We start from the raw sequence: 55,744 nt of genomic DNA, 5'->3' as shown, positions 1-55,744 counted from the left end.
GCTGCTGCGGTTCGTGTCCAAGTCGGTGATGACGGGGTTCATCTCCGCGGTCGGGATCAGCATCGTGCTCGGCCAGCTCGACAACTTCACCGGCTACGACTCCCAGGGAAGCAACCGCGTCACCGCGGCACTGGACCTGCTCCTCCACCTTCGCGGGATCGACCTCGCGTCCCTGGTGGTCGGCCTGACCACCGTCGCCGGCATCCTCGTCCTGCAGCGCACCCGGCTGGGCGCCACCGGACTGGTGGTGGCCGTCGCCGCGGGTTCCGCGCTGGCTGCCCTCCTCAACGCGCTGGGCAGCGACACCGTGGCGCTGGTCGCCGACGTCGCCGAGGTACCCGGCTCGCTGCCTCTTCCGGTGTTCCCGGACCTGTCGGCCACGCTCGACCTCCTCCTGCCCGCCGCCGCGCTCGCCTTCGTCGGGCTGGTCCAGGGCGCCGGGGTCTCGGCGGGCTTCCCGAACCCGGACGGCACCACCCGTCCCTCGCGCGACTTCATCGGCCAGGGAGCGGGCAACATCGCTTCCGGCCTCTTCCGCGGTGTACCAGTGGGCGGGTCGATGTCGGCCACCTCGCTGGTCGTCGGCGCGGGCGCCCGGAACCGGTTCGCGCTGTTGGTCGCGGCCGCCGTCATGGCCGCCGTCATCGTCCTGTTCGCCAGTGTCGTCGAGCTCGTCGCGATGCCGGCGCTCGCCGGGCTGCTGATCGTGGTCGGTGTCAGCACCGTCAAGCCGGCCAAGCTGATCGCGGTCGGCAAGACCGGGCCGGTGCCGCTGACGGTGATGCTGACGACGCTGGTGCTCACCCTGCTGATGCCGTTGCAGTACGCCGTGCTCGTCGGGGTCGGACTGTCGGTGCTGCTCTTCGTGATCGGGCAGTCCTCACGCCTGGTGACGCGCCGGCTGGTCATGGGCGCGGACGACCGGGTCATCGAGACCAACCCTCCGGGGAGCCTCGGCGAACGCGAGGTCGTGGTGCTCCAGCCGTACGGGCCGATCTTCTTCGCCACCGCCAGCTCGCTGCGCTCGCAGATGCCGGACCTGACCCCGGCCTCACGCAGGTCCGTGGTGATCCTGCGGCTGCGTGGCGCGGACGACGCCGGCGCCACGCTGCTCGAGGTGCTGGGGACGTACGCCGCCGGGCTCGGCGACCTCGGCAGCAGGCTGGTGATCGTCACCGACAACGAGCGGCTGGTTCGCCAGCTGCAGACCGACGACACGCTCGGCTCGGCAGGCTCCGTGTACCAGGGCACCGCGGTGATCTGGGAGGCCACCCGGAAGGCCTACGAGGATGCCGTCACCTGGGTGGCGCAGGACGACGAGGAGTCCGGCGACCAGGAACGGCCGTCGGCCGGGCGTACCTACCGCGACCCGCACGAGGGCGACTGGCCACCTGACCAGATGGCCCTCTGAGACCGAGCTGTTCGCAAGAAACCGCTCGTTCACCCCTTTCCGGCGATCACCGACACCTCCCGGCGTATGCACCCTGGGGTTGTGACGACCACGGTGGCCCCTGAGCATTCGCGTACGGACTGGCGCGAGCTGATCGCGATCCTGCTGCTGTCCGTGACGGCGATCCTGACCGCCTGGACCGGCTTCCAGGCCAGCAAGTGGAGCGGCGCCATGTCGATCTCCTTCTCGCAGGCATCGACGAACCGGATCGAGGCGGCCCGGTTGGAGTCCACGGCCAACCGCAAGCTGTCGGTCCAGGTCGCCCTGTTCACGCAGTGGCTCGAGGCCTACCAGAGCGGCGACACCGAGCTCACCGAGTTCCTCCAGGCGCGGTTCCCGGAGCCGCTGGCAACGGTCTTCCCGGCATGGCTCGACACCCGGCCGCTCAAGGATCCCGACGCCCCCGCCACGCCGTTCGACATGGAGGACTACGTCATCCCCGAGTCCGTTCAGGCGAGCGAGGCGGACAAGACAGCCGACCGCAAGTTCCGCCAAGCGCTCCGCAACAACCAGCGCGGCGACAACTACACGGTCCTGACCATCGGCTTCGCCTCCGTGCTCTTCTTCGCAGCCCTTTCCGAGCGCATGCGTCGCCGTAACGCGCAGTGGGCGCTGCTCTGTCTCGGCGGCGTGGGTTTCGTGATCCTGGCGGTCATCCTGATGACGTTCCCCAAGATGATCTGACCCCGGTCACCTGAAATAGGTGATCCTTCGCCATTTTTTGCCGTTTACTTTGAGTAGCATCGCAAGATGACCGGACGGGTATTTCCGCTCATCTACGGCGCGGTGACGCTCATCAGCACTCTCCCCCCCCAAATCGAGCGCACGACGCCGACGTGGCATCTGAGCTCTGACTGAGGGGAGGGGTTGTGCAGCGCAGCAGGCCGGCGCCCGCTACAGACCCGACGACAGAAGGATCCGCACCGATGCCACGCCGTGAGGCGGCGACGGTGGTGATACCCACAACGAGGGACGGTGATGGCGCGGCCAGCGCCCCGTGGCCTCGCCTCCCGAGGGTCTACGTGCCACGCCGCGCGCTGTGGGCCGACCTCGACCGCTCCGCCGATGCCGCGATCACCCTGCTGATCGCGCCCGCCGGCGCGGGCAAGACCCTGGGCGTCGCCGGATGGCTGCGGCAACAGATCGGCGACGGACCTCCGCGCGCACAGCGCTGGGTGGACGCCGACGGCACGATGACTCCCGATCAGCTCTCCGGCATGATCGACGAAGCAGCGGAGGGCACGCCCCCTCGCATCGTCATCGACGACGCACACCTGCTTCGCGCGGCCACTCACCGAATGCTCAACGAGCGGCTCAACGACGATCCCGACTCCATGCGTCTGGTGATGATCAGCCGTTGGGACCTGCCCTTCACCAGGCTGGTGCCGGAGCTGCTGGGCAACTTCTCGGTCGTACGAGGCAATGTGTTGCAGCTGAGTGACGTCGAGGCCGAGGCGCTCATCGTCGAGCACGCCCGCACCGATTCCAGGCCCGTCATCGACGCTATCGTCCAACAGGCCCGCGGCTGGTGCGCCGCGGTCGTCCTCGCAGCCCGCTCGGTCCACGCAAGCCCTCCGGGCAGGGCGGGCGAGACCGCTTTCGAGGACGGAACCGTCGGTCTCGGAGACCGGGTGGCGAGCGAGGTGTTCGCGTCGCTGTCCGCACGCGCGAGGCACCTGCTGCTGTGCACATCTGCCGAGACGGTCGTGACCGCCAGGACCGCCGCCCATCTCTCCCAGGACCCGAGCGCCGGGGAGACACTGACCGATCTGGAGAACACCGGGCTGCTGGTGACCCGCGCGGTCCCGCTCGTCCCCGACGCCCACGGTGAGGAGGCCTACCGGATCCACCCACTGCTCGCCGAGGTCGTACGCCGCCGGCTGGTCGCCGGCGGGGTCGACGTCGCCCGGGCGCAGTCGACCGTGGTGCGTGCTGTCCGGATCGACCGCACGCGCGGTGAGGCGCGCGGCGCGCTGCGACGACTCGAAGCCGTCGGCGCCCACGAGGAGATGGCGGTCGTGCTCGCCGACGACGGCGTCAAGACGGCGATGCGCGGTGACGGCGACCGCCTCGGTCCCTTCGCACGCAACCTCGCGGAGCACGTCGAGACGACCCCGAGGGCATGGTTCGCACTCGCGATCGAGGCCTGGCTCGACGGCGACGTACCCGAGGCCGAGCACTGGCTCGACAGGTGCGTAGCTGAGTCGGCGGCGATGTCGGAGGAGGAGCTCGCCTGCATCGGACTGATGCGGGCGCGACTCGGCCTCGAGCCCCTCCGCGCCGCAGCCGACCGGGCCGCCGAGGTGGTCCGGGGGAGGCACAATGCCGGCGGCGAGGCCGACGTCCTGCCGCAGCTGCTCACCGAGCTCGGCATCACCCAGAGCTGGCTCGGTCAGCTGTTGGAGGCGGAGCAGAGCCTCACCTCCGCGATCGGGCTGGCCCGCACCTGGGACATGCCGGCGGTCGAGGCCGACGCCTCCAGCCATCTGGCGATGACCGAATACATGCTGGGTCGCGAGGCGGCCTGCGGAGAGATCGCCGACGAGGCCGCCACCCTGCTCGAGCGGGCCGACCGAGGCGGGCCGCACGGCGCCCGTAGCGACTTCACCCGCACCCGGACGGCGCTGGCCGCAGCCCTGGCGCGCACCGCACGGCTCCCCTGGCTCGAGCTGGCGCCCATCCCGGACGCGAAGCTCCATCCCGCGGACCTGTGCACCCGGTTCTGGATGAGACTCCGGGACGCACACCTCACCCTGTCCGACCACTCGGTCGTACGCGCCCGCCAGATCCTCGGCGAGCCGTTGGACCTGCCCGGGGCCTTCCGTCTTCCGGACCACCTGCAGGTCACCCTGCTGCTCAACCTTGCCGAGCTGGCCGCGCTGGCGACCGACCGGCGTTCGCTGAAGTCCGTGGAGGCCGAGCTCACCGAGCGCGGGATGAACGGCGAGGCGGCGCTGGCCAGGGCGCTGCGCGCCGACCTCGACGGAAACCGGCGTCTCGCCGCGGACCACTTCGACACGGCCGCCCAGCAGGCGACCTGGCCCCAGCCGATGACCCGCGCGGTCGCGCTCGTCGGGCGGGCGGAGCTGCTCCACGAGCTCGGGGACGTGGACGCGGCGGCCGAACATCTCCAGCAGGTGGCGATCGAGACCGAGGTGCGTCAGAACGCGATCCCGTTCCTCGGCTGGACCCGACAGGGGACGCCCGTGCAGACCATGCTGGGACGGTTCCCCGCGCTCCGGCCGCATCGTTGGGTCAGCAAGATCTCGGCGGGCATCGCGGACATGTCCAGCCTGACGACGTACTTCGACCAGGGCACGCCCCGTCCGACCGAGGCGGTCGACGAGGCGGCCGGGCCGCTCCCAGGTCTGAGCGCCCGGGAGCGGGACGTCCTTCGTGAGCTCGCTCGCGGATCGACGTACGCCGACATCAGCGCCGCTCTCTACGTCTCCGAGAACACGGTGAAGACCCACGTCAGCAGCCTCTACGCCAAGCTCGGCGCCTCACGGCGCAGCGAGGCACTGGCCGTGGCGCGGAGCCTGAACCTCATCTGACGATCTCCGCGCGGACCCGGCCGAGGCGAGAGCTCGCTCTCGGCCGGGTCCGAACCTCAGGTCGTGGTTTCGGAACGGAGCCGGAAGGCCATCACGATGGCGATGAGGCCGACGACGATCAGCCAGATACAGGAGACCACGAGGAGCGCGCCCAGCGAGACCTCCGGGTTGATGAGCAGCACGGCACCGGCGAGGACCGTGATGGCTCCGGTGGCGATGTCCCACATACGTCGCCCAGGGGCCGGTCTGAGGACGGCGCCGATGATGTCGACGATGCCTCCGATGACCCACCAGACTCCGAGCAGGATGGTGACGATGAGCAGCGTCTGGACCGGGTCACGCAGGAAGAGCAGGCCGACGACGATCGCCAGCGCCCCCGAGAAGCCGACGACCGCTCGCAGGCCGCCCTCCATGGAGCTGCCGGCCACCGCGGCGATGAGGCGGAACACTCCCGACACGATGATCTGGATGGCGACGATCACCGCGAGGACGACGAGCGTCTGCTTCGGCCAGACCGCCAGGATGACGCCGAGTGCCGTGGTGACCAGCCCGTAGGCCAGGACCAGACCCCAGTAGTCCCCGAGGCCCTCGAACACGGACCCGGAGCCCACGGGAGGGTCCTGAGCCGGCGTGGCCGCGCTCGGATCCTGGCCGGTACCCGGGCCCCGAACATCGGGGCCCGGGATGTCGGAACTGGCCATGTCAGAGCTCGTCGCCGCTCGACATCAGCTGCGCGAGCGACCAGATGACGAAGATGTAGAGCGCCAGCATCGCGAGCGCCCAGAACGGGTAGTAGGGCATGAAGGCGAACGCGGAGACCGAGCCGATGACCGCGATCACGATGCCGGAGATACGGGCCCACGTCTGTCCGAGGAGCAAGCCGATGCCGACGGCTATCGCGATCGCCCCCAGGACGATGTGGATCCAGCCCCAGGCGGTGAGGTCGAACTTGTAGACGTAGTCGACGCCCTTGACGTAGACCGTGTCCTCGAACAAGGCAGCGATGCCGGAGAGGATCTGGAAGATGCCTACCGTCGTGAGGATGGTGCCTGCGAAGATCGCGCCGGAGAAGGCGAAGGCGGTCTTGACCGGCGTGTCGTAGCCTCCGCCTCGTGGTGTGGTGGTGCTCATGATGGGGTACTCCCTGTAATCGTGAGCGGTTTCTCGTCGACCGCTTCGGTGGATGATCCGAAGCTAGGCCGCCGCAGCGCCGGCTGACTCACCCGCAACGGGCGAATCTCCTGCGCCGAAGACGCGCCGCAGCGCAGCTTCCTGGCCGTCGGTCAGGTCGGTGAAGATCGGGTCGGACGGCAGTCGCCCTCCGAGCATGTCCCTGACCGAGTCGACGACGCTGTCCGTGGTCAGCACGAACAGGGCCGAGGTCCCCGGGGTGACCCGGTCTCGGACCCGGTTGATGAAGCCATCATCGATCCCGACGGCGCTCAGCGAGTCCGAGATCAGCCCGGTGGCGGTGCCCAGGGCCGCGCCGAGCAGCGGCACGAAGAAGATGAAGCCGAGCAGAAGACCCCAGAAGGACCCGCCCAACGCTCCCCCACTCCCGCCCGCGGCCGGATGCAGCTCGATCGTCCTCAGCTTCGTGGTGCTCGACGGCCAGGAGAGCGCCGCGGCGTCGTGGAGGTCGATGAGGTCCTCACGAGCCAGCTCCTCGAGCACGTGCATGGTCTCCTCGGCACCCTCGGGAGTGTCGAACCTCCACACAGTCAGAGTTTCTGTCGACATGCCCCCCCCTGCTTCCTGGTATCCGTCAGCTGAGCAGTCGCTGTTTGGCGGCTGCGAACTCCGCGTCGCTGAGGATCCCCTGGCTGTGCAGCTCGCCCAGCTTGGCCAGCTGCCCGGTCAGATCGTCCTGCGCCGGTGCCGCCGGAGCGGGCGCCGGCGGAGGCGGCTGGGCCGCTGCGTACTGCTGTTGCTCGTACTGCTGCTGCTCGTACGCCTGTGCCTCGGCCTGTTCCTGGGCTTTGGCCGCCTGCCGGCGGTTGACGGCGTTCGAGGTGGCGGTGGCGGTGCCGGCGATGACTGCCGTACGTGCGACGGCGCCGACGAGACCGGGCCGACCCATGCGTCTACGCAACATAGCGTGTCTCCTCTCTATCGGGCGGCGGATGCGAAGGCGACGTCGACGTCCTCGGGCGGCACGCGCAGGAACAGCTCGACCTCGGCACCGACGCTCCGGATCTGTCTGACGGCCTCCCGCGCCCAGATCTGCTCGTAGACCACCGCGAGCCCGGCCTGGCCGGGCTCGAGGGCGGTGGCGAACGTCTCGATGTCGGCGTCGCTCAGCAGGTCGTTGGCGTCGATCTGGAGCCCCGACAGCTCCGCAGGCAGACCCTCGGCCTCCTCCAGGTCAAGGGCCCGGAAGCTGCCGCCGGCGTCCTTGGACATCAGCACGCAGTCGATGATCCGGATCACTCCGCTCTCGACCGGTTGCCGCAGCACTGCCGCGAGGTCGCCGAGCTCGACGTCCTCCGACATCGACAGGAACAGGATCTCGACCGGGCCGCGTTCCATCGTGCCTCCCACGTATCGCGCGCCTGCCGGGCGGCAGGACGATTCCGACGCTAGGCCGCGACGCGCCCAAGGTGCTCACCCGCATCGGGTGACTTGGGCCGGTTCATTCCGGCCGATCGGGGGCGGTTCCTGCGAAGCACCAGCGCTCCAATCCAGGGAGGAAGAAGGCGTACGGACGTCGGGCCCACGCCGTCAACGCATCGTCCCCGGGACGGGTCACCCGAGGCTCACCCCTTCCGGGCGATCCCGGAACAGGCCCGTCGTAGCAGCCTCACCGATCGTGGCCAGACTCATCGCTCCGTCGTTCAGCGGCTACTCGCCGTCCTGGATCAGGTCCGACATCCTCGCCGGGCTCACCGTATGGGCCGTGCTCGTACCGGAGTCGTTGGCGTACGCCACCATCGCGGGCGTGCCGCCGGTCGTGGGCCTCTACGCGGCCGTGCCGGCGCTGGTGCTCTACAGCCTGCTCGGCTCCTCGCGCCATCTGATCGTCGCGCCGATGTCGGCCACCGCAGCGCTCTCGGCCGGGATCGTGGCGGACTTCGCGTCCGGTGGGGCCGACGTCGTCGCGCTCACCGTCGGCCTGGCCATCGCGACCGGGATCGTCGCGCTCATCGCCGGCCTGATGCGCCTGGGCTTCCTGGCCGCCTTCATCAGCGAGCCGGTCCTACGAGGCTTCATCATCGGGCTCGCGCTGACGATCATCATCGGGCAGCTACCGTCGCTGGTGGGCGTGGAGAAGGGCTCGGGCAACTTCTTCGAGAAGACCTGGGACCTGCTGCGCCAGCTGGGTGACGTCGATGCCCTGACCATCGCCATCGGGGCCGGCAGCCTCGCCGTCCTGCTCGTTCTGCGGCGGCTGGTGCCGCTCCTTCCCGCCTCCTTGATCGTGGCGCTGGTCTGCATCGGGCTCACCGCCCTGCTCGGCCTCGACGAACGCGGGCTCGCCATCGTGGGCCACATCGACGCCGGCCTGCCCGCCATCGGGCTCCCGGACGTGTCGGCTCCCGAGTTCCGCGACCTCCTCGCGGCCGCCGTCGGCGTGATGCTCGTCGGGTTCGCCGAGGGCCTGGGCGCCGCGAAGACGTACGCCGCCAAGAGCGGCTACGACATCGACCCGAACCGCGAGCTGCTCGGCCTGGGCGTCTCCAACCTGGGTGCCGGCCTCGCGAGCGGCATGGTGGTCAACGGCTCGCTGTCCAAGACCGCCGTCAACGGCTCGGCCGGGGCGAAGTCGCAGCTCTCGGCGGTGACCGCCGCGGTGCTCACGCTGCTCACGCTGCTGTTCATGACCAAGCTCTTCGCCGACCTTCCCGAGGCCACCCTGGCGGCGATCGTGATCGCCGCGGTGATCGAGCTCGTCGACATCTCCGCGCTGCGCCGGCTGTGGCGGGTGCGGACCGGACAGGTCACCAAGATCTACCAGATCAGCGCCCGCGCCGACTTCGTCGGCGCCGTCGCGGCGCTGATCGGCGTGCTCGTCTTCGACACCCTGCCCGGTCTCGTGATCGGCATCGCCGCCTCGGTCGTCCTGCTCATCGCGCGGACCTCGCGGCCGCACATCGCGCCGCTGGCCCCGGTCGAGGGCGCCGATGACGACAGGCCGTCCGCGCACCCGGGACTGTGGGTCGACCAGAGCCGCAATCCGGCGTACGCAGGGGTCCCGGGTGTCCTGGTGGTCAGGGTCGAAGCGCCCCTGCTGTTCGTCAACGCCGACTTCGTGCGCGAGCAGGTCCGTGAGCTCGCCACCGACGTGCCGGGCCTTCGACTGGTCGTGCTGGACGGCCGGGCAACGCCGTCGATCGACGTCACCGCCACCGAGATGCTGACCCAGCTGCGTGCCGATCTACAGCGCCTCGGCGCCGACCTGGCGCTCGCCGGCGACGTGGGCCAGGTGCGCGACGTCCTGACCGAGGCCGCCGAGGATGGCCCGCCGCCGGTCTATCCGACCGTCGAGGCCGCCCTCGCGGCGGCTACCCAGCCAGCGGCTACTGAAGAGCCGCCGTCAGGCGCATGACGTTGTCGACGTACGCAGCCCCGCGCCCGCGGCGCGACCACTCCTCAGCGGTCAGCTCGCTCGACTTCCCGCGGTAGTCGTCGAGCACGCTCTGCAGGTCGTCCACGACCTGCCCGCTCTCGAGCAGGACGATGACCTCGTAGTTGAGCGCGAAGGAGCGGTAGTCCATGTTCGAGGAGCCGACGACGGCGATCGTGTCGTCGACCGTGAAGAACTTGGTGTGGAGGACGTACGGCGCCGGATAGAGCCGGATCCGGACGCCGGCGTCGAGGAGGTCAGCGTAGTAGGAGCGCTGAGCGTGGAAGACCATGAACTGGTCGGCGCCCTCGTTCACGAACAGCTCGACCTGGACACCCCGCTGGGCGGCGGTCGTGACGGCGTAGAGAAGCGACTCGTCCGGGACGAAGTAGGGGCTGACCAGGCAGATCCGCGACTGCGCGCCGTAGATCAGCGTGTTGAACAGGCGCAGGTTGTTCTCGGTCACGAAACCGGGACCGCTCGGCACGACCTGGCACGCCACGTTCTCGGCGGCTCGTTCCGGCCGCTCGACCTCCACGGGCTCGCGCGGAAGGAGCATGTCCCGGATGCTCTCGGCGGTCTCGGCGTACCAGTCGGTCGCGAAGACGACCGCCAGGTCCCGCACCGCCGGCCCCTCGATCCGGATCATCAGGTCGACCCACTCGCGCCCCGCCTTGTGGTTCTTCGGCTTGTTGTAGCCGGGTTCGATGAGGTTCTGCGAGCCCGCGAACGCCACCACGCCGTCGACGACGAGGATCTTGCGGTGGTTGCGGAGGTCCGGCCGGCGGAGCTCACCGCGCAGCGGCCGGACCGGCAGCATCGGCGCCCACTTGATGCCGGAGCCATCGAGCCGCGACAGCATGTCCTGGTGGCCGGGGATGCCGCGCGAGCCGAGATGGTCGAAGAGGAAGCGCACCTCCACCCCGCGGGCGACGGCATCGACGAGTGCGTCGAAGAAGTCGCTGGTGTCCTCGTCCCAGGCCGAGATGTAGAACTCGACGTGCACGAACCACTTGGCACTGCGTACGACCTCGGTCATCGCCGCGAACGTCCGCGCGTAGTCGGGATGGACCTCGATCCGGTTGTCCCCGGTCAAGGGCAGTGATCCCAGGCGCTCGTTGAGGCGCACGGCGCCGACCGAGGGGCCCACCGGAGCGGTCTGTGCCGCCGGGTCGTACCTGATCTCCGCGCTGACCAGCTCGTTGACCTGCCGCTGCCAAGCCCGGCGCTTGCGGCCGACGCTGGTGCTCCCGAAGAGCAGGAACGCGAGCAGGCCGAACGCCGGCAGCGCCAGGATGAGGAACAGCCAGGCCAGGCCCGTCGACGGCTTCCGGCCGCCGGGGATCACACCCAGCGCCACCAGACAGACGGTGATGTGGGCGACGACGAGCGCTGCGCTGACGAGGCTCGCGACCCAGGTGGAAGCGTCCATCAGAGCGACCCCACTCCGTCGCCGACCATCTTGACCCCGAGCACGAGGAGGAGAACCGTCATGATGGCCGCGTTGTGGGCGATCATCCAGGCCTTGATGCCCTCCAGCAGCCGGGCCGCGCGCTCACCTGCCAACAGGTAGATGCCGAACGGCACCAGCACGCCCAGGCTGGCGACGAAGGTGAAGACGGCCATCGCCACGATCCGCTCGCCGGTCACCGCCGTCGCCGTCGCGATCGTGCTGGCGGCCGAGACCACGAGCAGCAGGTTCTTGGGGTTGACCGATCCCAGGAGTACGCCGGTGCCGAAGGCCTTGAACGCGTTGAACTCGTCCAGCGCGGCCATCCACGACGGAGTGGCCGCAGGCTCGCCCTCCTCCGGCCTGCCCTGCCAACTGCGTAGGGCGAGCAGGAGGAGCAGAGCTCCGAGGACGATCTTCAGCAGGGCCGCCCACGTCGGGGTGTCCGCGTCGCCTGATCCGGCCGCACCGACGAGCAGCGCGACGATCGTACCGAGCACGAAGATGCCCGCCAGCCACCCGACGACGAAGGCCGTCCCGTTAGAGCTGGCGTGGCGGCTGACCAGCATGAGGACCAGCGCGACGATCGGCATGGGGCTGACGAGCACACCCACCGCGATCGGCAGAGACTCGCCTATTGCTTCGCCCATGGCCCGACCTCAGCGCAGGCGGCGTCCGCCGGCCTCACCTGCTCCGGGTGAGAAACGTACGCACCTGCTGCACGAACCAGGCGACGACCGGGTCCTCGACGAGCAGCCGGCCGAGCAGCGCACCGCCGACGATGATGCCGCCGAAGCCGATCAGCCAGGTCGAGAGCGCGAGGATCACGCCCAGCATGCCGAACTGCTCGGCGTTCGACTCGACATAGGGAGGCATCAACCACGCCGAGCCTCGGCTGTAGAGGACCTGCACCACGCCGGTCAGCACCGCGCCCGGGAGCAGCAGCAATCCACGGGCGCGTCCGAACAGCAGCACCCAGCTGCTCCCCCACCAGACGGCGCACGCGCCCAGGATCTGGAGCAACGGACGGAGCAGGTCTCCCGGATCGGTGAGCAGGCTGACGACCGTGTTGACCACCCCGAGGCAGGCCAGCCAGACAACGACCCAGAGCAGACAGCGACGGGCTCCGCGCAGTCCTCCGATGTGCTCCTGCTCCCATACCCGCTCGAACATCCGCTGCACGGCACGGCCGAACGAGGTCGCCGACACGATCGTGATCGCCAGGCCCAACGCCCCGGTCTCGGAACGTACCTGGTCCAGGTTGACCTCTCCCGACACCTGGCGTACCGCCTCGTCACCGACGCCGGTGACCTGCGAGACCTGTTCCAGGGCGTTTCCGGTGAGGTGGGGCAGGAAGGCCGCGAGTACGACCAGCATGGGCACCATGGCCAAGAGCGCCTGGGCGGCGATCAGCATGCACCGGTCGATGAACTCGATCCGAATGGTCTCTGTGGCGAGCTTCCGCAGCAGGGGGACGTGGGCGACCAAGGCCTCCACCCGGCCCCGCAGGGCAGCCACGTCCACGTGAGCAGTGTTCCCCCGGGCTCGTCTGCTCACCCTCGCCCGTTTCCGGTGACCGCTCCGGGCGCCTCGCCGCTTACGTTGGTCAAACCAACGTCCAGGACACTCGCTGGAGCCAACCATGAACGAACACATGATCGACGTGATGCGCTCATGACCCGGATCCTCATCCGGGTGGGCTCGTCGGTGTCGGACGACGTCATCGAGACGTTCCCCCACCTGACCCGGGCCACGCAGCGGGCGACGACGACCCTGGTCGGTGACCTCGCGGACGCCAAGGAGCTGCAGGGCGTGCTGGACCTACTCAGCTCGCTGGGGGTCGACGTCATCGAGATCGTCACCATCCCCGAGTAGCTCCACCGGGGCGCTTCCCGCGATGAGCGGCATCAGCCAGCGCTTCGCCGGGTCGGCCTCCACGAAGACCGCGCGTACGAACAGGGTGAACGGGACCGCCATGACGGCACCGATCGGGCCCATGATCCACGACCAGAAGATCAGTGACAGGAACGTCAGCGTCACCGAGAGGCCGACGGCCTCACCGACGACCTTCGGCTGGATCACCGACTGGATCACCACGTTCAAGAGGCAGTAGACGGCGATGACCGCGAGCATCAGCGCGAGGTCGTCGTCCAGCAAAGCGAGGATCGCCGGTGGTATCAGCCCGATCACGAAGCCGACGTTCGGGATGTAGTTGGTCAGGAACGCGAGCAGGCCCCACACCAACGGCGCCGGCACGCCCAGCAGGTAGAGCGCCACGGTGTCGAGGGCGGCGACGATCAGTCCGAACACCGTCGAGACCAGCAGGTAGCGGCGCGTTCCGACCGAGAACGAGGACAGGGCGTCCACGAGGCCCGGGCGCCGACGGCTGACCGAGGCCAGCTGGCGCGGCAGTGCCGTCGCGTCGATGGCCATGAACAGGCACAGCGCCAGGATGAAGACCACCGTGGACAGCACCCCGAACATCCCGTTCAGAGCACCGGAGACCACGGACAGCAGGTTCGAGAGGTCGAACGACTCGACGATCTTGAGCACCTCGTCCGTGCCGATGCCGACCCTGGTGAGCCAGTCGGTCAGGTCATCGACGCGCTCTTTGGCGACACCGCTGTAGGTGCTCAGCAAGGTGGCGAAGCGCGCCACCGCGAGCACCACGCACACGCCGAGACCGATGATCCCGGCGACGACCGCGATGATGGAGAGGGCGGTGGCGACGCCCGCCGGCACGCGCTGCGCCAGCCAGTTCCGCGCCGGATGGACGACGATGGTCAGCACCATCGCGAGGAACAGCGGCCCGAGGATGTCGCTGGCTGCCTGCAGCCCGGCCACGAGGATCACCACCGCAGCGGATCCGAACAGGACCGCCAGGACCCTGAACTGCGGTGGCCAACTCGTGGCCGACTCTTCCGGGCTCTGTGTCCTGGGGCTCACGGCTCCCATGGTCTAGCCCGTACGGACCGTCCGTCTCACCCGATTGGGGTGAGCGCGACCACCCGAGTGTGCGTATCCCGGGCCCGTATACGGGCCCTTTGACTCCTTACTCTATCGACGAGTCGCTGATTGGATGGTTGCCGGTAAAAGTCTTCTCGGAGATGGGAAACTCGAAAGTTTGCGAATGTTAGATACCGGTTCCCGTGCCTACGTGGCGCCGACAAGGCTGCGCGTTCCGCGGATACTGCCCACGTTCGTCAGCCGGTCTCGGTTGGTCGAGGACGCCGTCGGGCAGTGCCGGTTCACCCTGGTCTGCGCCCCTGCGGGCTATGGGAAGAGCATGCTCGTGGCCGACTGGGCCACCCGCGCCGCCGCTCGCGAGGAGCCGGTGGCCTGGTTGTCGCTGCACAAGCAGGACGATGGGCCGTTCGAGTTCTGGTCGGCGCTGATCGAGGCCCTCGTCCTGGCTGGCCTGCCCGGGAGGACCGAGCAGCTCGACGGGTTGACCCCGCCCGCGCAGGGGACCGAGCCGGGGTTCGTCACGAAGGTCGTTGAGTCGCTCCTGGCCGCCGGGGTGCGCTGGATCGTGCTGGACGACGTACATCTGCTCCACGACGACGAGGTCCTGCGCGGGCTCGACATCCTCCTCGCCGAGCTGCCGCCCGAGGTGGGCCTGGTGATGGCGTGCCGATCCGAGCCGACGCTCACGCTCCACCGGCTGCGGCTCGACGGGTCGCTCTCGGACGTACGCGGCAAGGACCTCGCCTTCACCGACGGCGAGGCGCTGGAGCTGTTCGCGGCCAGCGACCTACCGATGACGGCGGACGCGATCTCGAATCTCGTCGGCCTGACCGAGGGCTGGGCCGCAGCGCTCCGGATGGCGGTGGTCGCGGCCATGGTCGGCGACGACCCTGCCGAGGTCGTCGCGTCCTTCGACGGCGACGTCCGCACGGTGATCGAGTACGTCCTGACCGAGGTCGTCCACCGGCTCGAACCGGAGCTGGTCGAGTTCCTCTACGCGACCTGCGCGCCCCACCACCTGTCCATCGACCTGGCTGCCCACCTCTCCGGCAGGCCCGACGCCGGCGCCCTGCTCGACCGGCTGTGCACGGCGAACGCGCTCGTCAGCCAGTCGGGCGACTCCGCGTGGTACCGCTACCACGCCCTGCTGCGGAGCTGCCTGCTCGCCGCTCTGGCCCGACGCGACGTCGAGGCTCCGGCACGCCAGCACCGGGCCACCGCGGTCTGGCTCGACGCACACGGCGAACCCGCGACCGCATTGCGGCATGCGGCGCGGGGCGGGGACCAGGACCTGCTCGACGCCCTGCTCCGCGCGAACGGACTCCAGATGATCCTCTCCGGCCGCGGTGATCTCGTACGCGCAGCCCTTGCATCCCGCGATGGGATCGCCACCGACCATCGGGTCGCAGTCATCGCCGCTCTGGCGGCACTTGATGTCAACGACCTTCCTGCGGCCGACGATGCGCTGAGCGTCGTGCCGGCCGGCGATCCACGATCCGAACCGACGTACGCAGCGATGGTCGCCGCGGCCGTCGTCCAGCGTGCCCTCGCCGGGGGCGACGTCGTCGCGGCCCTGCAGGACAGCGCGATCCTCGACATCGCCACGACGGGAGACAGCGACGTCAACCTGGTCCTCCTTTCCCAGCGCGGACCCGCCCGGATGCGCGCCGGCGACTATCTCGGAGCCATCGACGACCTCGAGCAGGCGCTGGTGCTGGCCCGCAGCCGTCGCTACGACCAGGTCGTGCTCGAGACCATGTCACAGCTGTCCGGGATGACCGGCGCGATGTGCGACTTCAATGCGTCCCTCGACTGGTCCGACCAGGCCATCGCGTTCGCCACCCGGCACGGCTGGCGGGACTCGCCGCGGCTGGCCTACTCCTATCTCGTGGCCGCATGGACCGCCTTCCAGACCGGAGACTGCCAAAGACAGCTGCAGTACGCCGAGCTCGGCATGCGAGCGCTGGACGGCGTGAACAACTCCGAGGTCGAGTTCGGCGTACGCGGCATGCACGCGCTGGCGACCTTCGAGGCCACGACGGGACCGGAGCGGGCTGCGGCCGCCGCGGCCTTCCGGCGGATCTGGCAGATCGAGCCCGCCGAACACATCTCTCCCGCCGCGATCAGCGCCGTCACGCCCCAGGAGATCCGGGTGGCCCTCGCCATCGGCAGCGAGGACTGGGCGGCGCAGACCGCGGCCCGCGTCCGCGCCCAGATGCCGCGAAGCGCCGAGTGCACGATCCCGGACGCCCAGATCCTCGCCGCCGCCGGACGGACCCGCGACGCGCTGACCGAGCTCGAGCCGGTGCGCGACGGGACCCGCCCGGCACACGTACCGACGACCGTCGTCTACGCGCAGGTGCTGGCTGCGGCCTTGGAGTCGTCCCTGGGCAACGACGTCCGCGCCTTCGATGCGCTCAGGAAGGCGCTCGAGTGGGCGGTCCCCAACAACTTCCGCCGGCCGTTCATCGACGTGTGGCCTCATCTGGAGCCGCTGCTGTCGAGGAACCGCTCACGGTTCGGTCCCGCCGAGGGCTTCGTCGCGGCCCTGCTCGCCCATCACGCCGAGCAGGCGGACCGCGCCGCGGGGGTGATCGACACGCTACTGAGCGCACGCGAGGTCGACGTGCTCCATGACCTCCCCTCGCGGCTGACGATCCCCGAGATCGCGCAGGCCGAAGGGGTCAGCGAGAACACGGTGAAGACCCACGTACGCTCGATCTACCAGAAGCTCGGGGTCAACACCCGCTCGGCCGCGGTGCGCGAGGCACGCGAGCGCGGGCTGATCTGAGACCGCCTGGCCCACGAGACCTCACCGGACCTCGGGGAGTACCGCGCTTCGTGAGACTGTCGACACCAGCGAGCCGATGGCGATCCCGAGCACCAGGTTGATCAGCATGGTGACGAGCTTGGTGTCCAGACCCGCGTCGGACGTGAACGGCCACAGCGCCGCGATGACGGTGGCCAGGCCGACGATCCACCCGAAGAAGGTCCGCGGCTGCGGTGTGGTCAGGAGGAGGATGTGGGCGACGGCCGTGGCCAGCAACCCGGCGATCGCTGCCCACACGGCGTACCACCACGTCGAGGCGTCTCCCCAGACCCCGTCGCCCTCGGGCGCGAGGATGGGTACGTCGAAGATGCCCCGGGCGATCACGATGCCGGCGACCGCGAGCAGCGCGGCCACGACGGCGGCGGCTGCGCCGCCCGCCCAGAGCCGCCCGGCGTTGACCGTGGGCTGCAGTCGTCGGGTGGGAGGTTGGTTCATCGCCATGATCAGTCTCCGTCGTCAGTCGGTTCTGTTGTCTCGGCGCGGAGGATGTCCTTGAGCTCCTCGGCGACCTCGTCGTCCAGCTCGGCGTAGACGAGGGTTGGGTTTCCGTGCTTCATGGCCGCGATGACCGCGTCCGGGTCCGCGTCGCTGCTCAGCACCACGAGTGCGGACTTGCCGGGACCGAGGTGGCCGGCGACCTCGGTGAGCAGCTCGTCACCGATCCCTGCCTGTCTCAGACGTTGAACCGCGGCCGCGGACGCCGCCCCCACAACGGCGCCCGCGACCGGGTTGAACACGAGGATCCCGAGAAGACCACCGAGCAACGAGCCCTTGGCTGCTGCGCCCGTCGTACGGTGGCGAAGATGGCCGATCTGCGGCTCCTCCGCTCCTGGGAACCAGGTGAGCGTGATGGCGTCATGGACGGTGAGCGCACCACGCTCCTGCAGGTCCTGGAGCCAGACCTCGGCGTCTGAAGCGCCCATGATCCGGTCGTAGACCCACGCGGTCAGGCTGGCCATGACGTCACTCGGCGAAGACCTCGCGCAGCGCCTTCTCCTGCTCACTGCTGAGGTTGGTGAAGATCAGCTCGCCCTCGTGGCCCTTCATCGCCTCGTGCACCTTGTCGACCACCGCGTCGGAGGTCATCAGGAACAGCGCCGAGGTGCCGGGGGTGACCTGGTCGCGGACCTTGTTGATGAAGGCGTCGTCGATGCCCACGTCGGTCAGCGATCCGGTCAGGGCGCCGGTCGCCGCGCCGACCGCTGCGCCCAGCAGCGGTACGAAGAAGATGAGTCCGAAGAGCATGCCCCAGAACGTGCCGCTCATCGCTCCCAGGGCCTTGGTGCTGGTCAGCTGCTTGGTCTTCGGCTTCTTCTTGCCGACCTCCCAGTGCACGGTCGCGGCATCCTCGAGGATGATGAGCTCCTGCCTGACCAGCTCCTCGAGGTTCTTCACAGCCTGGTCTGCGCCTTCGGTCGTGTCGTACTTCCATACCGTCAGGGTCGCCATCGCTTGTCCCTTGCTGTCGTCGTCTGTGTTCGACTCCGACGATTCCGGCACGGCCGGCGGACAGCATCACCCGAATTCGGTGAACCACGGCGCTGAAGTGATTCGTAGCGTGCAGTACGTGAGCAGTCGAGGAAGACCATGACAAGGGTCCTGATCAGGGTGAACGGTGAGCTCTCGGTCGAGCTTCAGAAGGCGTTCCCGCAGCTGGCCGTCCAAGCGCATCACGAGCAGTCGACGCTCACCGGCGAGGTCCCCGACCAGGAGGCGCTGCAGGGTGTCCTGCACGCGCTGCGCGCCGATGACATCGACGTCATCGAGGTCGTCACGATCCCCGACTGACCCGGCCGTCCCGCGACCTGCCGACCCGGCTCAGTCGAAGATCGTCTCCCAGTCGCGGGCCATGCTGATCACAGTCCAGCCGAGACGGGCGCCGACGTCGGTGATCGGCTCGGGCTCGGTGAAGGTCTGTGCGGTGCTGACGTAGGAGAACTCGCGCTCGGCATCGTCGTGGTCGACGAGCAGCGCGAGTGTCGGGCCATCGCCGGTCGCCGCCCACTCCAGCATCTCCCGGTCGCCGCCGGAGTTGCCGACGGCGAGGATCGGGCGTCGTCCCAGCTGGGTCTGGATGTTCGACACCTTGGCGGTGCCCTCGTTGGCGGCGCCGACCAGGCGACCCGACCGGCTCAGCCGCGGCGGGTCCGGGGCGTAGTCGTACTCGATGAGCGTGCCCACCACTGCCTCGGGCGGCACTCCGTAGAGGTCCTGGCTGATGGCGCGGACGAACTCGGTCCCTCCCCCGGTCACGACGGTCACCGAGAAGTCGCGGCGCCGCAGCTCGGCGATGAGCTCGAGCATCGGTACGTAGGTGCAGGTCCGATGCGGCCGCCCGAGGGTCGGGTGGTCGGCGCGAGCCATGAACTCGCGAGTCCGCGCGGTGAAGTCCTGGGGCGAGAGGCCTACGAAGAGGCCGGTGAGAGCCATCGCGATCCGCTCCAGCCCGATATCGCCGATCGCCTGCTGGTCACCCGAGAGCAGGGCCGCGAACTCCGCCTGCTCCTTCACCGACGGGTCGGCCGCGGCGCGGGTGCGCAGCGCGTCGACGAAGAAGTCGAACTGGACGTACGTGGGACGCTCGCACCACAGGGTGCCGTCGTTGTCGAAGCAGGCCATCCGGTCGGCCACGGGCACCTCCTCGGCGGCGTCGAGGAAGGCGATGACGGCGTCGCGGGTGGCACCCGGACGCCAGGACGGCAGTAGTTGGTCGTTCACGGTGTCTCCTTCGGTTGCTGGGTCTCGGGGCGGCGTACGCATCGGAAGCCCATGTGGCTGGTGCCGGTGTCGACCATCTGCGGGCGTCGTGCCGCGGGCCGGTAGCGCAGGCAGTAGGTGTCTGCGCACAGGTGCGAGCCGCCCTTGACGACCTTGCGGGCGATCCGGAACTGGGGCTGCGCGGGGTCGAAGCTCTGCTCGGCGTCGCCACCGCGTGGGTTGACGGGTACGCAGCACGGCTTCGCGACCTCGTCGGGGTGCCGGTCGGTCCACCAGTCGCTGGTCCACTCCCACACGTTGCCGGCCATGTCGTAGAGCCCGAAGCCGTTGGCCGGGAAGCTCCCGACCGGAGAGGTGCGGGAGAAGCCGCTCTCGCGGGTGTGCCGCCACGGGAAGTCGAGACCGTCCCAGGTGTTGGCCATGATCCGGCCCTCCGGGCGCGGCTCGTCGCCCCAGGTGAAGGCCGCTCCTTCGAGCCCGCCGCGGGCGGCGTACTCCCACTCGGCCTCGGTGGGCAGGTCGCCACCTGCCCAGGCGGCGTACGCCAGGGCATCCTCCAGCGCGACGTGGACGACCGGATGATCGGGCCGGCGTTTGACCGAGCTGCCCGGCCCCTCCGGCGCCGACCAGCACGCCCCCGGAGTCCAGCTCCACCACTGGCTGACGTGCCGCAGGTCGACCGGCCCCGGTGTCGGCGTGAAGACCAGCGAGCCCGGCTGCAGGTTCTCCGGCGGCGCGTCCGGGAAGTCGGCCGGGTCGACCGGCCGCTCGGCGACGGTGACGTAGCGGGTCTTGCGCACGAACTTCGCGAACTGCTCGTTGGTGACCTGGTGGGCGTCGATGGAGAACGCCCCGACCCGCACGCGGTGGGTGGGGGCCTCCTCCGGATAGTGGTCGTCGGACCCCATCGTGAAGGTGCCTCCGGGCAGGTCGACGACCGGGTGCCTGGAGCTGGGCTGCCTAGAGATGAGCTGGCTGGTCATCAGCTGCTCGGCATGCCGGCCTTGAGCTTCTCCATCAGCTGGTCGACGCTGAACGTCGCCGGCGTCTGCCGCGGCGGGAACTCGATCAGCGAGGACAGCATCTGCGCGACGTACGTCTGAGCCGGGATGAGCAGCCAGACGTGGTCGAGCATCCAGTCGAAGTAGGTGTTCGACGTGCCCTCCGCCTTCTCGAACGGGTCCAGACGCAGGTTGTAGATCTTGGGTGCCCGCAGCTCCACCAACGGGTCCAGCCAGATCTCCAGCGTTCCGGTCCGACGCTGCTCGAGGAAGATGAACTTCCAGTTGTCGAACCGCATGCCCGCGAGGTCGCCGTCGTCGGTGACGTAGAAGAAGTGCTTGCGGGGGCTCTCCTCGGCCTCGCCGGTGAAGTAGTCGAGCTGGTTGTGGCCGTCCAGGTGCACCTTGTACGTCGTGCCCGCCAGCTCGGTCCCGGTCTTGAGCCGGTCGGCGACGTCGGTGTCCCCGGCTGCGGCGAGCAGCGTGACGAACCAGTCGTTGTGGCTGACGATCCCGTTGCGTACCTCCCCGGCGGGGATGCGGCCGGGCCAGCGGACCATGGCAGGGACCCGGTAGGCACCCTCCCAGTTGGAGTTCTTCTCGTTGCGGAACGGGGTCATGCCGGCGTCGGGCCAGCTGTTCATGTGGGGGCCGTTGTCGGTGGAGTACATGACGATGGTGTTGTCGGCCAGGCCGTTCTCGTCGAGGTAGTCCAGGACGGACCCGACCAGCTCGTCGTGGTCGACCATCGTGTCGTGGTATTCCGACTGCCACCGGCCGGCCTTGCCGCGGCTGCCGTCCTTGATGTGGGTGCGGAAGTGCATGTGGGTGGTGTTGAGCCACACGAAGAACGGGGTGTCGCTCGAGCTGGCGTCGCTCATGAACCGCAGCGCCTCGGGGACGACCTCGTCGTCGATCGTCTTCATCCGCTCCTTGGTGAGCGGGCCGGTGTCCTCGATGCGCTGGGTGCCGTCGTCGTTGGCCCAGGAGTGGATGACCCCGCGCGGCCCGAACCTCTTGCGGAAGTTGGGGAACTCGTCCTCCCGCGGGTAGTCGTACTGCTCGGGCTCCTCCTCGGCGTTGAGGTGGTAGAGGTTGCCGAAGAACTCGTCGAAGCCGTGCATGGTCGGCAGGAACTCGTCGCGGTCGCCGAAGTGGTTCTTGCCGAACTGCCCGGTCGCGTAGCCCAGCGACTTCAGCGCCGTCGCGATCGTCGGGTCCTCGGCGCGCAGACCGAGGTCCGCGCCGGGCATGCCGACCTTGGTGAGGCCCGTGCGGTAGGGGTTCTGCCCGGTGATGAACGCCGCGCGGCCCGCCGTACAGCTCTGCTCGCCGTAAGAGTCGGTGAAGCGGATGCCCTCGGCGGCGATCCGGTCGATGTTCGGTGTGCGGTAGCCCATCAGCCCGTCGCTGTAGCAGCTCAGGTTGCTGATGCCGATGTCGTCGCCCCAGATGATCAGGATGTTGGGCTTGTCGGACATGAAACCTCCTCGTGTCTGTGCTCGGAGGCTAGGCAAGCCCTCCCGTGCGAGACCTCCCCCGACTCGGGTGACCTGCCGGACCGCCCGGTCGCGATGGAGTGGCGTCGTGAAGACGTGGTTGATCCCGACGATGCGTGGCTACGACCGCTCGTGGCTGCGCGGCGATGTGCTCGCGGGGCTCGCGACCGGGACGGTCGTGATCCCCCAGGCCATGGCGTACGCCACGATCGCGGGCATGCCTGCCAGCGTCGGGCTCTACACGTGCTTGCTGCCGATGGCTGCGTACGCCCTGCTCGGCGGCTCACGCGCGCTGAGCGTCTCGACGACGTCGACCATCTCCGTCCTGGTGGCCAGCTCGCTGGCCACCCTGCCCGAGCGTGACCCCGACGAGCTCATGCGGGCCGCGTTCACGCTGACCTTCCTCGTCGGCGTCTGCCTGCTGATCATGCGGCTGGCCCGGCTGGGCGCGCTGGTCGAGAGCATCTCCCCCGCCACCATGACCGGAATCCGGCTCGGCGTGGGGCTCACCGTGGTCGCCAGCCAGCTGCCGGCTCTGCTCGGGCTGTCGGCGGACCCGGAGGCGGAAGGCTTCGTCGAGGAGCTGGTCGCGGTCGCCCGCGAGCTCCCTGAGCTCTCGGCGGTGACCGCGGTGGTCGGAGTCACCGCGATCGTGATGCTCCTGGTGCTCCGGCGGGTGGCACCGGCGGTGCCGGGGCCGCTCGTCGTCGTCGCCGCGGGCATCTTGTTGGTGGCGCTCAGCGGCGTCGAGGATCGCGGTCTCGCCCTCATCGACCCGGTGCCGACCGGGCTGCCGTCGCTGAGCCTGCCGGTCGTCGACGACGTGGTCGGGCTGCTTCCCGGCGCGATCGCGATCGCGCTCATGTCGTTCCTGGAGACGGTGCTGGTGGCGCGGACCAACCGGCGTCGCCACGAGCCTGCCATCGATGTGGACCGCGAGCTGGTCGCCACCGGCATCGGCGCCCTGGCCGGTGGGCTCACCCAGTCGCTGCCGCCTGCGGGCGGGTTCTCGCAGTCGGCCGTGAACCTTCGCTCGGGTGCCCGCACCCAGGTCTCCGGGCTGGTCACGGTGGGTCTGGCGCTGCTCGTCGCGCTCGCGCTGGCGCCTCTGCTGGCCGACCTGCCCCAGACCATCCTGGCCGCCATGGTGCTGGTCGCGGTGGCCGGTCTGCTCGATCCACGGGAGCTCGGGACGTACGCCGCTGTCGATCGGGCGGAGCTCTGGGTCGCCGTGGCCGTCGCCGTCGTCGGCCTGACCGGCGGGATGCTCCTCGGTGTCGCGGTCGGGGTCGGTCTCACGCTGCTGCTGGTCATCCGCGCGGTGAATCAGCCGCGGGTGCGCAGGCTCGAGGGTCCGTCGGTTCCCGCGGGGGTGCTGCCGCTGCTGCTCACCGGCGACCTCTACACCGGCAACGCCCAGGCGACGTACGACGCGGCGCTCGGGCTGGTGCAGGCCGCCGATCTCCGAACGGTCACCCTCGACGTCTCCGCGCTCACCCACGTCACCGTCCCGCTGCTCAACACCCTCCGCTCGCTGCGCGACGACCTCGCCTCCAACGAGACCGAGCTGGTGCTCCTCGACGTGCCCGATGATGTGCTGCCCGTTCTCCGCCGGGCGCCGTGGTTCGTGGAGGCGGAGCAGGAAGGGTTCGTCGGGTGAGCGGGCCCGCACGGCTGTTAAAGTGAAGGCGTGGAGCTGATCGAAGTGGACAAGATCTAGCCACCGGACTGCCGGTGGCTTCGCCCGTGCGGGCATCCCGCACCGGTGAACGATCACTTCTCGACGCACACGCGCGTCCGCCCTTGCCGGGCGTCGACGCGTGGGGCTCTCCGGCACGTTCGCGTTCCTGTCGACACGTACCTGATTCCCGTCGCGCCCTCTCGGCGCTCGACGGAAGAGACGAGAGAACACAGCCATGTCCACCCCATCTGCCATCACCCTGCGCGACCTGACCTTCGAGTGGCCCGACGGCACCGTCGCGCTCGAACGGGTCAACGGCACCTTCGGCACTGACAGGACCGGCCTGATCGGTCGCAACGGCGCCGGAAAGTCCACCCTGCTCCGCCTCATCGCGGGCGAGCTGACACCGACCTCCGGGAAGATCGACGCCGGTGGCGAGGTCGGCTACCTGCCGCAGACGCTCACGCTGCAGCGCGACACGACTATCGCCGACCTGCTCGGCATCGACGGCATCCTCGCCGCGATCCGGGCGATCGAGTCCGGCGAGGTCGACCAGCGTCACTTCGACGCGATCGGCGACGACTGGGACATCGAGTCCCGCGCCGACGAGGCCCTGGACCAGATCGGCTTCTCCGCCGCCGACCTCGACCGTCGCGTCGCCGAGATCTCCGGCGGCGAGGGCATGCTGATCGCGATCACCGGCCTGCGCATCCGCCGTACCCCGATCACGCTGCTCGACGAGCCCACGAACAACCTCGACCGAGCCACCCGCGCCAAGCTCGCCGAGTTCGTCGACCAGTGGCCGGGGACGCTCGTGGTGGTCAGCCACGACCTCGAGCTGCTCGAGCACATGGACAGCACCACCGAGCTGTTCGACGGCACGCTGAGCACGTACGGCGGACCGTACAGCGCCTGGAAGGAGCACCGGGAGCAGGAGCAGGCAGCGGCATCGCAGGCCGCCCGGTCCGCGCAGCAGGCGCTCAAGGTCGAGAAGCGGCAGCGCATCGAGGCCGAGACGAAGCTCGCCCGCCGCGAACGGACCGCGAAGAAGACCCAGAAGGACGGCGGGATCCCGAAGATCCTGGCCGGCAACCGTGCCAGCAAGGCCCAGGCGTCCGCCGGCTCGCTCCGCTCGACGCTGGACGACAAGGTGAAGGCTGCCCAGGCCGCCGTCGATGCGGCCGGTGCCCGCGTACGCAACGAGGAGCACATCCACCTCACCCTCCCCGATCCTGGTGTGCCTCGCAGCCGGCGGATCGTGGAGCTGGCGGACGGGGACCGGACCGTCGTGATCCAGGGGCCGGAGCGGGTGGCGCTGATCGGCGCGAACGGCTCCGGGAAGTCGACCCTTCTCGACCAGCTCGTCCAGGGTGGCGACCCGGTGTCGGGGCGGCCCCATGGCCGTCTTCTCACCGACCTGGTGGGCCTCCTCCCCCAGCGTCTCGACGGCCTCGACGACGAGGCCAGCGCGATGGAGAACGTACGCAGCGTGGCCCCGGACCTCCCGCCTGGCACCATCCGCAACCAGCTCGCCCGGCTGCTCCTTCGGGGCGACAGCGTGGACCGCCCGGTGCGTACGCTCTCGGGCGGCGAACGCTTCCGCGTCTCCCTCGCCCGTCTCCTCCTGGCCGACCCGCCCGCCCAGCTGCTGATCCTCGACGAGCCGACCAACAACCTCGACATCACCAGCGTCGAGCAGCTCGCCGAGGCCCTCGACGCCTACCGCGGCGCCCTGCTCGTGGTCAGCCACGACCACGGGTTCCTGCAGCGGATCGGCATCGACACCGTCATCGAGCTCGATGCGAACGGGCGGATGCATCAGCGCCGCGACCTGGGCGGTCACTGACGGCGGCCCTCACCGCACGGCCACGAGGACGCCGATCTTGTCGATGCGATGCTCGGGGTTGTCGAACTCGTCGGACCAGTAGTTGCCCTCGGCGTGGTCCTCGGGCGTGGCGCAGGTCGACAGCGTGATCATCGCGCGGGTGGGCTCCTGGCCGGGTTTGCCGGGAACCGCCGCGCGCTGGGCGCGCAGCGACGCGGGCGACCGGAACGACGTCTCCCGGGTGCCGGTGATGCGATAGACGTACGTCGCCTCCTCGGTCCGCACCCGGACCCGGTCGCCTCGTTGGAGCTCGGGCAGCCTGAGGAACGCCTTCGTGGAGGAGAGCCGGTGCGCGGTCACCTGGTAGTTGCCGATTCCACCCGGCCCGGTGCCGCCGCGAGGGCCGTACGGGCTGGCCGCGACGCCGCCGTTCTGGATCTCGGTCCCGGGGGCGTCGTCGGTCCAGCCGCGGTAGGGCACGACCTCGAGGTCGGTGACGCCGATGCGCGGGATGGACAGCTCCCCGCGCATCGGTCGGCCGTCGGAGGACAGCGGCGGCGTCTCGGTGGCGGACGGCGAGGCCGGCGCCGAGGGGGTCGAGGGTGCCGTGGCCGACGGTGACGCTGACGGTGTCGACGGCGTGCTTGTCGCCGAGGGGGTCTCGGTGCCGCACCCGCCGAGCGCAAGTGCGCCGAGGACCGTGGCGACGGCCCGGGACGAGGTGATCTTCATGGCGCCGCCTCAGGCGAGCTAGTGGTTCGATCCCACCGTACGCCGCTGCGAAAGCCCGACCTGCGGATGAGATCAGGAGAGCCGGTAGAACCGCCAGAACCCGAACCCCTCGATCGGAAGGACCTCGAACCCGCTGAACCCCGCTGCCTCGCCGTAGCCCTGCAACGTCGAAGGGCGCATCACCGTCCCGGTCCCGACGCTCGGCGGCGACGAGAGCCCGTCCGGCAGACACACCAGCAGGCTGAACCCATACATCAACCGCTCCAGCTCGTCGCCGTCCGGGGCGAAGCTGTCCGCCACGGCCTCGTCCATCACCACCAGCGACCCGCCGGGCACGAGCGTCCTCCGGACCGCGCTGAGCACGTCGACCGGCCGGGGCATGTCGTGCACGCACTCGAAGGCGAAGGCCACGTCGACGGTCCCCTCCTCAAGCGTGGCTGCGTCCTGGCACACGAACCGCACCCGCTCCTCGACACCTGCCTCGCGGGCGTTCGCCACGGCCATGTCGACCGAAGGCTGGTCGATGTCGATGCCGAGCACGGTGGCCTCGGGGTAGGCGCGAGCCAAGGCGATGCTCGACCATCCCCCACCGGAGCCGACGTCGAGAATCCGACACCCCGGAGTGGAGAGCGTGTCATGAACGGTGGGCACGCCGGCCAGCGCCGAACCGAGCTGCTTCTCGTACCACGGACGATTGCCATCGGCCTGGGACTGCCGCGCGTCATCGCCGAGATCGTCCCAGCTGACCCCGCCCCCATTCCGGTAAGCCTCCATGAGCCGAGGCAGCGCCGAGCCAACCGTCCCGAACATCCGGGCGATGGGCACCAGATAAGCCAGGCTGGTCGAGTCCGTCATCACCTCCGCCGTGCTGGCCGGGATGGCGAACCGGCGATCGTCGGGCTCGCCTTCCTTGTCGACCACCAACAGCCCCACCACCGCCTGCTGCTCGAGCCACTCCCGTGCGTACCGCACCTGTGTCCCCGTCCGCCCCGCCAACTCGACCGCACTCGCCGGCCCCTCATTAGCCAGGGATCGATACCACCCCAGCCGGTCTCCGATGAAGACCGAGACGATCTCAACCGTGCCGAGGAGCGAGCCGAAAAGCCGTTCGGCCACTTCATCCGCCGTCTGCTGCGATGCATCCATCGATCCACCATCGCCCCGGCCACGTTCACCTCGGCAGCACGACACCGTCGATACTTGGTATGGGGTACGTCACTCCGACATCTGCGGTGATGCCCATATCGTCCGGCGTGGCGATGCCGTGGGCCGCAGCTTCGCGGCGGATACCTTCGACTCGACCAAGTCGCAATACGCAGGCTCGCCAAGCACACCGCCGTGTGCAGATGCCTCCCGCGACGCGATGCAGCCCCGCTCTGGTCGCGGCTGCGGAGCGTCGCACAACCACGTCGAGATCCTCATCAGGTCAATGATGGAGACGATCCCCATGGCTTTGACGAGCAACCTTGTCGGGGACACTGCTGACTGAGCTATCCGGCGTAGCCAAGCCCTTCCGCGACCGAGTGGACGGTGAGGGCTTGGAGCGTTCAAGCGCGTGCACGGCAACTGCGTCGATCTGGGTCTCGGAGATCACCCATCTGTCGCAATCGAGCGCCGCGATTTGCCCATCGAGCTGGACCACTTGGATCTGATCTCCGTCATCCGACGGAGCGATCACAAGGTCCCGTCCAACGCCGTGGCTGACTCCGTCGTAGGACTGGAGAAAGCCCTGCACGATTCGACCGTCCTTCAGCGTCACATCGACCTGGACAGACTCCGCAACTCTGAACGCCTCGTGCCAGCCTGACTCGCCAGCTTGGACCGAGCGTGTGAGCCGCACAGCGAACGACGACACCATGGCCAACACCATCGCACCGACGAAGGTCGACGCGACCAATAAGACAACCAGGCGAAGAAGAGACTTGCTCATTTCATCAACCGGAGTTGTGAGCAGTTCTATGACCGTGTCGTCCGCGAGCCACGTCACTACGAGTGCCACCGATCCGGTGCAGGCGACCCCCGCAGCAACGAGCAGCAGAGCGTTGTCGATAGGCGACGGTCGATGGTCGGCGCGCCGGTGACGTTCTGTCAGTTTGAGAAATACGAAGCCAGGCACCAGGGCGATCGCGATGAAGAGGGCCGCGAGCGAACCGGGCACCTTGCTACTTCCCCTGCGATCCAGAACTACCCGTCGAGGATCCCGGATTCGGCGAACTGGCTCCTGTCCCCGCAGCGGGGCGGGCTGATTGGGCGGGGCGCAGACCCTGCCCCGCTGGCACGGTCTTAACATTGGCCCCCTTGGAGAAGGCTCCGCGGTCCTCCGTCTTTACGACGAAGGTTTCCTGAATACGCTTTTCTGTCATGCCCGAACTCTCCCATCGAACATACGCACGATGCGCGCAACGCGCTGAAGAACAGCTTCCAACTGAGGCGCTCAGTCAGGATCACTGCCATCAAGACGCGGACCGCCAGACACCCTGGAAGCAATCCCGCACGGCGCGCCTGCGAGTGTGCGGCGTGCCTGAGAATCGGATCGGACACGCGACAGGGACTTCTGATGATCGCCTGCCGGTTCTGATCGCAACACCCTGAACGACCCTGACATACCATGACCGACGAGAGACGGATCTTTTGAACACCTTGATCCTCAGCGACCTCGACGGCACGCTCCTCGGCCCCGGCGCCGCGCTCTCGACGTCAACCCGCGATGGCATCAACGACCTCGTCGCCAGCGGCCTGCTGTTCACCTACGCAACCGCCCGCTCGTACGTCTCCGCGGCCCGAGTCACCGACGGCCTCGACCTGCGGATCCCGGTCACCGTCTCGGGCGGCGCGTTCCAGCTCGACGCGGACACCGGCGCGATCCTCAACGAGGAACGCATCGCGGCCGATGACTTGGACACCGTGCTCCGACTCTGCCGCGAGCACCACGTTCCGCCGATCGTCTACAACGGCACGCCGACGGCCGAGCAGGCGATGCGGGTGGAGGGTGAGGAGTCCGAGGGCATGCGCCGCTTCCTCGCGGACAGGGTTGGCGACCAGCGCTTTCGAACAGCCACGAGCTGGGCCCGGCTCCCCCGCGACGGCGTCTTCTACGCCACGATCATCGGCGAGGCGTCAGTGATCGCAGCCCTGGCCATCAACATCGCGACAGCGACCGACGGCAGACTCTCACTGATCGCGCAGATCGACACGCACCACCCGGAGGACACCTACCTCGAGCTCAGCGCCGCGCGGGCGACCAAGGCCCACGCCGTCGCCTGGCTTCGCGACTACCTGAACGTCGACCGGGTCATCGCCTACGGCGACAACCTCAACGACCTGCCCATGTTTGGAACAGCCGATGAGGCGTACGCCGTGGCCAACGCAGCCCCGGAGGTCCTCGCCGCCGCCACCGAGGTGATCGGCTCGAACGTCGAGGACGGCGTCGTGCGTCATCTCACGGCGGCCTGGTGAGCCGGTGCACATCTGGCGCCTGTCGAGATGGTTAGTCACCCCGAAGACGGCGCGTTTGGCGCCACCAGCGATGCGAACGTTATGTAACCGCGCCATGGGGGCGCCGAATGTCGTCGAGATGGTCGGCGTGTAGCTAGATTGCCTTCGTGACGAACCCAGCGCAGCCCAAGCACTTCGACCTGACGCTGGACCATCTTCTGACCGCGGCTGGCATCGAAGACAACGCGGCGGTGCTGTTGGTGCGTCACACGTACAAGCCAGATGGTCTTCGTGGTCCGGCCGACATGACGCTCAACAAGGTACTGGCCTACACGCGCGAACAGCGTCGCAAGGGCAAGGTCCCCGCGAACCCGCCGTCACTCTGGCTGACATTTATCGCCGATGGTGGCCGCAGGTCACGATTCGTCACCGCGTACGAGAACTTTGGCGTGGTCGACGCCCCCGATCACATCCCGTGGAAGCGGGCCCAAGCACACCGCTGGTTCGACCTTCGACAGTCCGAGCTGCTGACAAGCCTACGAGACCGGCTCGTGATCGAATGGACGTCAGACACGATCAACTGGGCGAAGTCTGGGAGGAGCGCCGAGGCGATGCGGGTCGTGGAGATCGCCGATCCTGAGGCGGTCCCCTTCCCTGGATACGACCGGTTCGTCGTCGACTACCCGACGCTCCAGGCCGCCGTTGACGACTCCCGCTACGCCAGTTGGCGCACGGCGCTGGCCGCCGTGCAAGGCATTTATCTGATCGCGGACAAGAAGACCGGCAAGCTGTACGTCGGGAAGGCCGATGGCAGCGAGAGGTTCCTCGGCCGCTGGGCGTCCTATACGCGCGACGGACACGGCGGCAACGTCTTGCTCAAGGAACTGGCCACTACCGATGCCAACCACTCCCAGGACTTCGTCTTCTCGATCCTGAGGGTCTTCGATCCGACCACGCCGACGGCAGAGGTCGATGCAGCCGAATCGCATTACAAGGAAGCGCTTCTGACTCGCCTCCACGGATACAACAAGAACTGACGGCTCATCGCATGCGTTCGGCCAGCCGAGCGCGCAGTCGATACCGGTCCGCCGTCGTTGCCTATGAGCCGGTGCGCTCGTAGCTGTGCAGGTGGTCCACGGCCTCGAATCCCACCGCCTCGTACAGCGCCAAGGCGGCGGTGCGATCCCGCTCGGTGCCCGGGGCATCGTGGTCGACGTAGAGGATCACCTCCCTGGTACCCAGCGAGACAAGGCGGCGCAGCCCGACGCGGAGAACAGATCTGCCTAGTCCGCGGCCGCGATGGGCATCATCGACGTGGAGCCATCCAACGATGCCGGTGCCTGACGGCAGCAGTCCGACCTCGACGACTCCTTCGTCCGGCCCGGCATCCGCGGTGATCCTCCACGATTGAGGATCCTCCCCTTCGGTGACAGTAAACGGGGCGAAAGGATCATCGTCGGCGACTAACGAATCTGTCGGGGTGAGCTCCTGCCGCATGTAGACCCACATGTCCTCGTCGGCGAAACCACGCGAAAGAAGTGCCTGGTGAACGTCGGGACGCAGATGGATAGGCAAACCCTCCATGCCCTCGTCGAGTGCGGTTGCGAAAGAGAAGGCGCGCTGCACTTTTGTGCCCTTCAGCGCGTTCAACGCTGCATCGACCAACGTCCCGACGATCTGGTGGTCATCTGCCGCCAACCACAGGAGATAACCGGCACCATCCGCCTTCGACGTACCGACCGCAACTGCGCCGGCCAACACCCCATCGACAGGGATGACCAAGTGCCGAAGATTCGTGAGCTCTGCCCACCAACCGCCGTCGATGGGGCTGGTGCCATCGAGTGCGGCCTTGACCATCTGGGGAGACACTCGGGGCTGCCCCGGAATCGGCTCCCTCCGCCTCAGCAAGTCGACGAGCTGCTCGAAGTCTGAGTCGGCGTACGGTCTCACCGTCGAGGTCTGCATGGCCACCGTGACCAACTCCTCTCGCTGTCCTCGATGCTACTGGGCGTGGGTGTCGGCTACATCGCTTCGCGCGTGACTGGTAGCGCGAGTCTCTGGCACCGATTACCGCGCGTGGCGGAGACTGGGCATGTGTCCTCCAAACCAGCCCCGCACGTACTCGTCCTCTTCGGCGCGACCGGTGACCTGGCCGCGCGCAAGCTGTTCCCCGGGCTGTATCGGCTCGCCCTTGCGAAGCGGCTTCCCGAGCAGCTCGCGATCATCGGCAGCGGGCGGCGCTCGCCCGGCACCGACGACGAGTTTCGTGACCAGGTTCGCCAGTCGCTGAAGGAGTTCGTCCACGAGATCGACGAGAGCGTCGCCGGGCCGCTGCTGGAGCGGATCCGCTTCGTACCCTCCTCCGCCGAGGACGGGACCGCGCTGGCCCAGGCGGTGCACGAGGCCGAGGATCGGCTTGCGCTGGAGAGCGGGCAGACGGTCGGCGACGTACAACGCCTTCTCTATCTTTCCGTGCCGCCGCAGGCCGTGGAGGGGATGGTCGGGATGTTCGCCCGGGAGAAACTGAACGTCCGCAGCCGGCTGGTCGCGGAGAAGCCGTTCGGCACCGACCTCGTCTCGGCACGCGAGCTCGACGCGGTGCTCAGCGAGGCGTTCGAGGAGGTGCAGGTCTTCCGGATCGACCACTTCATCGGGAAGGAGGCCGTGCAGAACCTGCTGGCGCTGCGCTTCGCCAACGGCCTCTTCGAGCCCGCCTGGAACCGGCACAGCATCGAGTCCGTGCAGATCGACGTACCGGAGAAGCTCACCGTCACCGGGCGCGGCAGCTTCTACGAGGGCACCGGCTGCCTGCGCGACATGGTCACCACCCATCTGTGCCAGCTGCTCGGGTTCGTGGCGATGGAGGATCCGCACGCCTTCCGCGAGGGCGCGATCCGCGCGGCGAAGGCCGCCGCTTTCGCGGCCGTGCGGCCGCTGGATCCGGAGCGCGTGGTCTTCGGGCAGTACGACGGCTACCGCGAGGAGCCGGACGTCGCCGAAGACTCCGACGTGGAGACGTACGTCGCCATCGAGGCGTGGATCGACAACGACCGGTGGCGCGGGGTGCCGTTCTACCTTCGCACCGGCAAGGCGCTCGCGGCCGGGCGGCGGACGATCACGATCCGGTTCATCGACCCGCGACATCAGTGGCTGCAGCCGGCGGACCCTGGGCGCGCCGAGCCCAACGAGCTGGTGATCGAGCTCAGCGACGAGGCCCGGATCGAGATCGACGTCCGGGCCAAGCGCCCCGGCCCCGGCATGGCGCTGGTCGAGGGGGTCTTCCGCCTCGACCTCGCCGAGGACACCCCGGACGCCGGGCCGCTGGAGGCGTACGAGCGGCTGCTCCTCGACGTCATGAACGGCGACCGGACGCTGTTCACCAGTGCGCGGGAGGTGGAGCGGCTGTGGGAGATCTGCCAGCCGGTCCTCGAGCATCGGCCCGACGTGGAGAGCTACCCGCAGGGATCCTGGGGCCCAGAGTCGGCGCTCGAACTGCCGGTCGGCGGCTGGCGGCTGGGCCGGAAGCAGACGAAGCAGTCGACCTAGGCTGCGTACGGCACCGAGGTTCAGCCGAGGAAGTCGAGCAGCAACCGAGCCGTCTCGTCCGGCGCTTCCAGCATTGCGATGTGACCGACCCCGGCGAGGTACTCCACGCGCCCACCCGGCAAGACGTCGTACTCATGGGCCGACTCAGGGTTCCACCGCGGGTCAGCGTCTCCGAAGACCACGAGCGGCCGGCGCCCCAGCCGGAGGAGCCGCTGCGGGATGCTCTGCTCGACGAGGTAGTCGCGGTTCGCCTGCATGATCGCCCTGAACGTCTTGAACGACGTCCGCCTCAGGTCGTCGATGACCGCGTCGCCGATCGTCACCGGCCGCGCGGCAGTGGCGGCGATCCCCTTCCGGAGCAGTGCGTCGGTACGCAGCGGCCACACCAGCGCACCGAGCGCAGCCCCGGTGAGCAGCTTGACCAGCGCGGGCTCTGGAAGTAGTGCCTCCATGCTCGGCCCGGTGCTGATCAACGCCATTGGCCCGACCAGCTCGGGGCGTCGCTCGGCCAAGGCGGTGGCGACGTACCCGCCGCTGGAGTGGCCCGCGACTGCCACGTCCCTGGTGATCCCGAGGTCGTCAAGCACAGCAGCGACTCGGTCGGCCTGGTCCGGGACGGCGTACGTAGCCGCCGTGCTCGAGCTGCCGCAGCCCGGCAGGTCGATCCGCAGCACCCGGAACCGCTCGGCGAGCGCAGGGACCATCGGCCCCCACGTCGAACCGGTCGCACCGGATCCATGGATGAGCAGCAGGGGCGGTGCCGTCTCCGGCCCGTCCTGAATCAGGTGGACACCGTGGGCAATGGGCGTGTCGTACGCAGTCATGCTCATGACGATCTCGTGCAAACCCGCATCTCGTCTTGGACGAATGTCGCGCTTGCCTGCCGCCCTAGCCTTGCGTCATGGACTGGTCGCAGGTGGACGTCACCATCCCCCGCGAGTCGCTCGGCGTCGCGCCGGTCCCGGGTGTCCACATGGCGGGTTTTCACTACTCCGGCACCGGTCCCGTCGACATCAGGATGGTTGCCCACCCGGCGGTCACCCTGCTCTTCGACCTCGGCGACCACGGCTGGACCGCGCATGGCGATGCCGGCACGCACACACGTGGCAGCGTCGCGATCGGGCTTCTGCCCGGCAACGTGAGCCTCACCGGCTCTGGTGCCGGTGCGTGCCTTCAGGTGCGCCTCTCGCCGGTTCTCGCCGCCGAGATCCTCGACACCGCCGGCCTCACCGGCACCTTCGCCGAACTCGATGACGTCCTCGGACCGAAGGCGAGAAAACTCAGCTCCGACCTTCGAAGCACCACCTCGTGGGACGAACGGTTCGCCTTGACGTACGACTTCCTCGGCGATCGTCTCGACGGCCGGCGGAGGGTCGACCGCGAGGTCGCGTACGCCTGGCAGCAGACCTCGCTTCGACAGGGCCGGGCCGATATCCACGCACTGGCCGCGGAGACAGGATGGTCCCGCCAACGCCTCTGGTCCCGCTTCCGGACCCAGCTCGGCCTCTCACCCAAGCGGGCCGCCCGACTCGTACGCTTCGACCACGCCGCCCGACTCCTCGCCGATGGCACTCCGCCCGCTGAGGCTGCAGCTCGTGCGGGCTACTCCGATCAGCCGCATCTCAATCGCGAAGTGCGCTCGATCGTGGATACGACGCCTCTCGGCGTCGCCACCGCGCCCTGGCTTGCCATCGACCATGCCGCCTGGCCGACATTCATGCCGCGAGGCCGTCAGAGATAGCCATCGGACGTCCCGCGCCTACGATGGGCGCGATGTCGATGAACAGCTCGCCGAGCCCCCGCCGCCTCCTGCTCGTCGTCGACGCCCCGTCGCTGCTGCATCGCAACCATCACGCCCGGGCGCACACCCGGATGATCGACCGTGCCGGCCGGCCCGCGTGGGCGCTGCACGGCATGCTGCGGCAGATCCTCGACTCGATCGACGCGTTCGCTCCGGACGCGGTCCTCTTCGGACTCGACGACCGCACCTCGTCCGTACGCAGGGATGCCTATCCCGACTACAAGGCCGGACGCGCTGAGAAGGATCCGATGCTCGTCGAGCAGCTCGGCAGGGCCGGCGCGATGCTCGACGCCCTCGGGCTCGCGACCCTCACTCCCCCGGGCCTCGAGGCCGACGACGTCAACGCCTCCGGGGCGGCGTGGGCGGGCCGCAACGGCTGGAACTGCGTCGTCATCACCTCTGACCGCGACGCGTTCGCGCTGATCAGCGAGCACACCCAGGTCCTGCGGCTGATCAACGGCGGGATCAACGGCTCTCCCCTGCTCAACCCCGCCCGGTTGTATGCGATGTACGGCGTGCCAGCCTCTCGCTATCTGGAGTACGCAGCCCTGCGCGGTGACGCCAGCGACAACCTGCCCGGGGTGAGCGGCATCGGCGAGAAGACCGCCGCCGCCCTCCTCGACCAGGTCGGCCCGATGGAGGGCGTCTGGGCCGACATCGACCACAACTCGGGTCAGATGGTCACCGCGGTCCTCGACGCGTGGGCCGCCGACACCGGCGTACGTCGCATCGGCGCCCGCGTCGTCCGCTCGCTCTCCGCGCCCGACGCCCGTGCGCGCTACGACTTCAACCTGCGGATGATGACCTGCCGCGACGACCTCGACCTCCGACTCACCCCGGACGTCCCCGGCACCCCCGGCCTCCTCCCCCTCGACCTGGATCGCGTCTCCCGCGTCGTCGGCTTCCTCGGTGTCGAAGCGACCACCGCGGTGGCACAACGAGTGCTCAGCACGAATCCCGCTTCAACGGTCTCGTAGACCCCTCGTCTCTAGGCGGTCGAGTTCCACGCTTCTGTGGCAGTGCTCGCCGCCGACGGCCGTGCCGCGTCGATCTGGTTCTCACAGGCGGTGCCCGCCCTCGAGAAGTCGGTGTTCACCACCTTGCCCCGACCCGTCGCCGTCGACCGGATCCACGCGACGATCGTGCCCTTCTCGTTCTCGTTGCCGCAGTCGTACGGCGCGGAGACGACACCGACCAGCCGCGTACCCGTCCAGCCGACTCCGCGAAGCAAGGTCATCACTTTCTTGAGCTCGTCAGGCCGGAAGGAGCCTTCCAGCTTCGGATAGGCGAGCACGTACGGTCCCCCGTTCTCGAGGCCGGCCAGCTCAGGGCCCCACAGAATCACGTATCCGAGCTTCGCGATCTGCTGCAGCTTCGGTGCCACTCGGGCGACCTCGGATGGACGGTCCACGATCTGCGCGGCGCCAGCGCCGTCGCCGTTCCACTCGATCGGCTCCTGCCAGGTCACGGCGAGCTGGAGCTGGGGTCTGACTTCGTTCGCGGCTGTTCCGATAGCACCGACCTCGCTCAGGCTCGCGGTCTTCGCGATGATCTTGGTGAGGCCCAGGTCAATCTCGGAGACGGCGGTCGCACCGGCGTCGAGGAGACTCTGCGTGGCGGCCAAGGCAGGCTCGATCCGCTGGCCCTTGGCGCCGGTATAGGTCACCTTGTCCGCGAGCTCACCGACCTCGATCCGACCGACTTCGTCCTTCTCTAGGGCGCTCTCGAATGCGCGCCAGACAGCGGTCGCCTCACGCTCGTCGCTGACAGTCGCGCGAAGGTCGGAAACCTGCCCGTCTTGCCTGAACTCCATCGTCACGGGCATCCGGAGGACCTTGGCGAGCCGGCCGAGCCTGCTCGCAGTCGCGTCAGGATCCTCGAGCGCCGACCCTCGAATCCACACCGCCGCTCGGTCCGCCGCGGAATCGCCGCCACCACGTACGACGACGTCCCACGGCTGCCCGTCCTGGTTCTCCTCGCCCGCGACCGACGCGACCACCTTCTGCGCGATCTCGACCCGTGCCCTGGGATCTTCCACCTCCACGCGCGCCTGTGGCTGCACGGGCCGATTCTCGAGATGGATGCGGTCCACCTTGGCCTCACGCACCGCGCCGAAGGTCACCAACGCTGCCGCCGCGTCGTCGGTGTCGCCGGCGATCTCGATCTCGGCTGCGCCGAGGCGAGCCACCCACCGGCCACGCATCGGCGTGGCATCCAGGCGCTCGAAGACCTTCTCCGCGCGTCCGGCCGTGATCCCGTCGGTCAGGACGATCTGCTTCTTGGTCGCGTCGAGCTCACGTACGCCAGACGTCTGCGCGACCTCGTCCATCAATCGCTGCTCGACCTGTTTGTCCGAGCCCCACCACCGAGCGCCACCGAGGGCACCGGCAATCAGAACGACGACAGCAACCACCACGAACCAGCGCCCCCGAGTCATGGCCCGATGCTCGCATACGGCGCGGCTGTTGGGCGCGCACCGCTAACGATTCGAATCGTCCATGACCGGGACCGCGCGCTCACCGCGGAATGGGGCGACCTGGTGGTGGCCGTCCCAGAGCCTGCCGCCGGCCTCGGCCAGCGCCGCATCGGCGGCCCGCTCGAGTGGTGTCGTGTCACCTGCCACGGCGAGCTGAAGCGACTCGTGAAGCGTCGTTGTCCAGGTGGTTCCGGCCGCTTCATCGAGCGCGAGGAGCTCGCGTGCCAGCCACTTGCCACCTCCGGCCCAGTGACCGTTGACAGCAAGTACGAGGTCGGCGGTACGGCGCCATGCCTCGACCGCGATCGCGGCGCCGATCGGACCCGGGGCGGCGCCGCGAAGGTCATCGACGAGATCACTCAGCGCATAGCGGGCGCTGTCGAGTGCATCATTCGACAGAGGGCCGGGTCCGGTTTCGAGCGTCTGCTCGCATTGCTTCCGGATCTCGGCACCAGCCTCGCCCGGCAGGAGCTCGACTCCTCTCGCGATCAGCCTGGCCATCGTGGGCTTGCGCTGCGCGAGGTCCTTGGCGACGAAGTGCCGGATGCTCGCCTCCGAATGGACGAACAGCTCGACCGGCCAGCCCTCGAAGAGCAGCGACTCACGGTGCACCACGGCGCTCTCATCGAGCACCGTGATGTCGAGATCCGAGGTCGCCGTGGCCTCGCCGAGAACGACCGAGCCCCCGAGCCACGCCTGGGTCGCAGCCGGGAACCGCTCACCGACCAGGTTGCGGGCGGCATCGAGCGGTGCTGGGCGTGTCATGTGTGCCAGCCTGACCGCTTCTCACCCGCCGACACAATCGGGTTTCGACCGGATCGGCACCCATCTCCTCCGCAGAATTTGCGTGAGATTGCTCCTGGACCAGAACCTGCCGTACTCGACCGCTGATCGTGCGCCTTCCGCAGATCGATACCGCGACGGACCACTCAGAGTTCGCCTGGCCTTTTCTACCCGATTTGGGCGAGTGCGATCGATTAGGCGACGTACGTCATGCCTGGCCCCGGATAGAACGGGCCCGTGACCGTTACGGACGCCAACCTGTCCTGGACCAGCCCGGAGTGGAGGGAGCGCGGCGACTCCGTATGGCAACGGACACTTCGGCTGCAACAGTCGTGGTGGCGACAGGCCCGAAAGGGAGTGCCTGCTGGACCCATGACGGGTGGCTCCAGGCTCGTGTCGTCGATGCTTCCAACCGGCACCGAGTGGGTGCCCAACCTGATGACGCAGGCGGCAGTCGACGCGGCGAAGCGAGCGAGAGATGACCTCGTGGCCGAGCGGAGACCGGGCATCATCCAGCTCGACCGCCTTCACCGAAACCTCCTCTCCTCCCAGCCTCTGTGCTTCAACCTCTTCGGGCATCTCTCCGCCGACCCTTCGGTGCTCTTTGAGTGGGTTCACTCGTTCCAGGACGACGTCGAGACCGTTGACGAGGTGCGGCTCGAATGGGCACCGCTCACCGGGAACACCGGCGGCTCCGCGTTCGACGCCTTCATCAGCTACACGCGGAGAGGCGGTGCAAGGGGGTTCCTCGGGATCGAGTGCAAGTACGCAGAGAATCTCGCCAAGGCACAACCCAAGCCGGCGCATGAGAAGTTCAAGGTCGAGACTGCAGACGGTCCATGGCGCCGGGGCGCAGAGACGCGGCTGGACCGGCCCAGGCTTCGCCAGTTCTGGTACAACCAGCTCCTCACCCAGCGGGTCTTGTCCACCGGTGACTTCACCAGCGGGATCGGCGTCGTCGTCGCCTGCCACGACGATGCGTCCGCTCGCGGCGTCGTCGAGTCGATCTGCGCCGAACTCGACGATCCGACCACTCTCCGCTTCTCGTCGATCAACGATGTGGTGGACGCCGTCGCCGGCAACGAGTCCTGGCGCCTGGACTTCGCCGAGCGCTACCTGACGTACGACCAGATTCCCGCCCGCCTGGCTGCGGCAAAGAATTCCAACTCGATGTGACCATCCGTCCGCCAGCACAACTCCACGACCACTTCCCTGCCCAAACCTCAGGAACGAACGATGGATAACGAGATTCAACTCATCAATGACGGCAACGGTCTAGCGGTCATCGGGGACCCAAGCGCGGTCGAACGGTTCCTGGTCACCGAAGGGCTGCCGTCCACGGACCTTGGGCTGAAGCGACTCGGGACAGTTCTGAGCGCAGGAGCAGCCACCGCCCAGGCAGGATCGGAGCTCGCCTCCAACTCAGGACGATGGGTGAAACTCTCCAAGGAGTCCGCGAGGGCTATCGACAAGTACGGCCTGAGAACAAGCTCGAAGAGCGGCCTCAGCACCGGTGTGCTCAAGGGAAACAAGGGTCAGATCAAGGGCTTTGTCGAGTTCGCGTCGAAGCCTGGGGCCATCCTGACAAACCCCGCGCTTCTCGCCGGCGCAGCCGGGATCATGGCGCAGCTTGCGATGCAGCAGACCATGGAGGAGATCACCGACTACCTCGCCGCGATCGACGAGAAGGTCGACGATGTGCTCCGCGCGCAGAAGGACAATGTGCTCGCGAGCATGATCGGAGCCGGCTTCGTCATCGAGGAAGCCATGACGATCAGAGATCAGCGTGGCCGGGTCGATGAAGTCACCTGGTCCAAGGTTCAGACCATGCCAGCGACTATCGCCGAGACCCAGGCGTACGCATTGCGCCAGCTCGACGCACTCGCGGAGAAGATGGAGAAGAAATCCAAGGTCGGCGACCTCGCAGAGATCGCAAAGGAAGCTGAGACCAAGGCGCAGGAATGGCTCGCCGTTCTCGCCCGCTGCTTCGGCCTTCAGGACGCGATCGCAGTCCTCGAACTCGACCGTGTGCTGGACGCGTCACCCGACGAGCTCGACGGCCACCGCCTCGGCCTCCAGACAGCCAGGAAGAACCGTCTGGATCTCATCTCGAAGTGCACCGCTCGTCTGATGGCCCGCATGGACGCCGCCGCTGACACAGCGAACACCAAGGTGCTCCTGAATCCGACCAAAGCTCCTAGCGTCGTGCAGTCGAGCAACCACGTCTCGGGCGCAATCATCGAGTTCCACGGCCGCCTCGGGATCACACACGACCGCGATTCGCTGGAAGCAAGGCGGTGGACTGAGGCTGCCACCGAGGCGCGAGACAGAGCTCTCGAGACCGGAGCAGACAAGGTCGAAGGCGCCAAGCGTCTCAGCATCGACACCTTCAGCCGTGCCAAATCGACCACTGGCAAGCTCTCCGAGCGGATCGCAGAACGCGCCCGCACGCTGCGCGCGGATAATGACCTACAGGACGACCAGAGTTAATGACCCGTTGCGGGTCAGTGACCTGCAAGGAGACTCTCGCTCACGCCCACCGGTCTTGGAGCTCAGCGACCAGCCGCTCCGCGTCGCGCGTGTCGGGTGCGCCACCCACGGCGTCGAGGGTCGACTGCGGAAGCACGACGTACCGACCGGCACCGTTCAGATCGAGATCGCTCAGCGGGTCGACCGAACCGGTCTGGGAGAGGTCGAGGACCTGGATGCTCTCGCTGATCCTGTCGAGGAGATCCTGGCCCGTGGTGGCCTTCACCTGGGCGATCTGCGCGGCGAGCTCCGACGCGGCGGCGCGAGTGTCACGTACGGCCACCTCGGCGACCTTCATGTTGTTCGCCGCGGCCTGCATGTTCTGCATGGCCGCGTCGTGCTGCTTCTCGGCTTCCTTCTTGTTCTGGTCGGCAACGGTAGCCGCGCCCTTCGCCGCGGCGCCCGTGACTGACACGCCGAGGAGTGCGCCGAGCACGAACAGCGCGATGTTCTGGACCCGGTCGATGATGCCGAGCAGTTGCTCCCAGTCTGCGCGCTCCTGCGCCTCGTTGTGCTGGACGATGTAGACCCAGCCGTACGCCAGGACCACAAGCAAAGCGATCAGAGCAACGGCCGCTATGGCCGCCGAGATCTGCCACGGCCACCTGCCGACTGGCGCCGGGTTCTGCACGTCGGGGCTCTCTTGCACCGGTGCTGGCTCTTGGAGCACGGTCGGAGCCTCTGTATCCCCGTTCGCGTTCTGCGTCATCGCGTCTCCCCTGGGCTGTAAGAAGTGACGTCGACGCTCCTCCCTCGCGAATCGGTGGCGTGAAGCCGCAGGGCGAGGTACCGAGTATTCGGCACACGAAGACCGCGGCCCTCCCAGGTTGCTCAGGCGAACTCGGGCGTGCTCGAGAGGGCCCGGTCGAGGTCGGTCATCAGATCCTCCGGGCTCTCGAGGCCGATGGAGAGGCGTACGAGGTTCGCGGAGGGCTTGGCGTGGGCGGCGACCGGGCGGTGGGTGAGGCCGGCGGGGTGCTGGATGAGCGAGTCGACGCCGCCGAGCGAGACGGCGTGGGTGAAGAGCTGGACGGACGAGGTCAGGCGGGCGGCTGCTTCGTACCCGCCGCGCAGGGCGATCGTGACCATGGCGCCGGGGCCGCGCATCTGCTTGCCGACCAGGCCCCGATCGTCGTCCTCCCCGGGGAAGTAGACCCGCTCGACTGCCGGATGCGCTTGCAGCCATGCCGCGATCTCGGCCGCGCCGGCCTGCTGGGTCCGTACGCGGGTGGGCAGGGTGGCGAGGCCGCGGTGCAGGAGGTAGGCGCCCAGGGGGTGCAGGAGGCCGCCGGTTACCGCGCGGACCTGGCGCAGGCGGGCAGCGGTCTCCTCGTCGCACGCGATCACACCACCGACGACGTCACCGTGGCCGCCGATGTACTTGGTGGCGCTGTGCAGCGACATCGCCGCGCCCAGGGTGAGCGGGTTCTGCAGGACCGGGGTGGCGAAGGTGTTGTCCACGAGCACCGGTACGTCACCGGCGGCTGCGACGACCGACGCGACGTCGACGAGGTCGAGGGTCGGGTTGGCCGGGGTCTCCAGGACGACCAGAGCCGTGTCCGTCCGGACGGAGGCGGCGACCTCGTGCTCCGCACAGAAGGTCGCCTCCACGCCGAGCAGGCCGGAGGCGAGCAGGTGGTCGGTGCCGCCATAGAGCGGCCGGACCGCGACGACGTGCCGCTTGCCGCTGAAGGAGGTGCTCGCGATGATCGCTGCCGTCATGGCCGCCATCCCCGAGGCGTACGCGACCGACGTCTCGGCCTGCTCGAGCTGTGCCAGCGCCGACTCGAACCGCGCGACGGTGGGGTTCCACAGCCGCTGGTAGACGGACCCGCCGTCCGGGAGCGGATGACCGCCGGTCGCCATGGCCTCGTACGACGCGCCACCGCGCTCGATGTCGGGGAGCGGATTGGTCGAGGACAGGTCGATCGGGAGGGCGTGGACACCGAACATCGCCAGGTCCTCCCGTCCGGCGTGGACGGCGAGCGAGTCGAGGTGAGGGTTCGCAATCGGCATGACCCGATGCTCGCGAGAACCACAAGATCAAGCCATATCGATTGCCGAAGATCCCATCGAATCCCTGATACTGACGTCTTCGAGCAACTCGACCAGTGATCCAGGTGAGCCCCGTTGGCGAAAGTACAACCATCCGTAGCCGCCCTCGACTCCGTCGACCGCCGCATCCTGAGCGAGCTCGCCATCAACCCCGAGCTCACCAACAAGGCCCTCGCCTCGCGTCTCGGCCTCGCCGAGTCGACCTGCGCCTACCGGTTGCGGGCCCTGCGCGACAACGGCGTCATCACCGGCCGCCGCCTCGACGTCGACGTCCGCTCCCTCGGCTACCCGCTGCAGGCCGTGATCAAGGTGCGGCTCGGCAGCCACAGCAAGGAGCACGTCGAGAAGCTCTACGACGATCTGGCCACGACCCACGGCGTGATCCAGGCCTTCCACGTCGCCGGCGCGGACGACTTCCATCTCCACGTCGCCGTCGAGGACGCCGAGGCGCTGCGCGACTTCGTGCTGCAGCACGTGACCGTCCACCGGGTCGTACGGCAGACCGAGACGCAGCTCGTGTTCGAGCTGCGCGAGGGGCCGGGCGTACTGCCACGCGACCCCGCGTAACCTGTTCAGCGCTGCGGCGCCGTCACTCGTCCTCCATCCGGAAGCCGACCTTCAGCCCGACCTGGAAGTGCTGGATGTCGTCGTCGTCGACGTGCCCGCGGATCTGCGTGACCTCGAACCAGTCCAGGTGACGCAGCGTCTTGCTTGCTCGGCCGACGCCGTTGCGGATCGCCTGCTCGAGTCCTTCGTCGGAGGTCCCGACGATCTCGGTGACGCGGTAGGTGTGTGAAGACATGCTCCTGCCCCTTCTCTCGATGCTCGCTGTATCCACCTTGGGCGCGACGTCGGGACCGTGCAAGGGGTGAAGTCCCGAGAAACTCCGTTGTTGAACACCGATGTTCGAGTTAGTATCTCGTACATCAATGTTCGACTTGCGCCCTCAGGAGATGCGCCATGACTTCAGACAGCAACGCCGGCGAAGCCGTCGCCCAGACCGCCGACCCGCGCCGATGGCGGCTGCTCGGGTTGCTGGGGTTGGCGCAGTTCATGCTGATCCTCGACGTCACCGTGGTGGCGATCGCGCTACCGCACATGGGCGCCGACCTCGGCCTCGGGCGCGATGCGCTGACCTGGGTGGTGAGTGCGTACACGCTCGCGTTCGGCGGGCTGATGCTGCTCGGCGGGCGGGCCGCCGACCTGTTCGGCCCGAAGCCGGTGGTGCTCGCGGGGCTCGCGACCTTCACCGTGGCCTCACTGGCCACCGGTCTCGCCACCAGCGCGGAGCTGGCGATCGGCGGACGGGTCGCGCAGGGGGTCGGGGCGGCGATGCTCTCCCCCGCTGCCCTCTCGATCGTGGTCCGGCTCTTCGACGGCGACGAGCGCAACCGCGCCCTCGGGATCTGGTCGGCACTGGGCGCCGGAGGAGCGGCGATCGGCGTACTCCTCGGCGGTGCCCTGACCGCCGGGCCGGGTTGGGAGTGGGTGTTCCTGATCAACGTGCCCGTCGGAGTCGTCGTGGCGATCATCCTGGCCAGGCAGCTCCCGGCGCTGCCGGCGTGGGGAGGCGACGTACGTCTCGATCTCGTCGGCGCGCTGATCGTCACCGTCTCCACGGGGCTGCTGATCCTCGGCTTCATCGAGGCCGGCGACGAGGGCTGGGCCTCGACCCGCACCCTCGTCCTCCTCGCGGGCGGAATCGTCGGATATGTCGTCCTGGCCGGCTGGTTGCGACGCACGCCCCACCCCCTCATCGACCCGGCACTGGTCACCCGGCGGCCGGTCCTGTCCGGCACCTTCGTGCTGTTCGTCGCGACCGGGCTGATGGTGGCGGTGTTCTTCCTCGGGACGTTCTACCTGCAGAGTGCCGCCGGACACGGGCCACTCACGACCGGGCTGCTGTTCCTCCCCGTCGCCGCCGCGACCATGGTCGGCGCGCAGCTGGCCGGCCGATTCATCGGCCGTCTCGGCGCTCGCACCCTCGGGATCGCCGGGCTGCTCGTCGCCGCCGCCGGGCTCGTCGTACCCGCGATCAGCATGAGCACGCTGTCCACCGTGATCGCGGTCAGCGTCGGCTCCGCCGGCCTCGGCGTCCTCTTCGTGGTCGCGGCCGCGTCCGCCCTGAGCCAGGTCGAGCCGCAGCTCGCGGGCGTCGCCTCCGGCATCCTGAGCACCTTCCACGAGCTCGGCGCCTCGCTCGGCGCCGCGGTCATGTCCGGCGTCGCCGCGGCCAGCCTCGTCGACGGCACCACCGACGGCTTCGAGAGGGCCTACCTGGTCGCGGCCGTGATCGCTGCGCTCGCCGCCGTCCTCGCCGGGGCACTGATCCCCGGTCGACCCACATCCACGGAGACCCACCAAGAGCCCCATCAGGAGACCGAGTCATGACGAAGACCCACCGCCCCAGACCCCGCGCGCTCTCGTTCGCGCTCCACTACCTCCAGATGGTCATCGCGATGGTCGTCGGGATGATGGTGCTCTACCCGCTCTGGCAGCTCGCCGTCGGCGGAGCGCCGGAGAGCGCGTGGGTGCATCGCGCCGACGTCGACTCGCTGGTCATGGCCACCACGATGGTGATCCCGATGGCTGCCTGGATGCGCTTCCGCGGCCACGGGTCGAGGCCGATCGTCGAGATGTCGGCAGCGATGTACGCCGGCTTCGTGGTCCTCTTCCCCTTCCTCTGGCTCGGGGTCATCGACGCGGGTGGCCTGATGCTGCTCGGTCACGTACTCATGCTGCTCTTCATGCTCGCCGCGATGCTCGCGCGCCCCGCCGAATACTCCGGCAGCCACGCCCACCACGCCCAGCACTCCCCCGCCGCGACCGACCAGGAACCAGCATGACCGCCGACACCCACCCGGACGTCGTCGTACGCCGAGCCACCCCCGAGGACGCCGAGACCGTCCGCACGCTCATCGGCGAGATCGCCGCCCACCAGGCCCAGTCCGGCTCCGTCACCGTGACCGCCGCTCAGTGGGCCGGCTACCTCGAGCGCCCGGACATCATCGTGCTGCTCGCCGAGATCGACCGAGAGCCGGTCGGCTACGTCTCGGCCGTACGCCGCCTGCACCTGTGGTCGGGCGGCGACATCATCGCCCTCGACGACCTCTACGTCCGCCCCGGCCATCGCGACGCCGGTGTCGGCAGGCGGCTGATGGCCGCGCTTGCGAAGCGTGCCGGCGGCCTCACGATCACCTGGGGCGTACAACCCGACAACGACGCCGCGATCCGGTTCTATCGACGCCTCGGCGCAACCGTCCGCGCCAAGGTGATGTGCGCGTGGCCGGCCGCACGGCAGCCGATACCCTGATGGTCAACATCTCGTGGGAGGTTCCGGCCGTGACGACCCTCAAGCGCGCCGACGCACGCAAGAACATCGAGTCGATCATGGACGCGGCAACCGCCTGCCTCGCCCGCGATCCCGACGTCAGCGTCGCCGACATCGCCAAGGCGGCGGGCGTCGGGCGGGTCACGCTCTACGGCCACTTCGAGTCCCGGGCGACCCTGGTCACCAAGGTCGTCGAACGCGCGATCCAGCAGTCCGACGAGGCCCTCGGCGCGGTCGACCTCGACGGCGACCCCCGTGCCGCCCTCAGCCGACTCCTCGAGGCGTCGTGGCGACTCACCCAGCAGTACGGCGCGCTGATCGTCGCCGCCGAGCAGAGCATGCCCCACGAGCAGTTCCAGGCGGTCCACATCGGGCTGATCGACCGCTGGAAGCCGCTCATGGAGCGCGGTCGCGGCGACGGCAGCTTCCGCGACGACCAGCCGCTCGAGTGGCAGCTGACCCTGCTCCAGAGCGTCCTCCACGCCGCCTCCGGCGCCGTCTACCGGGGCGAGATCAAGGCGGCCGAAGCCGCCGCCCTGATCGACGGCACCCTCCAGGCCGCCCTCACCCCTCCCGGCGCCACCCGCGGCTGACGCGCTCACCCCGGGAGGTCGCCGACCTCCGCGCGCTCACGGCCGAAGTAGCTGGCCAGCAACGAGACCGCATTTCGTTCACCTCGCCGCTCCAGGCGAGCCCGGCCCTTCGCGGTCCGTCCGAGGACCCGGTACCTGAGCACGTTCAGCGGCAGCAGGTAGGCGTGCGCCCACGGCGGCCTCGTCGGGAGGCCGAGCTCGCGCATCGACCTGGTCCCGAGGAAGACGGTCAGCATCGAGAGGAGCCGCTCCGTCTCGTACCGGCCACGCACCCGTTCCAAGGGGCCCGGCCAGCCCGGGTAGCTGCGATCCCGCTGGACCTCGACCGCCGCCTGCGCCAGCTGCGGGCCGGCCTCGGAGATCTCAGCCTGCGAGAGCAGCACGTGGTAGTTGATCCGGTGCCGCTCCCACTCGTCGTCGACGAGGAAGTCCTCGTCGACGCCCATCAGCCAGCCGACGTACTTCCACAGATGCATCAGCGCCCGGGCATCCCGCCTGGAGATCGGCACTCCCAGTGCCCGGCACCCGATGATGAGTACGCCGTCGAACAGGCCCAGCGTGGCCGCTTGGTCGGCCTGGTTGATCGGCAGCCCCCACCTGCCGGTGTCCCACCTGGGTTCGAACCCGGCGTTGACCAGCGCATGCATGGCCCGGACGTGGACCGTGAGCCGCCAAGCCTCACCCGAGGCCGAACCGGTCCCCGGCTCCGGTGGCCGCAGCGCACCAGGCGTACGCAGACTCACCGCCCAGTGCTGGGTCTCGGCCAGGCGCCGCCGGGTGGTGCCACCGGTCAGACCGCCGGTGGCCACGAGCAGGTCCGGCGGGCCGCCGAACCGGTAGCCGCTGATGAGCGAGAGCTGCAGGAGCACGTCGGCCGCATTCTGGCCGAGTCGCGTGAACACGCGGCTGCCCTCGTCGACGAGGTCCCAGTCGACCCAGTCCGGGGTGGCCTCGACCTGCGCGAAGAAGTCGGCGAGCGCTGGCGGCGGGGACTCCACCGCCGCGACACCGTGCTCCAGGGCCGTACGCAGCTGGGTCATGGTGACCTTGCCCGGAGTCCCGGCTCGCATCCGGATCGCCTCCGCCAGCCGCGCGCCGGCCTCGTCCCGCTCGCCGAACGCCCGCCCGATCCGCTCCATCAGGTCCTCGTCGACCTCGTCGATGCGGCCCAGGAGGCGCAACGGCCGGCCGAGACGGCGGCTGCGCGCCTCGCCTTCGCGAAAACGTGTCGGGAATCCGGTGGGTTGGGTGCCCTGCTGCGCGAGTGTGGTCATACCTACAGCGTGATGCGAGCCAGAGCTCGCTTTCAATTCGCGTTCTGCCTAACGTAGAGCCATGCGCAAGACACCCACCCAGGCCCGTTCGAGGGCGACGGTCGAGCGCATCCTGGAGGCCGGACGCCAGGTGCTGGTCGACGACGGCTACGAGACGTTCTCGACCAACCGCGTCGCGATCGCCGCCGGCATCAGCCCCGGTTCGCTCTACCAGTACTTCTCCGACAAGTCCTCGATCCTCGACATCGTGATCAGCCGCTACTGGGACGACGTCTCCGAGCGCACCGCCTCGGCGCTGGCACTGCAGGCGAGCACCGTCGGCACGCCGGCGATCCGGTCGGTCGCCGACGCACTCCTCGCCGGGCTGGAGCAGGACCCGGCCCTCCTGCGCGTCCTGACCGAAGAGCTCCCCGCCTCGCGCAACCGCGATCGCCACGCGGCGCTCGTCAACCGCGTACGCGATCTCACCGCCGCCTATCTGCGGGCCGGATCGGTCGGGTTGACCCGCCCCGACCCGCAGATCACCGCTTGGGTGCTGGTGGTGGCGATGGAGAACATCGCGCTGCGCTGGGTGCTCGATCGACCGCCCTACCCGCGCGAGGCCGTGGTCGAGGAGATGGTCGCGCTCACCGCGGGCTACCTGGCGCGGGTCTGATGCCTCGTTCCTAGAGCACCTCAGCCGACGACGTCCGCCCGACCGCCGCCGTGCACACGTACGCGCCGCGCCCCGGTGGCGCGGCGGATCCAGTGGCGGTCGTGGGTGACGGTGACGACGGCGCCGGGGTGCGCGTCCAGGGCGTTCTCGAGCTGCTCGACGAGCTCGGGGTCGAGGTGGTTGGTCGGCTCGTCGAGGAGCAGTACGTCACCAGGGTCTGCCAGCGCGATCGCGAGGTCGAGACGGCGCCGCTGCCCGACCGAGAGAGCCCGCACCGGGCGGCCCATCTCCTCCTCGCGCAACAGCCCGAACCGCCGCAGGCGCTCGACGGCGTCCTCGAGGTGGATCCCCGCCGTGCGCGCGAACACGCCGGCGACCGAGCCCGCTGGAGGCGCCGCGACGTCCTGGCGAAGCCAGGAGACCCGCGCTCCCGGGGCGCGCTCGACGGTCCCCGAATCCGGAGCGAGCTCGCCGGCCACCAGCCGCAGGAGCGTCGTCTTGCCGGCCCCGTTCGGTCCGGTGACCAGCCAGCGGTCCCCGGCGCTCAGGGACCACTCGGCCATCTGCAGCTGGGCATCGGACTTACGGCGTACGTCACGAAGGGCGATGTAGGGCCCCTCGGCCGGCGGCCGATCGAACCCGAGACCGGCGGCGAACCGGAGCGGCTCAGGTGGCGGCGCGACGGGATCGGCCCGCAGCCGGGCGACACGCTCCTTGGCCATCCGGATCCGGCCCATCGCACCGTGGTCGCGGCTGCGCGCTCGGAAGGCGCCGTGACCGAACCCGTCGAGCTCGAGCTTGCGCGGGATCGCGGAGAGCCGGAACGCGTTCGCCTCGACGAGTGCCTCGTTGCGGGCCAGCTCGGCCTTCCACTCCTCGTGCCGCTCGGCCTGGCGTCGCCGCTCGGTAGCTCGCGCCACGAGGAAGCCGGCGTAGCCGTTGCCGTAGCGGCGCAGCCCACCGTCGCGTACCTGGACGATGTCAGAGGCGTTCCGCTCGAGGAAGGCCCGGTCGTGGGTGACCACCACCATGGCTCCGCGGTGTGCGTCCAGCTGCGATTCGAGCCAGGCCAGCGCCGTACCGTCGAGGTCGTTGGTCGGCTCGTCGAGCAGGAGCACCTCGGCGTTGGCCGACAGCGCCACGGCGAGAGCGAGCCGGGCGCGCTCGCCCCCGGAGAGCCCTTCGACCGGACGCTCCCGGTCGACAGCGCCCAGACCGAGCTGGTCGAGCGCGGCGTCGATACGCCGGTCGACGCCGTAGCCGTCGCGGGCCTCGAACCGGTCGATCAGCTCGCCGAGCTCCTCGAGCAGCTTCGGCTGATCCTGGTCGCCGGCGATGGACAGGCGCTCAGCGCAACGCTGGATGCGCGACTCGAGCGCCCGCAGGTCCGCGAGCAGGAGGTCGACGGCATCTCGCACCGTCGCTCCGGCCGGGAACCGCGGCTCCTGCGCGGCGTGTGCGATGCCACCGGGGATGACGACGCGGGTCTCACCGGCGACGGGCGTGACCACACCCGCCAGCAGGTCCAACAGGGTCGACTTGCCGGCGCCGTTGTCTCCGATGACGGCGAGTCGGTCGGTCGGGCCGACGGCGAGGTCGACGCGATCGAGGACGATCCGGTCGGAGAACCGGACCGTGGCCGAACGCAGCTCACAGACGCGGTGGCTGCGTACGGTGGAAGAAGAGAAAGCAGACGGGAACAAGAGGACACTCCTCGTGGCGACGGGTCGGAAAACGGACCTCGAGCGCGCCGGTCGGACGGCGCGGTCGCTCAGGACCCACTGCGGAGAAGACTCGACGCAGCGTCCCGATCTATCGCTTCAGAGTACCCATCGAGGAATACGATAGCGGCCCTCTTCGGTGCCCGCGACTGGTTTACGAGCACCACGTCCAAACCGTTCGACAGCCGACCGGAGCCGTGCCAGCGTTCGCTCCATGCAGGTCAGAACCGGGTCGATCAGCGACCTCCCAGCAGCCATGGGTCTCCTCGATGCCGCGGTCGCCTGGCTCGCCTCGCAGGGCCGCACCGGACAGTGGGGCAAGGCGCCGTTCTCATCCGTCGAGGCTCGGGTGGAGCAGATCCGGACGATGCTCTCCGAGCGCACCGTCCGCATCGCCGAGACGGACGGGCAGGTGGTCGGGGTCTGCGTCCTGGCCGACGAACCACTGCCGTACGTCGATCCCGCGCCGATCCCCGAGCTCTACCTGCAGCTGCTCGTCACCGATCGTGCCCGGAGCGGTTCCGGCATCGGCCGGACGCTGGTCGACGACGCCGTCGAGATCGCCCGGCAGCGAGGTGTCGCCCAGCTGCGGCTCGACTGCTACGCCGGAGACGACCAGGCGCTCGTCCGGACGTACGAAGGATTCGGGTTCGCTCTGGAGCGACGGTTCACGGTCGACACCGGACAGCCCGAGGCCTGGCCGGGCGCGATCCTCCGGATGCAGATCTGAGCCTCGTCTCCGGGCCGACCTCTTGCGGCCAGCGTTTGTAGACTGCGCGAATCCGGCGCGTCGAAGGGGTGAGTGCGGTGACCGAGATCAGTGCCTGGTTGGCGGCATTCGCCGACGACCAGCGCCGGCCCGAGGAGGTCGCCCGCTGGGCCGCGTCGACCGCCGACGCGATCCTGGCCGACGGCGAGATCGATCTGGCCGATCTCCGCCCCCTCCTCCTGAAGGCCGTCGAAGAGCACTGGTACGCCTTCCTCGACCGGATCACGCTGCCGGACGCGGAATTCGAGCTGGTCCCGTCCGCACACGCCATCGCACTCGAGGCAGCGCGCCGCCATCTCGGTCTGCCGTTGCTGCTCAAGGTCTACCAGCGGGCGCAGGAGGAGAGCTGGGACTTCGCCGTGCAGGTCGTCCGGCAGGCGCCCGGCGATCTCGACCACGAGGCCCTGCTCGTCTGGTTCTGGACGAAGGCGACCGCGTGGTTCGGCTCCTCGGTCGAGCAGTCGGTGCTGATCCACCAGGCCGAGACGACCCGGATCCAGCAGCGCGGGGACGCGCGGCGTTTCGAGGTGGTCTCCCAGGCGCTCGACACCCGGAGCGTCTCCCCCGCCGAGCTGTCCGCCGCACTGGCCGGCCACCCGATCAACATCCCCGGTCACGTCGCTTTGGTCGCGCACGCGCTCACCGCCGACTCCATCGAACAGCTGGAGCCTGCGCTCGCCGCCGTCACCCGCCGGGCCGGCCATGCCCGCTCGGTGCTGGTGCGCCCGGGCGGAAGGGAGATGTGGGCCTGGCTCGCGCTGGGCGAGCGACCGGACGGCGTGACCGACACCGGGATCGACCCCACAGCCGTACGAGTGACGGTGGGCGTCGGCGGAAGCGGTCTCGACGGTTTCGTCGCAGCGCATCTCGACGCCCAGGCGGCCCAACGCGTCGCGCTGGCGCCGGGGCGCCGAGAACCGGTGACGGCCTACGACGACGTGGCCGCCCTGGTCCTGGTCGCCCATGACCCGGAGGCCGCCGAGCGGTTCACCCGGACGACGCTGCGTGGGCTGGCCGATCCGCCCCATGGCCGGCTCCGTGAGACCGTGCGCGAGGTGCTCACCTCGGCCGAGACGGCGGACCGGCTCGCCGAGCGGCTCGGCATCCACAAGAACACCATCCGCTACCGCGTCGCCCAGGCCGAACGGCTCCTCGGGCATCCGCTGCGTGAGCGAGCCGGCGACCTGCTCCTGGCGCTCGACTACCACGACACGTTCCTCGCCAGCACGACTGTGAATACGCACAGTTATCGGTGATCGATTCGGCCTGATCAGCCAGAGACTCTGCTGCCGCGTACGTCCATTCTGACAGTGGACGTAACCGAACTCACAGGAGGCAGCAGATGACACTCGGCGCCAGCGGCACCGTCGACAGGGGCTCCACGGAGAGGTGGCGGGACAGGAAGCGCTATCTGTGGCTCCTCGGACTCGTGGTCCCGTCCTTCGCCTTCATCGCCGTGGGTGGCTACGTCCTGACCGGGTGGGGCGTGTTCCTGTGGACGGGTCCGATCGTCGTCCTCGGCATCGTCCCCATCATCGACTTCGCGGCCGGCCTGGATCGCTCCAACCCGCCCGACGACGTCATCGAGGAGCTCGAGGAGGACAGGTACTACCGCTACATCACCTTCGCGTTCCTGCCGATTCAGTACGCCGGGTTCGCCTTCGCGATGTATCTGATCGCGACCCAGGACTGGCCGTTGGCGCACAAGGTCGGGCTGGCCCTCACCATCGGGTTCATCGGTGGCATCGGCATCAACACCGCCCACGAGCTCGGCCACAAGAAGGAGAGCCACGAGCGCTGGCTGTCCAAGATCGCCCTCGCGCAGAGCTTCTACGGACACTTCTACATCGAGCACAACCGCGGCCACCACGTACGTGTCGCGACACCGGAGGACCCGGCCTCCTCCCGGATGGGCGAGAACCTCTACGGGTTCTGGTTCCGCACCGTGTTCGGGTCGCTCCGCAGCGCGTGGGGCCTGGAGGCCAAGCGCTACCGGCGCAAGGGCACCCACCCGTTCCACCTCGGCAACGACGTCCTCAACGCCTGGCTGATGAGCGCCGCCCTGTGGACCGCCATGACGCTGTGGCTGGGCGTCGGGATCCTGCCCTACCTCGTCCTCCAGGCCGTCATCGGGTTCTCGCTGCTGGAGGTCGTCAACTACCTGGAGCACTACGGGATGCTGCGCCAGAAGACCAGCTCCGGGCGCTACGAGCGGGTGCTGCCGATGCACTCGTGGAACTCGAACAACATCGCCACCAACGTGCTCCTCTACCACCTGCAGCGGCACAGCGACCACCACGCCAACCCGACCCGGCGCTACCAGACCCTGCGTGACTACCGGGAGTCGCCGGCGCTGCCGACCGGCTACGCCGGGATGATCGTGCTGGCCCTGATCCCGCCGCTGTGGCGCCGGGTGATGGACAAGCGCGTGGTCGCGCACTTCGACGGCGACGTACGGCTGGCCAACGTACGCCCCGGGCGGCTCGACAAGCTGCTCGCCACCTTCCCACCGCCCACAGAGCCGGCCAGCGAAGAGGCCGTGAAGATCGACGTGACCCGGCAGGCCTTCGACGACGAGGTCGCGGCCGGTCGCTGCCCCGGCTGCGGCTACGTCTACGAGGTCGCCGTCGGCAACGAGCTCGAGGGCTTCGCGGCCGGCACCGCCTGGCGCGATATCCCCGACGACTGGTGCTGCCCGGACTGCGGCGTACGCGAGAAGGTCGACTTCATCCCGCTGAAGGAGTCCATGCTGTGAGCGTCATCGAAGCGGACAAGTCGGTGTGCGAGGGCATCGGCATGTGCGAGGCCCAGGCCGACACCTACTTCCAGATCGGCGACGACGGCCTCGTCGACGTCCTCAACGACGAGGTGCCCGACCCGGACCGCGGGTACGTCAAGGCAGCCGTCGACTCCTGCCCGGTCTCCGCGCTCCGCCTCCTCGGCTGAGCACGACCCATCGAGTGGAGGAAAGACCAATGCCATCACTTCTGGTCGTCGGCGCTGGGCTGGCCGGGCTCCGCGCCGTCGAGGGCGCACGTCAGGCCGGCTGGTCCGGGCCGATCACGATCGTCGGCGACGAGCCGTACCCGCCCTATGACCGGCCGCCGCTGTCGAAGGCGGCTCTCTCCAGCGAGGAGGAGCCCGGCGTGCCGGTGCTGCGGTCGAGCGAGGTGATCGAGGAGCTGCGGGTGCACCACCTCTCCGGGGTGCGGGTCCACGGCCTCGACACCGAGCGCCGCACGGTGACCACCAGCGCCGGAGACCTCGGCTACGACGCACTCGTGATCGCCACCGGCAGCACGGCGACGACACTGCCGGGGCTGTCCGGGGTGCGCGGCGTACAGGTGCTCCGTCGCTACGACGACGCGCTCGCCGTACGCGACTCCCTGGCGCGCTCGCGCCGAGTGGTGATCGTCGGCGCCGGGTTCATCGGCTCCGAGATCGCCTCGGCGGCCCGTGCCCGCGGTATCGAGGTCATCGTCGTCGAGGCGAGCAGCCGACCGCTGGAACGCGCGGTCGGCCCGCTCGCGGCCGCCCGGCTGATGCAGCTGCATACCGACGCCGGCGTAAGGCTGCTCACCCGGACCACCGTCTCCGGCGTACGCACCCTTCGACAGGCTCAGGACATCGGCTCGGACCGCGGCGTCGACGAGGTCGAGCTGAGCACCGGTGAGACCGTGGCCGCCGATGCCGTCGTCCTGGGCATCGGCGCCCGGCCGGCGACGACGTGGCTCGCCGGTAGCGGCGTCGCCCTGGACAACCGCACCGGCGGGGTCCTCTGCGACCGCCGGCTCGCCACCAGTGCGCCCGGGGTCTGGGCCGCGGGTGACGTGGCGTGCGTCGACGGCGAGCGCAGCGAGCACTGGACCGCGGCGGGCGAGCAGGGTCGGGTAGCCGGCGCGAACGCCGCCGGAGCCACCGAGGTCTTCGCCTCCGTCCCCTTCGCCTGGTCGACCTGGCACGGGCACCGGATCCAGGTCGTCGGCGAGACCACGGCGGCCGACGAGGAGGAGCGCGAGGCCGGGTTCATCGTCTACCGGCGAGGCGGCATCGAGGTGGGCGCGGTCGGCATCGACAACCCTGGTCCGGTCGCCCGGCTCCGCCGCACTCTCGCCGCCCAGGCTCCCTCCGAGACCAGGGCTCACACCGCATTGGCCGGAGGCGTCGTACCTGCTCGGGAGTAGCTTGTCGGGACGGTGACGACGACGCTGTGCGCGTGGTCCAGGAGGTGGTGGGCCACCGCTCCCCCACCGCCGACCACGACCATGTGCATGGTCTGGGCCTGCTCCGCGAGCGCGTGTCCGAGGCTTCCGGCCTGGATCCGCAGGTGCGGGTGCAGGTCCGGATAGCGCTCCCGGAGTCCGGCCACGCACTCCGCGACCAGCACCCGGTCGTCGTCGGGCCGCTCCGTGCCGCCGGCGCGGTAGCAGTACAGCACCGTCACCGGCAGGTTCCTCTGGTCTGCCTGGTTGAAGGCGAACTCCAGGGCGGGGATGGAGTCGCTG

The 55,744-nt window shown here is 69.0% G+C and carries 55 protein-coding genes (2 of these 55 cut by a window edge); 27 read left to right on the top strand and 28 right to left on the bottom strand.

The window, feature by feature from the left end; translation table 11 throughout:
• The 3 genes from ABZU72_RS01335 to ABZU72_RS01325 form a co-directional block, all read left to right on the top strand.
• On the top strand, positions 1-1,411 hold the 3' portion of the coding sequence (locus ABZU72_RS01335) for a SulP family inorganic anion transporter (RefSeq protein WP_355017109.1). Its footprint begins 365 nt before the window's first position; the window shows 1,411 of its 1,776 coding nt (coding positions 366-1,776); its start codon lies beyond the left edge, outside the window; it ends in the stop codon at positions 1,409-1,411.
• 81 nt (positions 1,412-1,492) lie between these two features.
• Entirely contained in the window at positions 1,493-2,134 is a 642-nt protein-coding gene (locus tag ABZU72_RS01330) for a hypothetical protein (protein ID WP_355017108.1), read from the top strand.
• Between the two features lie 242 nt (positions 2,135-2,376).
• The gene (locus tag ABZU72_RS01325) at positions 2,377-5,004 is read left to right on the top strand and encodes a LuxR C-terminal-related transcriptional regulator (RefSeq protein ID WP_355017107.1); all 2,628 of its coding nucleotides are present in this window, start codon (positions 2,377-2,379) and stop codon (positions 5,002-5,004) included.
• Between the two features lie 56 nt (positions 5,005-5,060).
• On the opposite strand, the gene ABZU72_RS01320 is transcribed toward ABZU72_RS01325, so the two are convergent.
• The 5 genes from ABZU72_RS01320 to ABZU72_RS01300 form a co-directional block, all read right to left on the bottom strand.
• Positions 5,061-5,615 (bottom strand): DUF308 domain-containing protein, encoded by a 555-nt coding sequence (locus tag ABZU72_RS01320; protein ID WP_355017106.1) that lies wholly within the window; start codon positions 5,613-5,615, stop codon positions 5,061-5,063.
• A 91-nt stretch (positions 5,616-5,706) separates the two neighbouring features.
• The gene (locus ABZU72_RS01315) at positions 5,707-6,135 is read right to left on the bottom strand and encodes a hypothetical protein (protein WP_355017105.1); all 429 of its coding nucleotides are present in this window, start codon (positions 6,133-6,135) and stop codon (positions 5,707-5,709) included.
• Positions 6,136-6,198: 63 nt separating this feature from the next.
• Positions 6,199-6,744 carry a DUF1269 domain-containing protein gene (locus ABZU72_RS01310; RefSeq protein WP_355017104.1) on the bottom strand — a complete coding sequence of 182 codons (546 nt, stop codon included), beginning with the start codon at positions 6,742-6,744 and terminating at the stop codon, positions 6,199-6,201.
• A gap of 25 nt (positions 6,745-6,769) precedes the next feature.
• Positions 6,770-7,099, bottom strand: coding sequence for an SHOCT domain-containing protein (locus tag ABZU72_RS01305; protein WP_355017103.1), 330 nt, complete (start codon positions 7,097-7,099; stop codon positions 6,770-6,772).
• A 14-nt stretch (positions 7,100-7,113) separates the two neighbouring features.
• Positions 7,114-7,533 (bottom strand): DUF6325 family protein, encoded by a 420-nt coding sequence (locus ABZU72_RS01300; protein WP_355017102.1) that lies wholly within the window; start codon positions 7,531-7,533, stop codon positions 7,114-7,116.
• Positions 7,534-7,813: 280 nt separating this feature from the next.
• Here ABZU72_RS01300 and ABZU72_RS01295 point away from each other — a divergent pair, with 280 nt between their 5' ends.
• Positions 7,814-9,550 carry a SulP family inorganic anion transporter gene (locus tag ABZU72_RS01295; RefSeq protein ID WP_355017101.1) on the top strand — a complete coding sequence of 579 codons (1,737 nt, stop codon included), beginning with the start codon at positions 7,814-7,816 and terminating at the stop codon, positions 9,548-9,550.
• Here ABZU72_RS01295 and cls read toward each other — a convergent pair.
• The 3 genes from cls to ABZU72_RS01280 are packed head-to-tail and all read right to left on the bottom strand — an operon-like array spanning position 9,522 to position 12,542.
• Positions 9,522-11,000, bottom strand: a complete 1,479-nt coding sequence (gene cls / locus ABZU72_RS01290; protein WP_355017100.1) for a cardiolipin synthase — start codon at positions 10,998-11,000, stop codon at positions 9,522-9,524. The genes ABZU72_RS01295 and cls overlap by 29 nt on opposite strands.
• Positions 11,000-11,668 carry a GAP family protein gene (locus tag ABZU72_RS01285; RefSeq protein WP_355017099.1) on the bottom strand — a complete coding sequence of 223 codons (669 nt, stop codon included), beginning with the start codon at positions 11,666-11,668 and terminating at the stop codon, positions 11,000-11,002. Before ABZU72_RS01285 ends, cls begins: the two co-directional genes overlap by 1 nt.
• A gap of 34 nt (positions 11,669-11,702) precedes the next feature.
• Positions 11,703-12,542 carry a YhjD/YihY/BrkB family envelope integrity protein gene (locus ABZU72_RS01280; protein ID WP_355017098.1) on the bottom strand — a complete coding sequence of 280 codons (840 nt, stop codon included), beginning with the start codon at positions 12,540-12,542 and terminating at the stop codon, positions 11,703-11,705.
• Between the two features lie 150 nt (positions 12,543-12,692).
• Here ABZU72_RS01280 and ABZU72_RS01275 point away from each other — a divergent pair, with 150 nt between their 5' ends.
• Entirely contained in the window at positions 12,693-12,893 is a 201-nt protein-coding gene (locus ABZU72_RS01275; protein ID WP_091047354.1) for a hypothetical protein, read from the top strand.
• On the opposite strand, the gene ABZU72_RS01270 is transcribed toward ABZU72_RS01275, so the two are convergent.
• A complete protein-coding gene (locus ABZU72_RS01270; RefSeq protein WP_355017097.1) occupies positions 12,840-13,964 on the bottom strand; it encodes an AI-2E family transporter in 1,125 nt (374 codons plus the stop codon). The genes ABZU72_RS01275 and ABZU72_RS01270 overlap by 54 nt on opposite strands.
• A 211-nt stretch (positions 13,965-14,175) precedes the next feature.
• On the opposite strand from ABZU72_RS01270, the gene ABZU72_RS01265 reads away from it, so the two are divergent.
• A complete protein-coding gene (locus tag ABZU72_RS01265; protein WP_355017096.1) occupies positions 14,176-16,776 on the top strand; it encodes a LuxR C-terminal-related transcriptional regulator in 2,601 nt (866 codons plus the stop codon).
• 21 nt (positions 16,777-16,797) lie between these two features.
• Here ABZU72_RS01265 and ABZU72_RS01260 read toward each other — a convergent pair whose 3' ends face one another.
• The 3 genes from ABZU72_RS01260 to ABZU72_RS01250 are packed head-to-tail and all read right to left on the bottom strand — an operon-like array spanning position 16,798 to position 18,264.
• On the bottom strand, positions 16,798-17,250 hold the full coding sequence (locus tag ABZU72_RS01260; protein WP_355017095.1) for a DUF6069 family protein: 453 nt from the start codon (positions 17,248-17,250) through the stop codon (positions 16,798-16,800).
• Positions 17,251-17,258: 8 nt separating this feature from the next.
• Entirely contained in the window at positions 17,259-17,774 is a 516-nt protein-coding gene (locus tag ABZU72_RS01255; RefSeq protein WP_355017094.1) for a DUF1269 domain-containing protein, read from the bottom strand.
• 4 nt (positions 17,775-17,778) lie between these two features.
• The gene (locus ABZU72_RS01250) at positions 17,779-18,264 is read right to left on the bottom strand and encodes a DUF1269 domain-containing protein (RefSeq protein WP_355017093.1); all 486 of its coding nucleotides are present in this window, start codon (positions 18,262-18,264) and stop codon (positions 17,779-17,781) included.
• A gap of 138 nt (positions 18,265-18,402) precedes the next feature.
• Between ABZU72_RS01250 and ABZU72_RS01245 the strand changes: the two genes are divergently transcribed.
• On the top strand, positions 18,403-18,603 hold the full coding sequence (locus tag ABZU72_RS01245) for a hypothetical protein (protein ID WP_355017092.1): 201 nt from the start codon (positions 18,403-18,405) through the stop codon (positions 18,601-18,603).
• A 30-nt stretch (positions 18,604-18,633) separates the two neighbouring features.
• Here the strand turns inward: ABZU72_RS01245 and ABZU72_RS01240 are convergent, their stop codons facing one another.
• Genes ABZU72_RS01240 through ABZU72_RS01230 form a run of 3 tightly spaced genes read right to left on the bottom strand, consistent with a single transcriptional unit; the run spans position 18,634 to position 22,015 of the window.
• Positions 18,634-19,533, bottom strand: coding sequence for an HAD family hydrolase (locus tag ABZU72_RS01240; protein ID WP_355017091.1), 900 nt, complete (start codon positions 19,531-19,533; stop codon positions 18,634-18,636).
• Positions 19,530-20,516 (bottom strand): formylglycine-generating enzyme family protein, encoded by a 987-nt coding sequence (locus ABZU72_RS01235; RefSeq protein ID WP_355017090.1) that lies wholly within the window; start codon positions 20,514-20,516, stop codon positions 19,530-19,532. Before ABZU72_RS01235 ends, ABZU72_RS01240 begins: the two co-directional genes overlap by 4 nt.
• A complete protein-coding gene (locus tag ABZU72_RS01230; protein WP_355017089.1) occupies positions 20,516-22,015 on the bottom strand; it encodes an arylsulfatase in 1,500 nt (499 codons plus the stop codon). Before ABZU72_RS01230 ends, ABZU72_RS01235 begins: the two co-directional genes overlap by 1 nt.
• Positions 22,016-22,121: 106 nt before the next feature.
• Here ABZU72_RS01230 and ABZU72_RS01225 point away from each other — a divergent pair, with 106 nt between their 5' ends.
• Positions 22,122-23,693, top strand: a complete 1,572-nt coding sequence (locus ABZU72_RS01225; protein ID WP_355017088.1) for a SulP family inorganic anion transporter — start codon at positions 22,122-22,124, stop codon at positions 23,691-23,693.
• A gap of 256 nt (positions 23,694-23,949) precedes the next feature.
• A complete protein-coding gene (locus tag ABZU72_RS01220) occupies positions 23,950-25,560 on the top strand; it encodes an ABC-F family ATP-binding cassette domain-containing protein (RefSeq protein WP_355017087.1) in 1,611 nt (536 codons plus the stop codon).
• 9 nt (positions 25,561-25,569) lie between these two features.
• On the opposite strand, the gene ABZU72_RS01215 is transcribed toward ABZU72_RS01220, so the two are convergent.
• The 3 genes from ABZU72_RS01215 to ABZU72_RS01205 all read right to left on the bottom strand — a co-directional run bounded on the left by ABZU72_RS01215 (position 25,570) and on the right by ABZU72_RS01205 (position 28,429).
• Positions 25,570-26,271 carry a sortase gene (locus ABZU72_RS01215; RefSeq protein WP_355017086.1) on the bottom strand — a complete coding sequence of 234 codons (702 nt, stop codon included), beginning with the start codon at positions 26,269-26,271 and terminating at the stop codon, positions 25,570-25,572.
• A gap of 72 nt (positions 26,272-26,343) precedes the next feature.
• The gene (locus ABZU72_RS01210) at positions 26,344-27,417 is read right to left on the bottom strand and encodes a methyltransferase domain-containing protein (protein WP_355017085.1); all 1,074 of its coding nucleotides are present in this window, start codon (positions 27,415-27,417) and stop codon (positions 26,344-26,346) included.
• Positions 27,418-27,697: 280 nt separating this feature from the next.
• The gene (locus tag ABZU72_RS01205) at positions 27,698-28,429 is read right to left on the bottom strand and encodes a DUF6338 family protein (RefSeq protein ID WP_355017084.1); all 732 of its coding nucleotides are present in this window, start codon (positions 28,427-28,429) and stop codon (positions 27,698-27,700) included.
• A 473-nt stretch (positions 28,430-28,902) separates the two neighbouring features.
• On the opposite strand from ABZU72_RS01205, the gene ABZU72_RS01200 reads away from it, so the two are divergent.
• Positions 28,903-29,727 carry an HAD-IIB family hydrolase gene (locus ABZU72_RS01200; RefSeq protein ID WP_355017083.1) on the top strand — a complete coding sequence of 275 codons (825 nt, stop codon included), beginning with the start codon at positions 28,903-28,905 and terminating at the stop codon, positions 29,725-29,727.
• 146 nt (positions 29,728-29,873) lie between these two features.
• Entirely contained in the window at positions 29,874-30,743 is an 870-nt protein-coding gene (locus ABZU72_RS01195; RefSeq protein ID WP_355017082.1) for a GIY-YIG nuclease family protein, read from the top strand.
• A gap of 61 nt (positions 30,744-30,804) precedes the next feature.
• Here the strand turns inward: ABZU72_RS01195 and ABZU72_RS01190 are convergent, their stop codons facing one another.
• Positions 30,805-31,671 (bottom strand): GNAT family N-acetyltransferase, encoded by an 867-nt coding sequence (locus ABZU72_RS01190; RefSeq protein WP_355017330.1) that lies wholly within the window; start codon positions 31,669-31,671, stop codon positions 30,805-30,807.
• Positions 31,672-31,800: 129 nt separating this feature from the next.
• Here ABZU72_RS01190 and zwf point away from each other — a divergent pair, with 129 nt between their 5' ends.
• Positions 31,801-33,252, top strand: a complete 1,452-nt coding sequence (gene zwf / locus ABZU72_RS01185; RefSeq protein ID WP_355017081.1) for a glucose-6-phosphate dehydrogenase — start codon at positions 31,801-31,803, stop codon at positions 33,250-33,252.
• Positions 33,253-33,272: 20 nt separating this feature from the next.
• Here the strand turns inward: zwf and ABZU72_RS01180 are convergent, their stop codons facing one another.
• Positions 33,273-34,082 carry an alpha/beta fold hydrolase gene (locus tag ABZU72_RS01180; RefSeq protein WP_355017080.1) on the bottom strand — a complete coding sequence of 270 codons (810 nt, stop codon included), beginning with the start codon at positions 34,080-34,082 and terminating at the stop codon, positions 33,273-33,275.
• Between the two features lie 71 nt (positions 34,083-34,153).
• On the opposite strand from ABZU72_RS01180, the gene ABZU72_RS01175 reads away from it, so the two are divergent.
• Positions 34,154-34,993: a helix-turn-helix domain-containing protein gene (locus ABZU72_RS01175; protein ID WP_355017079.1), complete on the top strand. Its 840-nt coding sequence runs from the start codon at positions 34,154-34,156 to the stop codon at positions 34,991-34,993.
• 32 nt (positions 34,994-35,025) lie between these two features.
• Entirely contained in the window at positions 35,026-36,030 is a 1,005-nt protein-coding gene (locus tag ABZU72_RS01170) for a 5'-3' exonuclease H3TH domain-containing protein (protein ID WP_355017078.1), read from the top strand.
• Positions 36,031-36,041: 11 nt separating this feature from the next.
• Here ABZU72_RS01170 and ABZU72_RS01165 read toward each other — a convergent pair whose 3' ends face one another.
• Together ABZU72_RS01165 and ABZU72_RS01160 are read right to left on the bottom strand one after the other, a co-directional pair.
• A complete protein-coding gene (locus ABZU72_RS01165; RefSeq protein ID WP_355017077.1) occupies positions 36,042-37,490 on the bottom strand; it encodes a hypothetical protein in 1,449 nt (482 codons plus the stop codon).
• A gap of 42 nt (positions 37,491-37,532) precedes the next feature.
• Positions 37,533-38,294, bottom strand: a complete 762-nt coding sequence (locus ABZU72_RS01160; RefSeq protein ID WP_355017076.1) for a nucleotidyltransferase domain-containing protein — start codon at positions 38,292-38,294, stop codon at positions 37,533-37,535.
• A 255-nt stretch (positions 38,295-38,549) separates the two neighbouring features.
• On the opposite strand from ABZU72_RS01160, the gene ABZU72_RS01155 reads away from it, so the two are divergent.
• The gene (locus tag ABZU72_RS01155; RefSeq protein WP_355017075.1) at positions 38,550-39,488 is read left to right on the top strand and encodes a hypothetical protein; all 939 of its coding nucleotides are present in this window, start codon (positions 38,550-38,552) and stop codon (positions 39,486-39,488) included.
• Between the two features lie 60 nt (positions 39,489-39,548).
• Entirely contained in the window at positions 39,549-40,802 is a 1,254-nt protein-coding gene (locus tag ABZU72_RS01150; RefSeq protein WP_355017074.1) for a hypothetical protein, read from the top strand.
• A 40-nt stretch (positions 40,803-40,842) separates the two neighbouring features.
• Here ABZU72_RS01150 and ABZU72_RS01145 read toward each other — a convergent pair whose 3' ends face one another.
• Both ABZU72_RS01145 and ABZU72_RS01140 read right to left on the bottom strand, forming a co-directional pair.
• Positions 40,843-41,550 carry a hypothetical protein gene (locus ABZU72_RS01145; protein WP_355017073.1) on the bottom strand — a complete coding sequence of 236 codons (708 nt, stop codon included), beginning with the start codon at positions 41,548-41,550 and terminating at the stop codon, positions 40,843-40,845.
• 122 nt (positions 41,551-41,672) lie between these two features.
• Complete coding sequence (locus ABZU72_RS01140; RefSeq protein ID WP_355017072.1) at positions 41,673-42,857, bottom strand: PLP-dependent transferase; 1,185 nt, start codon at positions 42,855-42,857, stop codon at positions 41,673-41,675.
• Between the two features lie 114 nt (positions 42,858-42,971).
• On the opposite strand from ABZU72_RS01140, the gene ABZU72_RS01135 reads away from it, so the two are divergent.
• Entirely contained in the window at positions 42,972-43,463 is a 492-nt protein-coding gene (locus tag ABZU72_RS01135) for an Lrp/AsnC family transcriptional regulator (RefSeq protein WP_355017071.1), read from the top strand.
• A 22-nt stretch (positions 43,464-43,485) separates the two neighbouring features.
• On the opposite strand, the gene ABZU72_RS01130 is transcribed toward ABZU72_RS01135, so the two are convergent.
• Positions 43,486-43,698, bottom strand: a complete 213-nt coding sequence (locus ABZU72_RS01130; protein ID WP_350657846.1) for a dodecin — start codon at positions 43,696-43,698, stop codon at positions 43,486-43,488.
• Between the two features lie 158 nt (positions 43,699-43,856).
• On the opposite strand from ABZU72_RS01130, the gene ABZU72_RS01125 reads away from it, so the two are divergent.
• From ABZU72_RS01125 to ABZU72_RS01110, 4 genes are read left to right on the top strand one after another with little or no spacing between them, the layout of a single operon-like run.
• A complete protein-coding gene (locus ABZU72_RS01125) occupies positions 43,857-45,287 on the top strand; it encodes an MFS transporter (protein WP_355017070.1) in 1,431 nt (476 codons plus the stop codon).
• Complete coding sequence (locus ABZU72_RS01120; RefSeq protein WP_355017069.1) at positions 45,284-45,742, top strand: hypothetical protein; 459 nt, start codon at positions 45,284-45,286, stop codon at positions 45,740-45,742. Before ABZU72_RS01125 ends, ABZU72_RS01120 begins: the two co-directional genes overlap by 4 nt.
• Positions 45,739-46,209 (top strand): GNAT family N-acetyltransferase, encoded by a 471-nt coding sequence (locus tag ABZU72_RS01115; protein ID WP_355017068.1) that lies wholly within the window; start codon positions 45,739-45,741, stop codon positions 46,207-46,209. Before ABZU72_RS01120 ends, ABZU72_RS01115 begins: the two co-directional genes overlap by 4 nt.
• Before the next feature lie 29 nt (positions 46,210-46,238).
• The gene (locus tag ABZU72_RS01110; protein WP_355017067.1) at positions 46,239-46,820 is read left to right on the top strand and encodes a TetR/AcrR family transcriptional regulator; all 582 of its coding nucleotides are present in this window, start codon (positions 46,239-46,241) and stop codon (positions 46,818-46,820) included.
• Positions 46,821-46,825: 5 nt separating this feature from the next.
• On the opposite strand, the gene ABZU72_RS01105 is transcribed toward ABZU72_RS01110, so the two are convergent.
• Complete coding sequence (locus ABZU72_RS01105) at positions 46,826-48,094, bottom strand: oxygenase MpaB family protein (RefSeq protein ID WP_355017066.1); 1,269 nt, start codon at positions 48,092-48,094, stop codon at positions 46,826-46,828.
• Between the two features lie 61 nt (positions 48,095-48,155).
• On the opposite strand from ABZU72_RS01105, the gene ABZU72_RS01100 reads away from it, so the two are divergent.
• On the top strand, positions 48,156-48,749 hold the full coding sequence (locus ABZU72_RS01100) for a TetR/AcrR family transcriptional regulator (RefSeq protein ID WP_355017065.1): 594 nt from the start codon (positions 48,156-48,158) through the stop codon (positions 48,747-48,749).
• 20 nt (positions 48,750-48,769) lie between these two features.
• On the opposite strand, the gene ABZU72_RS01095 is transcribed toward ABZU72_RS01100, so the two are convergent.
• A complete protein-coding gene (locus tag ABZU72_RS01095) occupies positions 48,770-50,452 on the bottom strand; it encodes an ABC-F family ATP-binding cassette domain-containing protein (protein WP_355017064.1) in 1,683 nt (560 codons plus the stop codon).
• 232 nt (positions 50,453-50,684) lie between these two features.
• Between ABZU72_RS01095 and ABZU72_RS01090 the strand changes: the two genes are divergently transcribed.
• The 5 genes from ABZU72_RS01090 (at position 50,685) to ABZU72_RS01070 (ending at position 55,423) form a co-directional block, all read left to right on the top strand.
• Entirely contained in the window at positions 50,685-51,200 is a 516-nt protein-coding gene (locus ABZU72_RS01090; RefSeq protein ID WP_355017063.1) for a GNAT family N-acetyltransferase, read from the top strand.
• 77 nt (positions 51,201-51,277) lie between these two features.
• Complete coding sequence (locus ABZU72_RS01085) at positions 51,278-52,495, top strand: helix-turn-helix domain-containing protein (protein WP_355017062.1); 1,218 nt, start codon at positions 51,278-51,280, stop codon at positions 52,493-52,495.
• Between the two features lie 86 nt (positions 52,496-52,581).
• Positions 52,582-53,994, top strand: coding sequence for a fatty acid desaturase (locus ABZU72_RS01080; protein WP_355017061.1), 1,413 nt, complete (start codon positions 52,582-52,584; stop codon positions 53,992-53,994).
• On the top strand, positions 53,991-54,185 hold the full coding sequence (locus ABZU72_RS01075) for a ferredoxin (RefSeq protein ID WP_355017060.1): 195 nt from the start codon (positions 53,991-53,993) through the stop codon (positions 54,183-54,185). Before ABZU72_RS01080 ends, ABZU72_RS01075 begins: the two co-directional genes overlap by 4 nt.
• 29 nt (positions 54,186-54,214) lie before the next feature.
• Positions 54,215-55,423, top strand: a complete 1,209-nt coding sequence (locus ABZU72_RS01070) for an FAD-dependent oxidoreductase (RefSeq protein ID WP_355017059.1) — start codon at positions 54,215-54,217, stop codon at positions 55,421-55,423.
• On the opposite strand, the gene ABZU72_RS01065 is transcribed toward ABZU72_RS01070, so the two are convergent.
• Positions 55,381-55,744, bottom strand: partial view of a universal stress protein gene (locus ABZU72_RS01065; protein ID WP_355017058.1) — the 3' portion only. 524 nt of this gene lie beyond the right edge of the window; only the last 364 of its 888 coding nucleotides appear in the window; its start codon lies off the right edge, out of view; it ends in the stop codon at positions 55,381-55,383. The genes ABZU72_RS01070 and ABZU72_RS01065 overlap by 43 nt on opposite strands.

It is taken from the genome of Nocardioides sp. NPDC004968, assembly GCF_040608935.1.
Lineage (GTDB): Bacteria > Actinomycetota > Actinomycetes > Propionibacteriales > Nocardioidaceae > Nocardioides.
The sequence above is the reverse complement of the archived record's forward strand: the minus strand, read 5'-3'. Positions and strand labels throughout refer to the sequence as shown.

What these genes read in the sequence shown, in the direction of transcription:
- ABZU72_RS01275 (WP_091047354.1), top strand. Translation starts at nt 12,693, where the DNA reads ATGACCCGGATCCTCATCCGGGTGGGCTCGTCGGTGTCGGACGACGTC.
- ABZU72_RS01255 (WP_355017094.1), bottom strand. Translation starts at nt 17,774, where the DNA reads ATGGCCAGCCTGACCGCGTGGGTCTACGACCGGATCATGGGCGCTTCA.
- ABZU72_RS01170 (WP_355017078.1), top strand. Translation starts at nt 35,026, where the DNA reads ATGTCGATGAACAGCTCGCCGAGCCCCCGCCGCCTCCTGCTCGTCGTC.
- ABZU72_RS01250 (WP_355017093.1), bottom strand. Translation starts at nt 18,264, where the DNA reads ATGGCGACCCTGACGGTATGGAAGTACGACACGACCGAAGGCGCAGAC.
- ABZU72_RS01245 (WP_355017092.1), top strand. Translation starts at nt 18,403, where the DNA reads ATGACAAGGGTCCTGATCAGGGTGAACGGTGAGCTCTCGGTCGAGCTT.
- ABZU72_RS01190 (WP_355017330.1), bottom strand. Translation starts at nt 31,671, where the DNA reads ATGCAGACCTCGACGGTGAGACCGTACGCCGACTCAGACTTCGAGCAG.
- ABZU72_RS01070 (WP_355017059.1), top strand. Translation starts at nt 54,215, where the DNA reads ATGCCATCACTTCTGGTCGTCGGCGCTGGGCTGGCCGGGCTCCGCGCC.
- ABZU72_RS01215 (WP_355017086.1), bottom strand. Translation starts at nt 26,271, where the DNA reads ATGAAGATCACCTCGTCCCGGGCCGTCGCCACGGTCCTCGGCGCACTT.
- cls (WP_355017100.1), bottom strand. Translation starts at nt 11,000, where the DNA reads ATGGACGCTTCCACCTGGGTCGCGAGCCTCGTCAGCGCAGCGCTCGTC.
- ABZU72_RS01165 (WP_355017077.1), bottom strand. Translation starts at nt 37,490, where the DNA reads ATGACTCGGGGGCGCTGGTTCGTGGTGGTTGCTGTCGTCGTTCTGATT.
- ABZU72_RS01260 (WP_355017095.1), bottom strand. Translation starts at nt 17,250, where the DNA reads ATGAACCAACCTCCCACCCGACGACTGCAGCCCACGGTCAACGCCGGG.
- ABZU72_RS01130 (WP_350657846.1), bottom strand. Translation starts at nt 43,698, where the DNA reads ATGTCTTCACACACCTACCGCGTCACCGAGATCGTCGGGACCTCCGAC.
- ABZU72_RS01305 (WP_355017103.1), bottom strand. Translation starts at nt 7,099, where the DNA reads ATGTTGCGTAGACGCATGGGTCGGCCCGGTCTCGTCGGCGCCGTCGCA.
- ABZU72_RS01210 (WP_355017085.1), bottom strand. Translation starts at nt 27,417, where the DNA reads ATGGATGCATCGCAGCAGACGGCGGATGAAGTGGCCGAACGGCTTTTC.
- ABZU72_RS01090 (WP_355017063.1), top strand. Translation starts at nt 50,685, where the DNA reads ATGCAGGTCAGAACCGGGTCGATCAGCGACCTCCCAGCAGCCATGGGT.
- ABZU72_RS01230 (WP_355017089.1), bottom strand. Translation starts at nt 22,015, where the DNA reads ATGTCCGACAAGCCCAACATCCTGATCATCTGGGGCGACGACATCGGC.
- ABZU72_RS01125 (WP_355017070.1), top strand. Translation starts at nt 43,857, where the DNA reads ATGACTTCAGACAGCAACGCCGGCGAAGCCGTCGCCCAGACCGCCGAC.
- ABZU72_RS01080 (WP_355017061.1), top strand. Translation starts at nt 52,582, where the DNA reads ATGACACTCGGCGCCAGCGGCACCGTCGACAGGGGCTCCACGGAGAGG.
- ABZU72_RS01285 (WP_355017099.1), bottom strand. Translation starts at nt 11,668, where the DNA reads ATGGGCGAAGCAATAGGCGAGTCTCTGCCGATCGCGGTGGGTGTGCTC.
- ABZU72_RS01220 (WP_355017087.1), top strand. Translation starts at nt 23,950, where the DNA reads ATGTCCACCCCATCTGCCATCACCCTGCGCGACCTGACCTTCGAGTGG.
- ABZU72_RS01160 (WP_355017076.1), bottom strand. Translation starts at nt 38,294, where the DNA reads ATGACACGCCCAGCACCGCTCGATGCCGCCCGCAACCTGGTCGGTGAG.
- ABZU72_RS01180 (WP_355017080.1), bottom strand. Translation starts at nt 34,082, where the DNA reads ATGAGCATGACTGCGTACGACACGCCCATTGCCCACGGTGTCCACCTG.
- ABZU72_RS01175 (WP_355017079.1), top strand. Translation starts at nt 34,154, where the DNA reads ATGGACTGGTCGCAGGTGGACGTCACCATCCCCCGCGAGTCGCTCGGC.
- ABZU72_RS01105 (WP_355017066.1), bottom strand. Translation starts at nt 48,094, where the DNA reads ATGACCACACTCGCGCAGCAGGGCACCCAACCCACCGGATTCCCGACA.
- ABZU72_RS01235 (WP_355017090.1), bottom strand. Translation starts at nt 20,516, where the DNA reads ATGACCAGCCAGCTCATCTCTAGGCAGCCCAGCTCCAGGCACCCGGTC.
- ABZU72_RS01315 (WP_355017105.1), bottom strand. Translation starts at nt 6,135, where the DNA reads ATGAGCACCACCACACCACGAGGCGGAGGCTACGACACGCCGGTCAAG.
- ABZU72_RS01145 (WP_355017073.1), bottom strand. Translation starts at nt 41,550, where the DNA reads ATGACGCAGAACGCGAACGGGGATACAGAGGCTCCGACCGTGCTCCAA.
- ABZU72_RS01115 (WP_355017068.1), top strand. Translation starts at nt 45,739, where the DNA reads ATGACCGCCGACACCCACCCGGACGTCGTCGTACGCCGAGCCACCCCC.
- ABZU72_RS01100 (WP_355017065.1), top strand. Translation starts at nt 48,156, where the DNA reads ATGCGCAAGACACCCACCCAGGCCCGTTCGAGGGCGACGGTCGAGCGC.
- ABZU72_RS01140 (WP_355017072.1), bottom strand. Translation starts at nt 42,857, where the DNA reads ATGCCGATTGCGAACCCTCACCTCGACTCGCTCGCCGTCCACGCCGGA.
- ABZU72_RS01120 (WP_355017069.1), top strand. Translation starts at nt 45,284, where the DNA reads ATGACGAAGACCCACCGCCCCAGACCCCGCGCGCTCTCGTTCGCGCTC.
- ABZU72_RS01300 (WP_355017102.1), bottom strand. Translation starts at nt 7,533, where the DNA reads ATGGAACGCGGCCCGGTCGAGATCCTGTTCCTGTCGATGTCGGAGGAC.
- ABZU72_RS01310 (WP_355017104.1), bottom strand. Translation starts at nt 6,744, where the DNA reads ATGTCGACAGAAACTCTGACTGTGTGGAGGTTCGACACTCCCGAGGGT.
- ABZU72_RS01325 (WP_355017107.1), top strand. Translation starts at nt 2,377, where the DNA reads ATGCCACGCCGTGAGGCGGCGACGGTGGTGATACCCACAACGAGGGAC.
- ABZU72_RS01150 (WP_355017074.1), top strand. Translation starts at nt 39,549, where the DNA reads ATGGATAACGAGATTCAACTCATCAATGACGGCAACGGTCTAGCGGTC.